We start from the raw sequence: 54,841 nt of genomic DNA, 5'->3' as shown, positions 1-54,841 counted from the left end.
GCCTCGATCTTGCTGTGTTCAACACCTGCAACTACCAACGTCGATGATTTCGAGTAGGGATACACGGATACCAGTTTGAGTGGCTGACCGGTGGCTTTTGCCAACTCAGCGGCCATTTTTGCCGCTCCACTCGACTGCTCTGAACCATCACAGGCGACAACAATACTCGGAGAACCCTTTTCCATGGTGAAACCTCTTTCGTATGACGTGTACTGACAAAGTATCACCGCTTCAGGCCCCGCATGGTTGACGCAGGTCAACACCCCAGGGTTTCGCAAACTCTGTTGCAAAGAGGCGCCCGGGTAGTTCATGAGCTCTGTCGCTGCAGCTTGATAACAAAATCCTCGAAATCAAACCGCACCTTCGCCAACTCGCGGCTTTGGTCCCTTGCACTTCGGTGCCCCAAAGCCACTATAGCGGAGGTCTCAAGCCCCTGGTCGGTCAGACCCAGTATTTCGTCATAAGCCGTATTGTCGATGCCGGTCATCGGGCAGCTGTCGATTTCCAGCACCGCCGCCGCCATTAGCAAGGTCCCGAGTGCGATGTAGCATTGCTGGTGCGCCCATTCCCTTTTCTCCACCAGGGATTTGGATGCCAGAGCCTGCTTCATATGATTGGCATAGCCCGCAATTTCTTCAGCGGGAACGCCTCTGACCTTAACGTACTGCTCCACATACCGCTCCACCGTTTGATCGCCGATGCGGGTATCCGCTGCGAAGACGAGAAGATGGGAGCAGTCCAACACCTTTTGCTGGCCGAAGGAATACGGCAACAGGTCTCGCCGCACCGCTTCGGAGTCAATCAGGATCACCTTGTAGGGTTGCAAGCCATAGGACGAGGCACTTTTACGCGCGGCATCAATCAGCGTATCAACGGTCTGGGCGTTCAGCTTTTCAGGAGAAAATTCACGGACGGCATAACGCCAGTCCAAAGCAGAATGAATCAATGCAGATTGGCGCTTCATGGGGTGCTCCTCCTTCAGGTTGAAGCAGTCACTTTATGAAATCGCGAACCCCGGTTAAATAGAGGAAATTGAACTATATATTTTCCAATCTGGAAACAATAATGACAGAAAATCAATCAGCCTGAACCACCAGACCCTACTCCCAATAGGGCTTCTCACCCAGATGCTGGTCCAGATGTTCCAGTAAAAGCCTGACTTTCGTCGGCCGTTTTTTCCCGGGAGGGAAAAGGGCGAATACGGTATATGGCTTTGGAGAGAAACCCTGGAGCAGGGGAATCAATGAGCCGTTCTCTATGTCCTGTTGCACCAGAAAACGCGGCAGGAGGCCTACCCCTAAACCCCGCAACAGGTTCTGGCGGATTGCCAGGCTACTGTCGGTCCGGAAGTTGCCACTCACCGTGACCTCCTCTTCCCCCAGCTCCCAGACCCTGGGTCTGTCATGAAGAGTAAACATCAGGCAATTGTGCCGAACGAGGTCAGCAGGCGAATGGATCTCGGGTGCAGCCTCCAGATACCCGGGGGAGGCACACACGATGTTCCTCGATTTTCTGAGAGGCTTGGCAAGCAGGCTCGAGTCCGAGAGCGCACTGCGTACCCGAATCGCAATATCAACGCCCTGCTCCACCAGATCGACCATCCGGTCGCTGAGTTGCAGGTCAACGTCGATGTCGGGATAGCGCTTCAGAAAGCTGTCGATGGCTTCGGTGATGTGGGTCAGACCAAACGACATGGGCACATTGATACGAATCGTCCCTCGGGGCTCTGCCTGAAACCCTCTGGCCTCCAGCTCAGCATCCTCAAGGTCGTCCAGAAGCGCCTGGGCCCGCTTCAGAAATGCCAGGCCGGCATCGGTGAGGTTCATCCGACGCGTCGTCCGGTTGATCAAGCGAGTGTCGATATCCTGTTCCAGGAAAGCAATGTGTTTGCTGACGGTAGCAGCCGTAATATTCAGGTCATCCGCAGCCTTCGTGAAACTTCCCAGCTCCGCAACACGGCGAAAAACCTTCATGGCGACGAGTTTGTCAGTGGCCACACACACCTCAATATTTTCCGAATTGGAATAAGTATTGTTCGAATAGCTCCAATTATCAATCGAATGGACTCCGGCACACTAAGACTCACCACGTTCACATTCTCACCCTGGAGTAAGCTGACAATGATGGCCCTAATACAACGCTTACCGCTTCCGCCCCAGACCATTGCCTGGGGCCTGCTAGTCGCCAATGGCTTTCTGATCGCATTAATGCTGGCACTCGCGAAAGCTGCCACTGCTCAGGGTGTGCCAGCCGTCACCTATGCCTTCTGGCAAACGCTCATTGCCGGCTCGGTTCTGCTGCTGGGTTCAGCCAGGTTCAGCGCAATCTTCGAACGGCGCCTGACCACCTACTTCGTGATCAGTGGCCTGACGGGGATTGCGATTCCTAATGCCATCGCGTTCTACCTTGTCAACAAACTGGGCGCCGGCTTCATCGGTATCATGTACGCCCTGCCGCCGATATTCACTTTTCTGATTGCCACAACGATGGGGCTCGAGCAACGTAACTGGACTAAACTCACCGGCTTATCGATTGCGGTTTCGGCATGCGCCTGGATTGTTTTGCAGCGCCATTCAGAAATGAACCAAGCGAATGGGCTATGGTTCGCCCTCGGCTTCCTCATCCCCGCCATGTTATCGATCGGCAATGTTTACCGCTCGGTGGCCTGGCCCAGACAGACGAAACCGTTGATTCTGGCGGCCGGCACTTTACTCGCGTCCGCCATTTCACTGGGCGCGCTTGCATTACTTACCGAAACGCCCCTGTTTTCGCAGGACTTTGGCCAGCCGTTTCTGGGCATCATCATCTTGCAGGGCCTGCTCACGGCATTGACTTACTACTGCGCTTTCGAGCTTCAAAAGCGCACCAGCCCGGTTTTCTACAGTCAACTTGGCGCGGTAGCCGCGGTATTCGGCTTGATCATCGGCATCGCATGGTTTAACGAGAGCTATTCACTCAGCATCTGGCTAGGCGCCATCATGGTCATTGCGGGACTGCGGGTGAGTAACCGGGCGGCTTCAGTCAAAAATTGCCAGCCGCCTGGAGATGACACAGGCTATATCAGGCAACACCCAGAGGCACGATCAGCACAGGACGCTTAGAGTGAGTCAGCGTCTTGGTCGCGGTAGAACCCATCAGTGCCTGACCTAGCGCGCTGTGCTTGCGGGTTCCCATAACAATCACATCGGCATTCATCTCGTCGCCGACTTCAAGGATTTTGCGCCAGGGCGTGCCTTCCTCGATGCGCGCCTCAATATTCTTCATGCCTAACACTTCGTGCTCTTCCAGCTCTTCCTCGCAGAAGCGCTCTATCCGCCCGCGAATTTTGACGCTCAACGCCTCAACACCCTTGTTCAGCATGTCGTCGAGCTCTTCTTTTTCCATCATATTACTCAGCACACTACGTGTAGTGCCCGACAGGGACTCAATCACATACAGGTATGTGATCTGAGCTCCGGAGTAGTGACCACACAGACTGACCGCTGCACGGAATGCCGGACGTGAACCTTGATCAAGATCGGAGACATATAAAATCTTTTTAACATCATGAAACATCTTCTTCTCCTCTACCCACCCGTGACAGGTAACGCTGTGCCGCTTAGTGGTACAGCATCTCCGGCAAAAACAGTGCAATCTGGGCAATAAACACAATCAGCGCCAAGCGCACGATATCGGCACACCAGAACGGAGTAACACCCTTGAAGATAGTGCCCGTTTTGACATCTCTGAGCACTGCACTGAGCACAAAGACGTTCATACCCACGGGTGGCGTAATCAGACTGATCTCAGTCACGACAACAACAACTATGCCGAACCACACCAGATCGAAGCCCATACTCTCCACCAGCGGATAGAATACCGGCACCGTTAACAGGATCATCGACAGGCTCTCAAACACCATCCCAAGAACGATATAGATGGCCAAAATTGCCAGAATCACGACAATCGGGGCCACATCCAGTGCAGTCACGAACCCCAGCAGCATATCCGGCAGCCCGGCCCGGTTAATAAAGTCCGAGAAAATCAGCGCCCCGATCACCACGGCAAACAGCATTGCAGAAGTACGCGCTGTATCCGCCAATGTTTCAAAGAGTGTCGGCAAGGTGAGGCTGCGCCGGGCGAGGGCAATCACAAAAGCGCCACCGGCACCGATGCCCGCCGCTTCCGTCGGCGTGAATATACCGAGATAGATACCGCCCATGACGACGGTGAACAACAGCAATACGCCCCAAACTCCTTTCAGTGCGCGCAAACGTTCCGACCAATCGGCTTTCCCACCTGCGGGGCCGGCGGCGGGATCCCGCCAAACCACATAACGCACGGCGACCATATACATCAGCATGCCGAGGATGCCCGGAATGAAACCGGCGGCGAACAGTTCACGGATAGATGACTCGGTCAGCAGACCGTAAATTATCAGAATCACGCTCGGCGGAATCAGGATGCCCAAGGTGCCGCCAGCAGCGATAGAAGCGGTGGCCAAAGAATCGGCATAACCGTATTTGCGCATCGGTGGCATGGCCACCTTGCCCATGGTCGCGGAGGTCGCCAGACTGGAGCCGCAAATCGCCGAGAAGCCACCACAGGCGACCACCGTTGCCATGGACAACCCGCCCTTTCGATGACCGAGAAAGGCATTGGAAACATGGTAAAGCTCCTGGGCCAGGCCCGAACGGGTCACCAGGTTACCCATCAGCACGAACAACGGAATTACCGACAGGCCATAATTCTGGACCGTATCGATCACCCGGTTCGACGCCATCGACAGAGCGCCCCGCCAGCGGAAATCCATGACGTTGTTCAGGTCCAGCCCCATCAGAAAGGCAAAACCAAAGAAACCGACCAGGCCCATGGCAAAGGCAATTGGCACCCTCAGAACCACGATCAGGAAAAGGAGAACGGCAAAGCCGGTCAGCACGACGGTCATAGAATTTTCCGTAACTGATTGGTTTATTTGTCAGGAGTGAACAAGACGCGATAAACGCCGAGCGTTATCATGCACGCGGCGGTCAGCCAGCTCATAATGGCGATGTACTCAGTGATATAACCACTGGGAAGGCCGAGAAATTCCGTCACAACACCACGCCGGATCGACCTCTCGCCGAGCTCAAAGATCCGTACCGCAAGGAAGTACATCGAAGAGGAGATAACAAGGGCGGAAAGCAGCCCAAGAACCTTCAACACCTTTTCCCCAAGCACATTGTCCAGCAGATCCACCACAATATGCCCACCCCGATAAGTGATAACCGGCATCGCCGCGAATACCATGAGGGCAAGGCCGAGCCGGGTGAGCTCAGTGGCCCCGGGAACGGGACTGTTGAAGAGGTAGCGTCCGGCCACGTCCACGCAGGTAGTCAACATAAGCAGGAAGAGAACTGACGCTGCCACAACCTCCAGAAGGAAGACCAGCCACTTGGCTGGCCCCTTCTCGCTATAATGCCTGTTAACCCATGTAGCGAGAGACATGCGGTTACTCCTGGTGTTCACGCTCATACTCTCGGGCAACGGTCCGCAGCTCCTTGAGCGCCTGTCGGGCATTCGGGGCACGATCAGACACGTTCTGGATCCACTGTTCGTCCATGCCCTGAATCAGCTTCTGGAAGTCCTGCGCCATCTGATCACCTTCCTTGACCTGGATGATGTTCACGCCGGCTTCCTGCGCGGCCTTCAGGCCCTCGTCATCAATACCATCCCAGGCGCGTCCGGCCAGGGCGGAGAGTTTTTCGCCCGATACGCTCATGATCGCCTCGCGATCCTTGGGGTCCAGCTTTTCCAGGAAGTATGGATCGATGAACATGGAAAAGCTGCCGAGGTACATGCCTCCAGGGAGCATGGTGACGTTGGGCGCCACTTCCTTGAGACGCAGGGTCTTCTGCTCACCCATGGGGAGGAAGGCGCCATCAATCACCCCCTGCTGCATCATTTGATAGACTTTTGGGGCGGGTGCCGAAACCGGAGTCACGTCCATCCGCTTGCCAAGCTCGGTCTGGACGCCACCACCAATACGAATCTTCTTGTCCTTTATCTGATCGAAGGAGGTGATCGGCTCAATGGAATGGATATAGCCCGGACCATGGGTAAACGTGCCTATGAGGGTCAAACCTTCAAACTCACCGGAGTCCATGAAGTACTTGTTATACACCCGCCAGAGTGCAACGGAAGCCGCCTCGGCGCCTACTCCCAGACCCGGCAATTCCACCATCTGGGGCAACTGGAAACGGCCCGGAACGTAACCGTGGTAACTGAATCCGGCGTTGACGACACCGTCCTCTACCAGCTGGAACATGGTTTTCGGGTGGCCCAGATCATTTTCGATTTCAACCTTAACCCGTCCTTCGGTTGCCTCTTCGACCCATTTGGCCCATGTCGGCCAGACCACTGCGTTCTGCGGGTTGGTCGGCGGCAGCCAGGTGCCCACGTGCAACGTCGTGGCGGCAAGAGCGCTGCCGGAAATCGCCAGCCCCAATGAAAGTATGGCGGCTTTGGTAAAGATCTTTGTTGTTGTCATAACGGCCTATCTCCTGATTATTTTGTAGTTATCGCTTGCATTGCCGCGGCCCGGGAAGTCCCAATGAACGCTTCAGACTCCCTTCAGGTATCCGCGAAAAGTGGATGAATGTTGTTCCTGTTGAATTTGAGAACGGGATCCAGCTCCGTCATCTCGAATGAGATCTGGCAATAGCTGGTATCGGTGACCGGCTTCATCCAGTCGCACAGAATGTCAAACACCCGCTCGGCGACTTCCTTTTTCAGATCCATGTCCCGGCCATGGCCAATCTTCAGGGTCAGGTTCAGGAAGGAGAAGTCTTCCCTGCCATCCGCGACCCGGAAGTCGTCACAACGAATAGCCCGACTACGAACACCACCAATTGGGAAAGCCCCGGTAGAGACAACGTATTCGTGTAAACGTGAGAACAGAGACTGGAACTCCAGACGGTCGTGGAGGTTACCTGAATACTCGACGATGAAATGAGGCATAGGATGAGTCCCGGATAATAGGTTCATCGTTGTTATTGGATGCCCCCGGCAACGTTTTCGAAACCGGGATTATCCAGAATCTAATTAACATATTAAGTTTTGTCAACTCGCTCCCGAAAATGAAATCCATCTGGGAAATGAGCATTCAGCAGCCTCTATCGGACTCTTGACTTAGTTAATATGTTAACTAAAATATCATAATTATTGCTGGGCCCAGCGCTCGTTCCGGACTCAGGACTTGAGCGACTTCAGCCCGAGACAGACCACCACCGGTCATCCACCCGACAAAAAAAGGTGCATTGCAAGCATGTTGACGAAAGATCAGATCGAAACGGCTGCCGACCGCCTATACCAAGCTGAGACCAGCCGCAAACAGATCCCGGCCCTGACGCTCGAGTATCCGGACATGACTATGGAGGAGGCCTATGCCATCCAGAAGGCCTGGGTGGATCGCAAGGTGGCCGAAGGCCGTGAGGTGATCGGCTACAAGATTGGCCTGACCTCCCGCGCTATGCAGATGTCCTCGAATATCGATGAACCGGACTATGGGGTTCTGCTTGATGACATGCTGCTCGAGGATGGTGCCACCATCAAGGCATCGGACTTCCTCGACCCTCGCATAGAGGTCGAGCTGGCCTTCGTGCTGAAAAAGCCCCTGTTCGGCGACAACATCACCATTTTCGATGTTATCAACGCAACTGACTACATCATCCCGTCGCTCGAACTGATTGCGGCCCGCTGCCTTCGCACCGATCCCGAAACCGGCTACACACGCAAAGTCTATGACACCATCTCCGACAATGCCGCCAATGCCGGCATCGTCATGGGAGGCCGCCCCATCAAACCAATGGACATCGACCTGCGCTGGGCCGGCTGCATGCTTTACCTGAACGGCCAGATCGAAGAGACCGGGCTCGCTGGCGGCGTTCTGGGCAATCCGCTCAAGGGAATCACATGGGTCTGCAAGCGCTTTGCACCGCACGGCGTGGGCCTCGAACCGGGTCAGGTTATTCTGTCCGGCTCCTTCACCCGGCCGGTCCCGGTCAAGGCCGGCGATACCGTACATGCCGATTTCGGTTCTCTGGGTGGCGTGACCCTGAACTTCGAATAAACAGACCGCATCGAGGACACGAGCATGGAACTGCCCAAGAACCGTTTCAAACAGGGGCTGGCCACGGGTGAAACCCAATATGGGCTCTGGCTGGGCCTGCCGGACAACAGCGCCGCCGAAATTGCCGCGGTAGCCGGCTTCGATTGGCTACTCATCGACGGCGAACATGCCCCGTTCGACCTGCGCACAATCCTGTCTCACCTGCAGGCAATGGCTCCCTACGATGTCGCCCCGATCGTGCGTTGTGTCGAGGGCAATACGGCACTCATCAAACAGCTGCTGGATATCGGTGTACAGACGCTGCTGGTCCCCATGGTAGAGGACGCAGAACAGGCGAAACGGCTGGTGCAGGCGGTTCGCTACCCACCGGACGGCATTCGCGGCCTCGGCACGTCGCTCGCTCGCGCGGCCCGCTGGAATCAGGTACCAGGCTACATGAAGAAGGCCAATGACGAGATCTGCCTGATTGTCCAGGTGGAAACCGCCAGCGCCATGGACAACCTCGATGAGATCCTGGCAGTTGAGGGCGTGGACGGGGTTTTCATCGGGCCGTCCGATCTTTCCGCATCCATGGGTTATATCGGCGACGCAGGCAATCCGGCGGTCATTGAGGTCATCGACGAGGGTCTCAACAGGATACGTTCTGCCGGCAAATACGCGGGCTTGCTCTGTCTCGACCCATCCCTGGCGGAAAGCTACATCCAACAAGGCGCCAACTTCGTTGGCGTTGGCGTCGACACCATGATTCTGGCCACAGAAACCCGCAAGCTGGCGCAGCGTTTCAAACAGGGCGCTCCAGTTAAAGACGACAAACCTCAGGCCGGCTATTGATCAACGACGGCCGCAACAGGAAAAGGTTACTCATGACAGCAAACACCCTGGTTAACAGCAAGCTGGTCTGCGTCGCACTGAATGACAAGTCGCAGCTGGTGGCTCTGGAGGGCACCTTCAACGAAGCGCCCTACAAAAAACCGCCGACCCAGCCGGTGCTGTATTACAAGCCCCGCAATACCTGGAATGTTGATGGTGCGGAGGTGGAATGGGCGAAAGATTTCGCCGGCAACGATGTTCAAGCCATGGCCGTTGGCGCCAGCCTGGGCGTGGTCATTGGCCGGGAAACCTGCCGCGTCAGTCAGGCTGAAGCACTGGATTATGTCCGTGGCTACACCATCGTCAGCGATTTTTCGCTGCCGGAAGAAAACTACTTCCGGCCCGATATCAAGGGCAAATGCCTGGACACTTCCGCGCCGGTCGGCCCGGAAATTGTCCCGGCCGACACTATCGACAATCCGGATGCCCTCACGGTCAATGTTCTCGTCAATGGCGAACAGAAGAGCGTGTTTCCGTTGGCGAATATGCAACGCAGCGTTGCCGAGCTGATCAGCAAAATATCCTGGATTATGACCCTGCAACCGGGAGAGGTCATCGCCGTCGGCTTTGCCGGTGAACGCGTTCCGGTCGCCAGGGGAGACAAGGTAGAAGCAACCATCGAGGGTGTCGGCACCCTGACCAATACACTGGGAGGTGCCTGAGCCATGAGACACGCACGCATCATTTTTGACGGCCGCGAGCTGGATATCGACATCGATACCAACGATCGCATCACGACCAGTGGCGGCGAGGTGCTGGACGTAGCACTGGATTCGGGTGATATCACCTGGCTGCCGCCGGTCAAGCAACCGGGCACCATTTTCGCACTGGGCCTGAACTATGCCGATCACGCCACCGAGCTGGCGTTCGAGCCGCCCAAGGAACCACTGGTATTCATCAAGCACGCCAATACCCTGACCGGGCACAAACAGGTCAGCTACCGTCCCGACAACATCGAGTTCCAGCATTACGAATGTGAGCTGGTGGCGGTGATCGGCAAAAGAGGCAAGAACATCAAGCGTGAAGATGCGATGGACTATGTAGCTGGCTATACCGTGTGCAACGACTTCGCAATCCGAGACTATCTGGAGAACTACTACCGCCCGAACCTGCGGGTAAAGAGCCGGGACTCCCTGTTACCGATGGGGCCGTGGATTGTCGACCGCGATGACGTCGCAGACGTCAACAACCTGCGCCTGACTACCGAAGTCAACGGCAAGATCACTCAGGACGGCTCAACGAGGGACATGATCTTCGACATTCCCTTCCTGGTGGAGTACCTGAGCAAGATCATGACCCTGAACCCGGGTGACATGATCGCCACCGGCACCCCGCACGGTATGGTCGACATGCAGCCCGGAGACACCGTGGTCTGCACCATCGAAAATATCTGCTCGCTCGAGACACGCATCGTCTCCGAGAAAGAGTACTACGGCGACAAATACTGAGCCTTCAGGAGAACCATTATGAGCGATACGCAAGCGACCAACCTGGAACGTGCCCAGCGCTACCTGGAGCGCTTCAGGAACAACACTACCGGTCACTATATCAACGGTGAGTTCACTCTGGGCAATGGCGGCAGCGAGTACGATAACATCACGCCGACCGACAACAGCCCCATCGGCAAGATCATGGCCGGCTCAACCGACGACATGAATGCCGCCTGCAAGGCTGCCGAGGATGCGTTTGAAGCCTGGGCTGCCACACCGGGCGCCGAACGCAAGCGGCTGCTGAACAAATTCGCCGACCGACTTGTAGAGCGTGCCGACGAAATCGCCCTGGTCGAATCCATGGACTGCGGCCAGGCGATCCGTTTCATGAAAAAGGCAGCCGAACGCGGTGCTGCCAACTTCCGATTCTTCGCTGACAAGGCGCCGGAAGCCCAGGACGGCCTCGCCCTCCAGCAGCAGGAACACACTAACTTTACCGTACGCAACGCGATTGGCCCGGTGGGCATCATCACGCCCTGGAACACACCGTTCATGCTGTCTACCTGGAAAATCGCGCCTGCCCTGGCGGCAGGCTGTACCGTTGTCCACAAGCCGGCTGAGTTGACGCCCCTGAGTGCCTACATCCTGGCAGAGATCGCCGATGAAGTTCTGCCGAAGGGAGTCTGGAACATGGTCAACGGCTTCGGCGAGAGCGTTGGCAAGCGAATGACCGAACACCCGGCAATCAAGGCCGTGGCCCTGGTAGGGGAATCCGCCACAGGCTCCCACGTCATGCGCCAGGGTGCTGACAGCCTGAAACGCATGCATTTCGAACTGGGCGGGAAGAACCCGGTCATCGTGTTTGACGACGCCGACTTCGAGCGGGCACTGGATGCCGTCGTGTTCATGATCTACAGCCTCAATGGCCAGCGCTGTACCTCCTCGAGCCGTCTACTGATCCAGAGCGGCATTCGCGACAAGTTCCTCGCCGCACTGGAACAGAGAGTTCGCAATCTGAAAGTCGGTCACCCGCTGGATCCGAATACCGAAGTCGGTCCGCTGGTCCACACCGAGCATTACGACAAGGTTTCGAGCTACTTCGACATTGCCAAAGAGGACGGCGCCAACATCGCCGTAGGCGGCAAGCGCATTACCGAGGCAAGCGGCGACCTGGACCCGGCCGGCAACTACCTGGAGCCGACCCTGTTCACCGAAGCCAGCAGCAGGATGCGCATCGCACAGGAAGAAATCTTCGGCCCGGTACTGACCGCAATCACCTTCGATACCGAAGAGGAAGCCATCGCGATTGCCAACGATACGGAATACGGCCTGTCCGGCTATATCTGGACGGAGAACACCGGCCGTGCCATGCGCATGGCCAGGCACGTCGAAGCCGGCATGCTGTGGGTGAACTCGGAAAACAACCGTAACCTGCCGTCCCCGTTCGGGGGCATCAAGATGTCAGGTATCGGCCGTGACGGCGGCGACTGGAGCTTTGACTTCTATATGGAAACCAAGAACGTCTGCATCGCGCACGGGACCCACCGGGTACCGCAGCTTGGTAAAGGCTGATTGCGCGCTCCAGGCTAAACCAACCGGGCCCCGCCTCGCTGCGCGGGCCCCGGTCCTTTCCAACTTCTGCTATATTCGCGCCATGAGCGAAGCCGATCACACCGAATGGATTCCCAACATCATCCTGGGTCAGGATTACGACAGGCGCTATCTGGATGCGCCCATACACTATGATGTGCTGGAAAACCTGGCTGCATTCTATGGCCGCGACATGCCGGTACACCGCCATGCCCAGTATGTCCAGATTCACTATATCGATCATGGCGCAATCGATTTTCATATCGATGACAAGGTCTACGAAGTAAACGGACCCAGCTGTTTCTATACGCCGGCGTCTATTCCCCACTCCTTCCGCACCGATCCCAGTGCCCGCGGGCACGTGCTGACGATTCATCAGTCCGTGGTATGGCAACTCATGCAGGACAACGTCGGTCGCGAAATCGACACCAGCCTCACCGAAGGCATCTGTCTGGAGCGGGACCGGCTACCCAGGGGACAGAGAACCCAATGGACACTGCTGGCGCGCATACTGGAAGATATCCAGCTGGAATGGTCTTCGGATGAAATGGCGAAGGAGCTGGCAACTAAGAGTCTGGTCCGGCTGTTACTGATCCGCATGGCCCGGCTTTCTTTCAAACGATCCGCCAGCAGAACCGTAAACAATGAGGATCTGCGGCTGTTCCGTCGTTTCACCGATATGATCGAGGAACACTATCAGGAGCAGTGGCATCTGCCTCGCTACACCACGGAAATGGCGATTTCAGAAAGTCGTTTGAACCAGACATGTCAACGAATTGCCAACAGGCCCCCAAACGGCTGATCCACGACCGGGTGATTCAGGAAAGCAAGCGCATGCTGATTTTCAGCAATCTTTCCAGTAACGAGATTTGCTACCAGCTGGGCTTCTCCGATCCTGCTTACTTCTCACGTTTCTTCAAGAAGCATACCGGGATGACCGCCCAGCAATTCCGCAAGCACACGGCGGCCCGCGGAACACACTAGACATTCCTTAATACATTAATAAAATGATCCTCTGCTGGTTTTCGCAGCCATCAGGCGAACTCCCAAAGACCGGACGACCAAGGTAATCCAATTCATGCGCAAGTTTAATGACTCGCTCCCCCTCCGGCTGCTCAAGGCCCGCGAGGCTGCCATGGCCTTTTTCCGCCCCCTGCTTCAGGAAATTCCCCTTACCGAGCAGCAATGGCGTGTCATCCGCGCGCTCAATGAATTCGAGGAACTGGAATCAAAACAACTGGCGGAACTGTGCTGCATACTGAGCCCCAGCCTCACGGGAATCATTAACCGGCTGGAACAACAGGGTTACATAAAGCGCCGAAAGTCCAGCGAGGATCAGCGCCGGATCCTGATCAGCCTGACCGACAAATCCAAGGAGATGTTCGCCCGAATGAGCCCCCTCCTCGAAGCACGCTACCTTGAAATGACCGAGCGCTTCTCGCCCGAGGACATGAAAAAACTGGAAGAGTTGCTGAACAAACTCTGTGACGTTAAGCCCTGAACGCACTTCCTGGACTGGCGATCGCCATACCTCAAGGCATTGACATTAGATAATATGTTAACTAGTTTTATAGTTAATATATTAATTATTATTGAGTGACCGTCGCCGCGCCTCGTCCGGTGGAGATTTCTTCGCAATGCTGAAAGAACGTGAGCTGCGCTCACTCTTGCGCGCCCTGCACTGAGACAGCATCAAAAAATGACAGCCGACACCCCGGTTCGCAAACTGTCTATCGCCCTGATGACAATTATCGCCATGGCGAGCCCAATGGCGCTCAACCTGTTCGTGCCAGCAATGCCGGACGCTGCGAGGGACCTCCGGACCGGGGTCGGGGTGATTCAGCTAAGTTTTACGGCTTATCTGTTCATGCTGGCATTCGGCCAGTTACTCTCCGGCCCACTTGCCGACCACTTCGGGCGACGCCCTATCCTGCTCGGGGGACTTGCCCTCCACACGCTCGGGAGCCTGCTCGCAGCACTCGCGCCCGATGTCACACTATTGATCGCCGGCCGTGTGCTGCAGGCACTCGGGGGTAGTGCTGCAATGGTACTGGCGCGCACGATTATCATCGACATCTATGGCCGGGAGGGAGCCGCCAGTCGCATGGGTTATGTCGTAATGGCAATAGCCACCTCCCAGGCAATCGCCCCGATGCTAGGCGGCTACCTGAATCTCTGGGCGGGATGGCAGTCCATCTTTTATGTTTCCCTGGGCATGGGGATCATAGCGCTGCTGGTGGCCACACTGCAGCTTCCTGAGACCTGTCGTGAGAAAAGTGACAGCCTGCGGCTGGGCCCGGTCATTCAGCGCTATGCAGGTGTCTTCAGCTCAGGGGGGTATATCGGCTATGCACTCTCCACTACCTTCATCGCCGCAGCGTTCTATATATTCGTTGGCACCGCCCCCTATATAGTCGATCGGCTCGGTGGTAGTTCTGCCCTGTTTGGCACCTGGTTTCTGGCAGTTTCGCTGGCATTTATGACTGGCAGCTTCCTGTCGACGCGGCTTGCCAGGCACGCCAGTGCCGATCAGGTAATGCTACTCGGCAACGCGCTTTCACTGACCGGCGCACTGACACTGCTCGGTTTCGCGCTCGGTGGCGAGCTGAGCTACGCCACGCTGTTCCTGCCAATGGCCGTGGTTACGTTCGGCCGGGGACTCAGCCAGCCCAACGCCCAATCCGCTGCGATCAGCTGCTCGCCCACATCGGCGGCCACCGCTTCGGGGCTGATGGGGTTCATACAACTTTTAACGGGCTCCGTGATTGCTCAGCTCATGCCGTTGCTGCTCGGCGAAGGCGTGCTGGCGATTGCCTTCTGCATCTTTCTGGCGCCCGTAGCGGCGCTTGGTGCTCACTATTATGCGGTTAGTCGGCAGCGCAGCCCGGAAGCAGAAGCCTGAGGAGAGCACCATGGTCCCGGAAACCAGCACTGGGGAGTCAGGCTATGCCGGGCAACAAAACCGAAAAGTGCAACTTTTAACGTGAATACTGCATTTCCTGTCAAAGAAGAGCCGAGAATAATTGAGTTACAAATACTGGAACCAGGCGCTGCCAATCAAAATCAACAACAAGGCACGTTGTCACCCAATGCACCCACAACCTTCAACAACAAAAGGAAACTGTCATGGGAAAACTCGCGCTTGCCGCTAAGATCACGCATGTGCCATCCATGTATCTATCCGAGCTGGACGGTCCGCAGAAGGGCTTTCGCCAACCGGCCATCGACGGTCATATCGAGATCGGCCGCCGCTGCCGTGAGCTGGGTGTGGATACCATTGTCGTATTCGATACCCATTGGCTGGTAAACGCCAACTACCACATCAATTGTGGCGAACACTTCAAAGGTAATTACACCAGTGGTGAACTGCCTCACTTCATCTCTAATATGAAGTTTGAATACGACGGAAATCCTGAGCTCGGCAAAATTCTGGCGGCCGAATGCAATGCTCAGGGCGTGGAAACACTGGCCCATGACAAGACCACCCTCGATCCCGAGTACGGCACTCTGGTACCGATGCGCTATATGAACGAAGACCGCCACTTCAAGGTAATCTCCGTCTCTGCAATGTGCACCGTGCACTACCTGAATGACAGTGCCCGTCTGGGCTGGGCCATGCGCAAGGCGATCGAAGAGCACTACGATGGCACCGTGGCGATATTTGCCAGCGGCTCGCTCTCCCACCGCTTTGCCCAGAATGGTCAGGCACCAAAGTTCGCCACCAAAACCTGGTCTCCGTTCCTCGAACGCCTGGATCACGAAGTGGTTCGGATGTGGGAAAACGGCGAGTGGGAAGACTTCTGCGAAATGCTGCCCGAATACGCCGTAAAGGGTCACGGTGAAGGCTTTATGCATGACACCGCCATGCTGCTGGGCGCACTGGGCTGGTCCGAGTACGACCAGAAAGCGGAAATACTGACACCGTACTTCGGCAGCTCAGGGACTGGCCAGATCAACGCCGTATTCCCGGTATCCAAGGTCAGCGGCGACAAGGTTCCTGCTCCGCAGGCCTCAGTCACCGAGTCCTTTATTCCCGGCTCAAGCCGTATCTGAGGCCAAGCACCAGAGACTGTAACGGCCTGCAGCGGGTAGGCCGTGATCTATGGCAACTCGACCAAATACAGAAAAGTGCAATAACAAGCCAGATTTTTACATTTCCTGCACAGACTTAACTCCGCAGAATTAACTGAAGCCACCACATACCTACAAAAAAGCGGATTCCTACAAGAGGCAGCGTAGAGAGGTCTCACTACCATCCGTACGGCCCCAGAAAACAAAAAAGGAGAAGTCACCATGCAATTTCACCATCACGGATACGTATCCACCGATCCGAGAGTCGAGGAAGCGTCCGGCACGGGCATTGACCGCCCGGAGACATTGCCGGATACCGTGGATGTGCTCATCGTCGGCAGCGGACCTGCCGGCATGATTGCCGCTGCCCAGTTGGCCAAGTTTCCGAACATTACTACTCGTGTCGTCGAACGGCGTTCGGGACGATTGGAAATCGGCCAGGCCGATGGCATCCAGGCACGCAGCGTCGAAACATTCCAGGCATTCGGTTTTGCCGGAAGAATCACTGAAGAGGCCTACCGTATAACCGAGATGGCGTTCTGGGCCCCGGATGCCGATAACCCGGAGCACATTGCCCGCTCCTCGGTGGCATTAGATGATCCCGGCGGTAAGATCAGCGAGTTTCCCCATCTGATCGTCAACCAGGCCCGGGTTCTCGATTACTTCGCCGAGTTCGCCAAAAACGCCCCCGCCCGGCTGACCCCCGACTTCGGCCTGGAGTTCGTAGGGCTGACGACTCACGACGGCGAGGACTATCCCGTCGAAGTCACATTGCGCCATACCGCGGGCGATAACGAAGGTCAGGAATGCACGGTGAAAGCCAAATACGTCATCGGTTGCGATGGCGCACACAGTCGCGTTCGTGAATCGATTGGCCGCAAGCACATCGGCGCGGTTTCGAATCATGCCTGGGGTGTGATGGATGTGCTGGCCACCACCGACTTCCCGGATATCCGCACCAAGTGTGCCATTCAGTCATCAACCGGTGGCAGTATTCTGCTCATTCCCCGCGAAGGCGGTCACCTGTTCCGGATGTACGTCGACCTCGGCGAAGTCCCCGAGGATGACAATCACCAGATACGCCAGACCACCCTGGAAACCACCATCAAGAAGGCCAACCAGATCTTGCACCCTTATACCCTGGAGGTGAAGAACTGCGCCTGGTACGCCGTCTATGAGGTTGGCCACCGAGTGACCGACAAATTCGATGACGTTCCACCCGGCGAAGAAGACTCCCGGGCTCCACGGGTGTTTATCACCGGTGACGCCTGCCATACCCACAGCGCCAAAGCAGGTCAGGGCATGAACGTATCCATGCAGGACGGTTGGAACATCGCCTGGAAGCTGGGCCATGTGCTCTCCGGCATTGCACCCGAATCTCTACTCAGTACCTATTCGAGTGAACGCCAGGTTGTCGCGCAGAACCTGATCGACTTCGATCGGGAATGGTCGAGCTTGATGGCCAAGCCCGCCGAGGAGTTCGAGGATCCGAAAGAGCTGGCGGATTTTTACGTGAAAACCGCCGAGTTTCCGGCTGGCTTCATGACCGAGTACACGGAGTCGATGATCACCGGCACCACAGAACACCAGAACCTGGCCACCGGCTTCCCCGTTGGCAAACGGTTCAAATCGGAGCGGGTAACGCGCGTTTGCGATGGCAATGATGTCCACTTGGGTCACCATGCCACCGCCGACGGCCGTTGGCGAATCTACGCCTTCGCCGACAAGGCCCGTCCCGGGGAGGATTCCCGTTTGGCCGCATGGGCGGAGTGGCTGTTCAGCTCACCCGACTCGCCGGTTGTGAAGTACACGCCCGAGGGCTCGGACCTGGACAGCATCTTCGACGTCAAGGTGATCTACCAACAACCCCATGGGGAGATCGAATTTGGCCCGAACATCTCCGCCATCTTTGCGCCGAAGGTGGGGCCCTTCCAAGTAACAGACTATGAAAAGGTCTACGCCATCGATCCGGAAGTCGACATTTTCGATACCCGCGGTATCGACAGAAACGGCGCCGTTGTCGTAGTGCGACCGGACCATTACGTTTCGCAGGTGCTCCCACTGGGCAACGTCGATGAGCTTGCCTCGTTCTTCGATGGAGCCCTGCACCGCTCCCGGTGATGTCCTTGGCCGCTGACGCTCAGCGCAACGGCTGATTCAAAGAAAACAGCCCCGGAAGGGGCTGTTTTCAGTCAGGCAATATCCGCGAACACCAAGCGCTACTGGGCAGCATCCAACTGTTTGTAATACTGCTCATACAACGGGCTGTATGGCCCGGGAGGAACACCGTTAGGACCGTAAAAGGCCAATGAATTCGCCTGCCGGGTTAGTGGAAGGTAATTTGGTGCAGCTCTCTCAACCGCCGCAGTAACCGCCATGGCAATCAGATCAATCAGCGGGTTGCCGGAACTGTTATTGTCCGGCGTGTAGGTCATTTGCTGCCGTGCAGACCAGAGCTCAGCGCCGTCTGCATTAACAATGCGGTACTCGAAATCCACCTCGGTTGTTGTCGTCAGCAGCATGTACCGCGACGTCCACTCGTGAATCGTCACATAGAGAATGGAGTCCGCTTTGAACAGATTCGCCAGCTGTTCCGGCGGTGCCGCATGTGCTTCGGCCGGCTCATAGTAACCTTCGTATTCCAGCAGCGTTTTTACCGTATTCACGGGAAAAACGTAGTAGCCTCTTTCAGCGAGATAGAATGGCAAGGTTGCCAATACTGAAGTTGTCCCCTGCACATCCGTGGTCATATTGACAGGCGGAACCACCAGAACAGACCTCGGCGCCGCATCGTGGAATGCATTCAGGCGATTCGGATTTCCGGAGGTGGCGCAACCGGTGGCCAGGGCGACGAGGCAAAACACGAGGCACAGTTTCAACTTACTCATTTTCTGGCCTCCAGGTTCTCAATCAACATACCCAGCATCGGCTGGCTCTCGGGCCATGCTTCGTATTCCATTTTGTAGAACTTAATTGCGGTATCAACGTCACCCTGCTCCAGCATAAACGTGCCGGCTTCGGCGTAAAGGCCGGGAGCAATCGGGTGCTGCGGCGTTCCACCCGTTTCAACAAACTCAAGGTAGCCTCTCAGAGCCTCTTCCTTGAGTTCCGGTTCGTGGTAAACCACAAACAGCGTTTCCTGGTACTGCCCCCACTCGTAGAGGCCCTGATTGCTCGCACAACCAGTCAGCAGAACCAGTAATGACAACCCAAGAAGATATTTTTCAGTCATAGTTCCCTACCTTCAGAATCCGGTTAGAGCCCGCCCCGAGATACACTTCTTGCTGGTAAACCACCTTCCCGTCGGAAAGAAGTTCTACCTGATGGGTCCCATCAATGAGTTTCAGCAGGTTTTCACCGGCCAGGTATTGGCGCACATAACCATAAGAAACATCATCAATCCGCAGCTCATAGTATTCCGCAGCCACCGAGTTCACCTCGAAAGCCAGACCCGGGCGATCATCCACAACCTGGGTATTGCGTGACGGCGCCTGGACACAAGCCGCCAGGGTGAAGCACACCAGCAATGCCAATAGGATCCTCATCACTTCTTCTCCTTAACACGCAGGTCGCTAAGCTCATAACCCTGCAAAGAGCCATTTGATACTTCTCCGATTGCCCCCTGATCGAGAGGATCATCACCAAACAGGCCGATCACCTTGAGCTCGGCAACGTCCTTCCCCGGCAGCGAAATCGTTGTGCCTGTGGTCTGGGATTTCACTTTCTTGCCCCGTGTTTCGATGGTGAAAACCATCCCTTCACGGACACCCTGATTCCTGCCGCCACTGATATAAACGAGGCCGTCTTCCTGCGCCAGCAAATCAGCTGTCCAGGGCTTCTCCAGGAACAAACCGGTCATCTTATCGACGGCTGCTGTAACGGCTGCCGCAATGGCCTGATCATTCAGGCTGCCGTCATATCCCGCAGCAGAACCAAATCCCATGGTGCGGGCCTGTTCGGTGGATGAAGAACCCGAGCCCGTCACAGAGGCAAACACCCTGCCCGTCGTTACATCAACCAACCTGAGGTCGACCGTTGCCGTCGCTTCCTGCTTTTTCGAGGAAGAGAGGAACCCTCGCTCGCCGGTCGTGGCACGACCAAACTGGGTTAACGAACCAATTACCAGAGTATCAACACCCGTGATCGAGATTTCCTGGCCAGACAACTCTGCTTCCTTGCTCAACAGCTCAATATCCGGCCGTTCAAAAACCAGATAACTCTCGCTATTTGCCAGAGCCTGAAGGAACATGTCTGTGACTTTGGAGCCAAGCTGATCCTCGGCGTTCGAGCGCAGCAAACTGCGTCCGTAGTTGGTCTCGTTGGAAAGTCGACCCACCGCGATTTTCCGTTTAAGGCTCAGAGTCTCAGGCTTGTTTGCCTCTATCGCGGCCTGCTGCGCCGCTCGCTGTTGCTCGGCAGACACTGCCGGTTCAACCTCTTTCATTTGAGGCGTTTGCGTAGCGCAGCCAGACAGAACCCCTAACATCAGCCAGGGAACTATTTTTTTCATGGATTGGGCTCCTAAACCTGCCAAGAACGATGGTTCTTTGTGCAACTGATACAAAAAATGAGAACAGTAGGAAAGGGACGGGTACCGAAGACGCGGAAGATGGTTCTTCTCTGAACCGGATGTCATCCCTTACATGTTGCCAGAGCCGATACTCTACAACATGAAAAAACCGGAAAATACGTTTGCGTCAAAAAGCACTGTTTTTTATTCTTTTTTGCGATCAGCACCAAAATAGTCCAGTACAGGACTGACAACCGACCCATTCCAACACAACCGAGGAAACCTCCATGATCTGGACCGTTTATCTATCTGGCGAAATTCACACTGACTGGCGTGAACAGATTCAGGCCGGGGCGGAAGCTGCCGGGTTACCGGTGGAGTTCACCGCACCGGTAACCAATCATGAAGCCAGCGATGCTGCCGGCGATGTGCTGGGTAAGCCGGAAGTAGCCTTCTGGCGCGACCACCAATCATCAAAGGTTAATGGCATTCGAACCAAGACCATGCTGGAGCAATGCGATCTGGCGGTGATCCGGTTCGGCGACAAATACAAGCAATGGAATGCGGCTTTCGATGCCGGCTACTGCGCCGCCATGGGGACGCCCTACATCACCCTGCACAATGACGACATCGTTCACCCCCTCAAGGAAGTGGACGCCGCCGCCATGGCCTGGGCACAAACTCCCGAGCAGGTTGTTGAAGTGCTGAAATACGTGACGACCGCCAAGTAAAAATTTCTGAAGGGAAGCAGTCCGGGGCGACCCATGGGCTTCGGAGATGGTCAGTGGGTGCTGTCGTTGCTGCGCTCCTGCCCTTTCTCAGTTGCCCCCTGGTTTTCCCCTAAGCTCTTGCAGACTCCTGCTCTTCCCGGAGCTTGTCCCGGACGTTCATCAGTACTTTGCCGTAGCAATTATCGCCCCGACGATCACGGCCACAGCCCCAGAAGTAATCAAAATTGCTGTTTTCCACAATCTTCTGGTCGCGGGTTTTCAGGAGTTGTTCGGTCAGCTCGGGGTGGGTGCGACAGCGTACGTAAACACCCCGCGTCATGACGGTTTCGCGTACCTGCTTCCAGTCCCGCCGAAAACTCTTATTACGCTTGCGGCCCAGTTTTCTTGCCAGACCTGGCGTGGCCGCCGCACGAATCTTTTCCTGCCAGACTTCATCAGTAAACTTCATGCCCTGAAAATAGTGTTCCACGGTGGGCCAGATCTTTCCCTCCAACTCAAAGCTGAAGGCTGCATGCGTCCCAAATGGGCTCTCTGGATCGGTACGAGAGAGATACAGGTCACTCTCACCGTTATCCGCCGAAAAAAGAGACATAGGATATTACCGCGCTGAAATTGTGGAGCCAGTGTAACCAAACCCGCCATTCAGATCACTCAGGATCCAGGACCTGTCGTGTTGATCTCCATCCTGCCGATAAACTCGGATTGACGATCCCTTGGCAACTCACGCAGACTTTCCAAATCATTTTTCGCCCCGGACCTGAGCACATGCACGCGAACGTAAAAACCCGGATTCTTTTCCACTCCAGACGCCTGAACATTTACCTGGTCCGCTACCCGGAGGGCCACAAAGTCGTGCCTCATGTGGACATGGTATCGGAAGGGCGGCTCTGGAAGCTCAATTGCGTACTGGTTAAGCCTAAAACAGGCGGTGAGTTCGTCTGTGAGAAAAACATATTCAATCTGTTCGGTCGGGTATACCTCTTTCGCCCGGACCTCCACCAGCACCGGGTGTCAAAAATTGAGCGCGGGAACCGATGGCTGCTCAGTTTTGCGCTTACCCGGACCTGAGGGGAACGACCGGATGCGCGGATCAATGAGATGCTTAAGCTCAATTGAACCCTAGAGCCTCACATGAAGTAATGCCGGAATAGCTGCAGCAAGATCAGCAACGCCACCAGCGGTATGACCCACCTCGTAATATTGCCGTAACTCCGGTCTTCCCCTTTGGGAGCATATTTTTCGACCAGCGGGACAATAATGATGAGAGCGACAAACAGCACAGCGAGAATCGTCAGCAGGGTTCCCATGGCAAGTTCCTCCAGAAGGATTGAAGTCTAACGTAACAAAAACCGGGACAGATTCCAGGACGTATCGGCGTCCCGGAACGTTGGCACCACGGCGTTCATTAGAAATAGGGCCACCAAAACTGGCGGGATGGATGAAAGCTGATACGCTTAATCCGTCGCAGGAGATTCTGCGGTTTGGAAACGCGAGCTGTGTCCAGGGAAAGATAAAAATAAAACAGCAAGGAGCTACACTCATGATCAACGTACAGCTTAGACGTACTCCCCTGGCCATTGCAGTGGTCGCAGCCGCGACCGGCCTACCTGCGCACGCAGCTACCAGCGTCGAGACCTACACCCTTCGAGAAGCCGTTACTGTAGAGGGTGTTCGGAGTCACCAGGCCGCCTTTCAGGCAGCCGCTGATGCCAATGGCGGAACCCGCGAAGCATCCTCACCCGGCTACCAGGCTTCCGTCGACTACGTGGTTGAGCAAATGACCGCAGCAGGGTATGACGTAACCATCCAGGACTTCGACTATCCATTCTTCGAAGAAAACACTGCCGCCACTCTGGAGCAGATAGCACCGACTCCCACCGTTTATGAGTACTTTGGCCTGACTGGCTTTGCCACCATGACTTACTCCGGCAGCGGCAACGTAACGGCCTTTGCCGAAGGGGTCGACCTGGCATTGCCGCCCGGCCCGGACGCCAACACCTCAACCAGCGGCTGTGAGGCCTCCGATTTCATCGGGTTTACGCCCGGAAACATCGCCGTGGTACAAAGAGGGTCCTGCTCATTCGCCCAGAAAGCACAGAACGCTGAGGGTGCTGGCGCCAGCGGCGTCATTATCTTCAACGAGGGCCAGCCAGGGCGCACGGACAACTTCCTGGGAACACTCGGCGGCCCCGGGCTTACGGTGCCGGCAGTAGGCGCTGCTTTCGATGTCGGAGTTGAGCTCGCCGCCGGCGGTGTTCAGGTCAATCTGATTGTGGACGCCAGTTCAGAAATCCGCACCACCTCCAACGTCATCGCCAACTCCCCGGCGGGCCGCGACGATCGTGTCGTTGTTGTGGGCGCACACCTGGACTCCGTAGCGGAAGGCCCCGGCATCCAGGATAACGGCAGTGGTTCGGCCGCAATCCTCGAAACCGCCATCCAGATGGCGGAACAGCAAATTACTCCAAGAAATCAGGTTCGCTTTGCCTGGTGGGGTGCGGAGGAAGCCGGTCTACTGGGAGCACAGTACTACGTTGATCAGTTAACCCCGCGCGATATCAAAGACATTGCGCTGAACCTGAACTTCGACATGATCGGCTCACCGAACTTCGTCCGCTTCGTTTACGATGGCGATGGGTCCGATACGCCTTTAGCCGGCCCGAACGGCTCCAAGACCATTGAAAGCGTCTTCCTTGAGTACTTTGAGGAAATGTCTTTACCGGTCGAACCAACCGCGTTTGACGGCCGCTCCGATTACGGACCGTTTATCGGGGTTGGTATCCCGGCGGGTGGACTGTTCACTGGCGCGGAAGGGATCAAAACACCGGACGAAGCCTCCCTGTATGGCGGCACCGCCGGTGACCAGTACGACCCCTGTTACCACCTGGCTTGTGACACCTTCGACAACATAAGCCTGCAAGCGCTCGACGAAATGTCCGATGCGGTTGCCCATTCCGTGCTGACTTTTGCCATGACCACCTCCGCGGTTAACGGAACCGACAAAGGCAAGGGGTTAGGCAAAATCAAGAATGACATGGAATACGTTGGATCGCGCCTGGTGAAATAGCGCGGTCAATCCAGCTAGAGTGATCAGGGATGGTCGCTCTGGCTAACTTGCCGAGCTTTGCGTTAATAAAAGCTGAATCTGAAAGCGTTCAGTAGCTTGGCTGTCAGCCCAGCAGGCGCTCTTTGGCTTCATTGATACGCGCAGCCAGATAGTTACTCCCACCATGGTCCGGGTGCACTTTCTGCATCATCCGGCGGTGGGCCTGAATGATTTCCTCCCGACTCGCACCGGGTGCCAGCCCGAGGATGTCCAGCGCTTCGTTTTCGGTCAGAGGGCCGCCGGCATTGGCACTCCCACCGGATTCCTCGCCGTCAGCGCAGGCCTCATCGTCAGCCCGCCAGGAGTCTCCGAACCGGCGATCAAGATAGGTTTCCAGCAGCCGGGCAGAATCTTCGTCTTGTTCCCGGCAGTATCGCAACAGCTCAAGAAATTCACCTTCGCTCAGATCCGCCAGTATCCGACCCGCCATGGGACCTTTCAGGATCTCGCCGCTCATGGTGCCGGAGTCATGGTCCAGACTCATTTCGAGGATGTCGGTGGAAACATGGGATTGATTGCCCGCTTTGGCCTTTGCACCACCACCCACTCCGGCCACGCCCCCGCTTAAAAGAGCCGGCAGCACCCGGCGCAGCAGCGGGTAAAGAAATGCCAACAACACAAACAGAAAGTGCAACCGGCCGGTAACGGCCAGAACAACCACCATCCCGATACCAGCAATCAGCGCCAGCTTGATAATGGCCGGCTTGCGCTGGCTGGGCGTCTGGTTGCGCAACCAGACCCACGCAACAACCGACACAACAATAACCAATAGCGTTAATGGCACTCAGATACTCCGGGCATTGGCCCATCAATGGCTTGAAGTTGGACTGCAACGAGCGCTATCTGATCTGCTTTGTCAGGCGCCTGACCTCTGGGGAACTTCGGCTGGAGAAATCCTGCAGAGCCTTGGCACCCCCGGAAGCATAGACCGCAACGGCGGCCATAAGATCCTTGAGAACCTGAGGGCTGTTGCGATCGAAAGGTGCATAGGCACCTCCGGACAGCTTGCTCACCTGCTGGAACACCGCCCTGGCATGGGCATCCGCGCCCTCGTGGAACATGAACACCGGGGTTCGTAGCATACCCAGCTCCCCCGCGGTATGGCAGAGCTCATCCACTGGTTCCTCACAACAGTCCCCGATAAACACCACGGCCTTGACGGGCTTTGCGCGGGTTTCCTTCACCGCGTGTGCCAGCACCCGGCTGATCTGGGTGCGGCCACCCAGGCAGGAAACGCCGTTCATCAGGTTGAGCAACTGACCAGTCTCGGTGACAAATCCGGTGGCCTTGAATTCGCCAAAACCACGGTAGTAACACAGCTGAATCGCCAGGCCGCCCAAATCCCTGGTCGCCATGAACAGCTCACTCTGCAAGTGGCAGGCCTGATCCCAGGTTGCCTCCCGACTCGCGGTGGCGTCCAGGGCGAAAATAAGCCGACCCTGCCCTCCACCTTGTTCAGGCAGCGTGCGGACCTGATGGATAAACTGATCGATAGACTGTTTATCGGATTTGGTGCGTAGCTCTTTGTCGGACATGGACGTTACAACTTTGCCAGTGCCTCGGGCACCGGCGTGTCGCCGGATACCACATCGAAAACCCGGTTAGTGGTGTTATCGGAATCCAACACCGCCAGCAGCACGCGAGCAACATCCTGCCGTGAAATCTTACCAAACGCCTCCAGCCTCGCACTCACCATCACCTTGCCGGTCCCGTCATCATTGGTCAGCTGACCCGGACGAACAATGGTGTAATCCAGGCCGCTGTTCTTCAGGTGTTCATCGGCGTTGTGTTTGGCCCAAAGGTAATGGCGGAGTTTTTCCGGCCCCTTTTCCGGCTCCTCGGCACGCATACTGCTCACCATGATAAAACGCTTTATTCCCATGGCCCTGGCGGTATCGACCAGCCGGATAGCACCTTCCTGATCCACATCGATGGTTTTATCCGGACCGGTATGAGGGCCTGAGCCAGCGGTGAATATGACTGCATCACAGCCCCGCATGGCCTCGCTGCAGTCATGCTCCAGATCGCCCAGTACGGTTTCCGTTGCCCCCAGTTGCTGCAATTCCGGCCCCTGATCCGGGTGCCGGATCAGAGCCCGAGCCTCATGGTGGCTGTCTGCCATTTCCTGCAACAAATGTTGCCCGATTTGCCCGTTGGCTCCTGCAATGAACACATGCATGGCGGATCTCCTGGTTAGATGCCTGGCTTGACTATCCTACATAGCTGAGTACGCTGCACCTACAATTCAAGGCACCGAAAATCGCGAAGCCCATCAGTCCGCCAGCGCTGCCCGCACCTTTTTGCTCAAATGTCCCATATCGACCCGGCCAAGCACCTGGGGCTTCAGCTCATTCATAACACGCCCCATATCCTGCATTCCCTGGGCGTCGGTTGAGCTGATGGCCAACCGGATCAACCCGTCCAGATCATCCTCGGTCAGCGCGGCGGGCATGAATTCCTCAATGATCACCATTTCGGCCCGCTCCTTGTCACCCAGCTCCTCTCGACCGGCCTCATCGTATTGACTGGCGGCATCTCGACGTTGCTTGAGCATTTTGTCCAGCACCTTCAGAACGTCCTCGTCAGACAAGTCGCGGCGCTCATCAATCTCGATCTGTTTAACCGCGGCCTGCGCCATACGAAGGGTGACAAGCCGGGTTTTATCCTTGTTCCGCATCGCCTCTTTCACGGCGCTGTTCAGTTGTTCCTTGAGCGTTGCTGCCGTCATCGCCGACCTCCTGTTATGTGAGTAAAGGGAACTGATTGCATTAAACCTGAAGGTAGATGTAACGGAAAATCGAAGCGGGTTCAATCGTGAACAACCAAGGAACGGGGTGGGCCGAGTCTGTTAAACTCAATTTAAAGCGTTTTCCTTTACCTACAACGTCAACGGGCACGGATGCATGAAACTCAATCCCTTTAATACCCGTATTGGTCTGGCTCTGGGCGGCGGTGCTGCAAAGGGCATTGCTCACATTGGTGTTTTGAAGGCCTTTGAGGAAGAGCAGATCCGGATCCATTGTATAGCGGGTACCAGCGTGGGGGCGCTGGTCGCCAGTTATTTCGCTTTCGGCCGCCCGGCAGAATCCATCCTTTCCATTTGCTCGACGCTGAACCTCTCGAAAATCATCAATTTTACCTTCGAGCGCGGCGGCCTGTTCAGCACCCATGCCATTCGGGAGATGATCCACCGGGATCTCGGCGATGTCCGGATCGAAGATGCCGACATTCCTCTGGCTATTTGCGCAACGGATATAGAAACCGGCGAACAACTGATCTTCCGAAAAGGAAACCTGGCGGATATCGTCTGTGCATCCATGGCAGTGCCCGGCTTGTTTGTGCCCGTGGAGGTGGATGGCCGGATTCTGGTCGACGGTGGGCTGGTTGAAAATGTTCCGATTTCACCGTTGGGAGAAATGGGCGCGGGTATTACCGTGGCTGTTGATCTGAGCCATGTCAGCCGGTACCCGAAACCGGAAGCCACCTTTGATGTGATCAGCAACGCCATCAACATTGCTATCGATTTCAATACCCGCAAGCAGCTGAAAAAGGCGGACATAGTAGTGCCACTGGATTTAAGCCGATACAGTCTCACCAACAATGCCAAATGCATAGAAGAGCTATATCTGGAAGGCTACAACCCCATGATGAAAAAGATTCGGCGCGTGCTCTGGTATAAGCGGATGAACGTCGTGATTTACCTTGTGAAAGCGGCCTGGAAGTTACTGCCCCTCAAGGTGCCCGAGATTATCAAAGACCTCAAGCGCCATGCTCTTGCTGTCCGTAATCGAAGTTAGTGACTCACATCACGTTGGCGGTGAACCAAAAAGCCATTTGGAGACTACTCTTCACACCTGCTCATTTTTCTGATGCAACGGAGTTTTTGCATGATTACAGTTCACCACCTCAATAATTCCCGTTCACAACGCGTTCTCTGGATGCTGGAAGAGCTGGGCGTGCCCTATGAGATCCAGCATTACGAGCGCGCCCCCAAAACCATGCTGGCGCCGGCAAGCCTCAAAAAAATACACCCGCTGGGTAAATCTCCGGTGATCACCGACGGCGATCTGGTGGTGGCGGAGTCCGGTGCCATTATCGAATACCTCGCCCACACCTACGGCAAAGACACCATGCTGCCGGAGAGCGGCGGCCAGGCATGGCTTGATTACACCTACTGGCTGCACTACGCCGAAGGCTCTTTGATGCCTCCGCTGCTGATGCGCCTGGTGTTTGAAAAGGTGAAAACCAGCCCGATGCCGTTTTTTATCAAGCCGGTGGCCAAGGGCATCTCAGACAAAACCAACGAAGTTTTTATCGGCCCGATGATCAAGACGCACCTGGATTTTGTTGAATCCCACCTGGCGAAAAACACCTGGTTTCTCGGGGATAAGCTCAGCGCTGCGGATATCCAGATGAGTTTTCCCTTGGAAGCCTCAGTAGCCCGGGGTATCGTCGGCAAGGACCGGCCTAACACCACTGCCTGGGTGGAGCGAGTGCACACCAGGCCGGCTTACCAGAAGGCTCTCGAAAAAGGCGGGGAATACGACTTTGCCTGAGTAGGCCGCCGGGCGGGTGGATGGCAGACTCCGTCAATCCACAAATGGACAGGTCGTGCGCATCGCCTCCCGGTTTTCGTCACCTCCTGCCGTTACCAGCCAGCAGAAGGTCCGGATTGAAGCCCATAACCACCGCACCCCAATGCTTGCCATTCACATACACGGGAATCGAGAGGTCGTTCAGAATTTCTCCCGTATCCCGGATATAGGTTTGCAGAAGGAACCGTTCCGTGTGGCTGGCCCGCCGCTTCTCGGTTTCGTTGCTGTTATAAAGCCGCTGATCCCGACTGTAGAGAAGATCTTTGTCATGGTCGCCAGTGATTGGCTGCGACGTGGCTTTGTGATGAACGGGAATGTAGCCATTGGCGTCCACCAACAGACTGTAGGCGGTGCCATCAAAGCGTTCCTTACTGCGGTCTGTCAGGTCCTGGAACGCTTTTTTGAAGCGATCAACGAACCGGGTCCGGTATTTTTGTGGCCAGGTATTCGGAACCGGTTCGTAATGGCGATCAAAAATTTCAACACCCTGCTGTGCCAGCTCGGCGAGCTTTTCCTCGAACTCCGCGGCCAGCGTCTGACGCTGCTCCAGAATTTCCTCGAAAGCGCCTCGGCCGATGCGGTAACGGGCCAGCAGCGCCATAGAGGCCTCGGTGGCTTTGCGCAATTGCTCGGAGTAAGCGTCCGATTCGGCAATCTCCCCGGCCAGTTCACGGCCAAGTTGATGGATCTCGTTGCCGTGCTCATGCACCTGGCGATTGGTAATACTGACTTCCTCCACCGAAGAGGTGATGGACAGCAGCTCCTCATGCGCCTGCTCAATGTACTGGAGCATGTCGTCGAACTGGGAGGCGGTCGAGGTCACCTCCTCACGGGCCTGGCCGGTTTGCTCAAGCAACTGCTCCGTATCCTTTTCGGTACGCCCGACCCGGGAATCCATATCGCTGATGATCTGATGCACGTCGCCCGTCGCCGACGCAATTTTCTGAGCCAGCTGGCGCACTTCATCCGCCACCACGGCGAAACCGCGACCGGCCTCGCCCGCCCGTGCAGCCTCGATGGCGGCATTCAGCGCCAGAAGGTTGGTCTGGTCCGAGAACCCCTGCACCATTTCCAGAATCTTGCCGATTTTGCCAGCGCTATCGCTCAGCCCGGCCACCGTCTCGCGGAAGGTCAGCAGCTGATCGTTGACCTGCCCGATTCGGTCAGCCACCTGAGACAACGCCTGATTGGACTCGCGCACCCCGTCGAGATTACGGGAATTGAGCTCCGAGACCGATCCGGTACGCTGAGTAATGTCCTCCAGTGCCGTGGCGCCCTCCCCACTGGACTGGGCAATCAGCTCGGAGACTTCTTCCTGTTTGCGGGCGCTCTGCTGGGCCTCGCCGGTGAGTTTGCGCAGCCTGGCTGACTGCACCGCCACCTGCACCGCATGATGGCGCAGATCCGACAGGGCGCCCCTCATGCTGGCCAGCAGTTCATTATGTTCTCTGGCAATTCGCCCTGCCTGTCCAGAGCCGACCGGCTGGTCCTTTGATATATCCAGCACCCCGTTGCCTTCGCCAGCATCGACTCCCGCCGGCGGTCCAGCGCTGGCCACCCGATCACGGCCCAGCCACCAGGCCACCCCGGTTATCAGGGCAGCCAATCCAAACCCCGCCATGGCAAATTCCGGCACCATCACGACCAGGGCAAACAGGGCCAGAACCAAAACACTGCTGACACGGCATACCAAAGGTTGCCGTGTACGACTTTCCGGAGCGACTGCATTCATTTTTGTTAGTGTCCTCTGTAGGAATCGCTTTCATGGGTTATCGGCAGGGCTCAACAGAACTTCACCATTTTGTCGTCCCGATTTTCATGGATGCCGCCGAACAGGTGGCCCGGCTTGCTCATTTGCGGTTTAATGCGCCAGACACTCACTTGCCTGCCGATAGGCCTGTCACTATGCACATAGTCACATCGCCCGAGCAAAACGTCTCTGAAGTTGAGATTGAGCAGGCAATCCGCTCAGGCATCGAGCGATACTTTGACGACTGCCGGGCGCGGGTACCGGCGTTTATTGACCGTCACTTCCATTACCCCGGTGCCATCGCGACCAACCGGAAGGCACTGGGATGGGACATGTTGCGGGCCCCCATCAACCTATTGTGGGCACCGTTTTATGCCCTGGCGTGCCTGATAAAAATTCTGGTTCCCAAACGCACAGGCCTGATGTGGCTGCACAGTTTAGCGGATCATGTACCCGCTGGGTTTACGACCGAGGTTCAACAGCACATCTCAAACCTGATCCTGGCGGACCTGTTGAACAACCGCCAGGAAGGCCCACTACTAGAGCGCTATCTGATTGAGGCGCTGGAGGCGGTCTATGAGAGCCATGCCTGCGAGCCGGTCGACCACCAGCGGTTCAGCAAGCTGATTGAGCCTCTGGTCGCGGACACGCTCAGTCAGTACCGGGTGACCCGAACCGCATCTGCCGATATCACCAACAGCATTTCATGCACCGTATTGGGCGCGTTTGCATTCCAGAAGTTTACCCCGGGCGGTATCGGGCTGGGGGTGGTGCTCGCATCCATGCTCGCCAAGACCTTGGCCGCCCGCGACTTTATCCTGGGCGAAACCATCGGCGAATGGTATTACAGCGTATTTCCACCGGAGCCTTCGCTGGCGACGACGGCCAGCGTTATGGTCGCTGTCATGGTGGCATTGGCGGCCTTCGCGGCGTTGTCCGGTGTTATTTTTGACCCCGTTCAGGCGGCGGTCGGCTTGCATCGCCGGCGCCTGAGCAAGCTACTGGATCACCTGCAGAGAGACATCACACTCAGCACCCAGAGCAGCTTTCGCCCGAAAGACCAGTTTGTGGCCCGGATTCTGGACACGTTCGACATGATCAAATCGGGTTTACTTTAGTTGACGGATCGCTCCGCGGAGTCCTGAATGTAAGGGACATTAACTTGCGGAGGAAACGGACATGAAGTGGATCATACTCGCCATTATTGTTGCTGTTGTGGCCTTCTGGCTGTATCGGGGGCGCCGTAAAAACAACATTGAAGACCCAGAGGTGAAGACATTCGAGGAAAAGGATTACTACCTTACCTCGGATGAAAATACCTCCGATGACGAGACATACCCGGATAGCAACAACCCGCGTCACTGAGTTACCCCAGAATAGCCGGGACAAGCAGACCAAAATGATCACCCTGTATTTCGAAATAGGTCTGCCCCGGTTTTCCACATGTATAATATTGAAAACTTTCCTATGCAGTGCCTCTTAATTAGCGTACTGTGACGCTCGTTGGAAAGATTTAGCAAAGCATTTCACGAATAAGACCTTTTGTGTTGTCACACCTCTTGTCCTGTTTTTGATCCTGCAAGTTTTTTTGTTTCCCGCATATCGCTGATCAAAGATCACAACGATCTTTCGACGGCACATTTATGATTAATTTCAGGATATCTATTTATGTCTACAATTACCGGCAACGTTAAGTTCTTCAACGAAGCAAAAGGTTTTGGCTTTATTACTCGTGAAGGCGGCGCAGACGTCTTTGTTCATTACAGCTCTATTCAGGGTGGCGGTTTCAAAACTCTGGCCGAAGGCCAGGAAGTTGAGTTCACCGTGACCGAAGGCCAGAAAGGCCCGCAGGCAGAGAACGTTATTGGCCTGTAAATAACAGGTAATACCGTGATCGAAAAAAGGCAGCCTCAGGCTGCCTTTTTTGTTTTTTAAAACCGAAAATGCATCCCCCATATTGTCTTATCGCTCGCCTGAGCCACCAGATAATAGTTTCTTGGTAGGAGGCCCTTAAGAGATTAAGGTAGAAGCTTTCCACCGGAGGCATACATTCTATGGAAACTGCGACCCTGGTTTGGGGGCTCATTTTCAGCTCCATCGGCATCGGTTATTTCATCTACGGGCGAAGGCAATCGAACATGGTCGCCCGCTGGTGCGGTCTCGCCCTGATTCTTTTTCCGTACCTGGTGACCGATACCCTTGCCATGGTGGCTGTGGGCGCTGCGCTCATGTTGACACCCAGGTTCATTGAACTTTAAGCGTCTCTTCCCAAGGATCTTTGGAATTCAGAGCTTCTAAGATAGGTGTGGCAACTCTGCACGAACGGGAGCTTTCCCTTGTCCATCACTTGGTCTATAAGCTGCGGGTCAACGTCCAGCAGTGCCACAATACCCAGTGCTTGCTTGTTTCGAACATCGCAGGCTCCTCCCATTAGTTCAGCGGTGCTTCTGTTTTGAACAAACTTTTGCCAATACCAGTGGCGCAAAAGCTGTTTCATACCTGCCGCAACAAGATCCATTTGATCTGATGTCTGAATTGAAGTGGTCATGGTGCCCCCTCGAAACACAATCAACGAAGTGCGTTCACTCATTAGACGAGCAGGACAACCGAAACGTTACAGAAGATACCAAAACCTTATGACAGCCGACTATTCGGGCATGACATTCCAGGCAACCGGGCTAGCGCAGAGTCTTTTAAGCGCGCCTAGGACGACTTCCTTTCCGCATCCAGCAATGCCCGTTTTCGCCCCAATCCCCAGCGGTATCCGCCAAGACTTCCGTCGCCTCGTAAGACTCGATGGCAAGGAATCAGCACTGCAATACGATTTTTCGCACAAGCTGATGCGACTGCCCGCACCGCTTTGGGCTTGTCGATTTCCGCAGCCACCTCACTGTAACTGAGGGCACCTCCTTCCGGGATGCTCAACAGGAATTGCCATACCTTCATTTGAAACGCCGTACCCCGCATATCAAGCGGCAAATCAGGTCTCGGAGCACCTTCACTGATATGTCGATCCAATGCTTCCATCCAGGCATCAAGTTCGGGAGCATTTTGAGCAGGTGAAGCGGTCAATTCAGCCTTAGGGAATTCCGCCTTCAGACAGGTGATCAGTGAGGCTTCATCGTCACCAAACTGGACAAAACAGACGCCCTTACCCGTGGCTGCCATGGCCATGAGGCCAAGCGCAGTGGCTCGACATGCGTAGATGATGGCCTCGCCAGCGCCACCTGCCCGATAGGCCTTCGGCGCCATTCCAATATTGCGAGTCGCTTCGCCGTAGACACGGCTCACGGAGCCGAATCCAGAGGAAAAAATCGCATCTGTCACGCTGTCACCGTCCTTCAAGGATTGCTTGAAGTGTCGCATTCGCACAGCGTCCTGGTAGGCTTTGGGGGAAATGCCAAAGGCGTCTTTGAATACTCTTTGCAGCCTTGATGGAGAGAGTCCTGCCCGATCAGCCAAGCTGGCCAGTGTTAGCCGTTCATCGGCATGCTCTTCGATATATCGGGCGATCTCCACCAGCCGACCAACCCGCGGGCTTCCATCCATAGATTGGCAGCGCTTGCAGGGGCCATCGGAGGCCTTGCCCCTCCCCTCTTTTGCTGCCAGCATTTCCTGTTCAGATGGCATCTTCATGACGTAACCCTTTATTCGAAGTGGACAAGGCTAGTTGAACTGACTTCGCCAGGCGTTTCCATCCGATTATTGCTCTGGTTATCTACAGCCGAGCAGAAAACCGGGACAGATCTATTTTCAAGGAGAGTATGACTCGATGACTACCAACCTGCCCTTTTCTCAAGCTTGTGAGAACAACAAAGCCCCGATACTGGAGAGACTGCGTGAGGTCTTTGAGGGGCCGGGCAAGGTATTGGAGGTGGGGACAGGCACTGGACAGCACGCCGTGCATTTCGCAAAGGCCATGCCCCACCTGCAGTGGCAACCGACTGACCACCCCGATGCTGCACACATCGCTCGCCCTCGACTGCAACAGGCCGCGCTGCCCAATGTCCTGCCCATGATTGAGCTGGACGTAGGGAATTCCCACTGGCCTGTCGACTCCTTCAGATGGGTGTTCTCAGCAAACACCGCCCACATCATGGCATGGAACGAAGTCGAACAGATGTTCCACCACATCGGGGAGCGCCTGCCAAAAGACGGTGCCTTTTGCCTGTACGGCCCGTTCAATCACCAGGGCCAGTTTTCCAGTGACAGCAACCGACAGTTTGACCAACATCTTAGAGCCCGAGCACCCCATATGGGCATACGAGATCTGGAAGATCTATCTGCACTGGCAGAGGCGGTGGGTCTCATTCTGGCGGCAAACTACGCTATGCCAGCCAACAACCGGCTGCTGGTTTTCAGCCACTGACGGGTCTGCGCCCGCTTTTCACGTTCTCTCTTTCCCAGACTTCGCACAACCATGCCAGCACATATCGCAAACCGAATCGCCCCTGGAGAGGGTATTCAGGCGAGTGTAATGTCCGTGCTGACCGTCGTTGGCGAGAACATCCGCACCCGGCCAATCATAAAGACACCAGGACTTAAAGAATGCATCCAGCTCGCCCTGGTCTCCATTCAACTCGATGACCCGACGAACAAAGGTTTGTGGTGGGCAGTGGGTCCAGTGCGTATAAGTATTACTTCCTTCCGTCCACACTTTCACCTCATAACCTGGAGCACCCGGCGCACTGAACGGGAAAACCATTAACGCCCGGAGAACCCTCTCCATACGTCTTCCAGGGTCGCGGCTAGTGACACGAAAAGGCACAGATACGGTCGTTAACATCCAGCTATAAACCTTCCAGCCCAGATCGCCCACCAGTGTTTTGGCGTAGTCCGCAGGCACTGCGCGGGCCACCATTTCCTGGTACGCGGCTGTCGTGATTATTGCGAGGTATACAGTGAGACGGTTACCGTAGGAGGGCAATTGATCAAGCTCGGAAATTGGCAACAACAAGTCAGACCGAGCCCATGTTTGCTTGAGATACTCTTTTACATCTGACTCAAGCCACCGGCCCCTTTCCGGCTCTTCAAGATCCAAGAGCCGGCCCTTCAGAACCTGACGGGCGGATCGGCGAAAAATCGGCTTAAAAGCTGTTTTACAGACACCTATAAACGTACGGTTCAGCAGGCTCATTTTCTTGTTTTGGAGTGACATGACAGGCCTCCCCAAAAAGGTTTTACTCCATCAATTTAACACCTGGCGCATCTCTCTTTACGTTCACGCCCCTGGTAGCGGCAGCATTCGCCACTACCAGGGCCAATTGCTTTTTACGACGCAGCTTCCAGTTCGTTGATCGCTCTTTTGAGCACCTTCACTGACTCGGTATGTTTACCCTGATTGTGCAGAGCTTCACCCTGATCCCGGAGCTCTTTGACCCTGGTCTCAGTCTCACTGTCCAGCTGTGCTGACTGCAGTTGTTGATCGATCTGGCTAACCAGAGAGGGGCACTGGCCACTTAGCGCATTGCCGGCAAAAAATACCGCAATTAACAGAGCCGCAAGATAACGCATGATAGTTCCTCCTTTCTCACACGCCCTTGTATAGCATAGTCAATCTGGAGTAGATGCGCAGCATCACAAACGCCAGAATCGGGACTGACCAGCCCTGAAAACCGGTGCTCACTAAAACCATAACAACAAGCAAATAACCCCGAAAAGAAGCACTGCAAAATGGACAGCCAGGTTCTTCCGGGTAGTTGGTGCGGGCTTTCTGGCGAAACTGAAGTAATCCTCACCAAACAGCCCCACGCCGCAGCTCTCACAGTAGTTTTTTGAGTAAGAAACCCTCAGCGCAGATGGCTCAAACTTTTTCCGACAGCTGTAACAACTGGGCTTGATCATCTGGGGCTCCGGGCAAAACGATGGTTGGTCAAAACGACTGCGCATGATGTTCTCTATAGACCAAAAACCGGGACCGAAAAAAATCTGTCCCGGTTTCAAATTAGCGCAATACAAAAACGATAAGGGCCAGGCACAACGTGATATTCAGCGCCCAGATGATCAAAGAAACTTGTCGCCGCTGGCTCAAATGCTTGATTGGATTAGTCATAGTTGAACCGCTCCGACAGGATACGATGAGAGGGGGTGCCCCTCTTTATCAGGTGATCTTCGACGATATCCATCATGATCGCCGGTCCGCACATCACAAAGACCCATTCGCTCACCTCTTTCTCTGAAAAGACGCGATCTATCAGCGCTGCATCTATGAAACCTACCTCTCCATGCCAGCTTTCTGGCGGTTCTGACAGCACGTAGACTACGTCCTCCTCACTCAGCTCCTCACGATAGGCAATCTGATCAATCACCCGATTTCCATAGATCAACTTCACCTCACGCGAATCGCCGGTCAGGCGCATTTGCCTGAGAATGCCCAGCAGCGGAGCAAGGCCAACGCCACCCGCGATAAGAGCGACCCCAGGTTCAGCGCGACCATCGACAGAAAGATTGCCATAAGGGCCGTCAACATAAGCGACTGTCCCAGATTTTATCTGGCCAAGTGTTCGTGTGAAGTCGCCAAGCTCTTTGATCATGAAAGATAGTTCCGGCCCAGCCGCCGGCGCCGAGCAAATGGAGAACGGGTTTTCTTTCATCGAGAAGGCGCTGTGCCCCACATTCAGCCAGACGAATTGCCCGGCTTTGTAATCAAGACCACGATGACCGTCTGGCTCCACGGTCACTTCCCATTGCTTTGGCGTCAACCGGACTGTGGAGGTCACACGCCAGGGGCGTGCCTTCTGCAGAAGGGGAACCAGCAGGTAAACAGTAAGCAGTGACCCAACAGCCACTCCGGTCATTGCCAGCCACACCCAGCTCATCACAGGCTGCGATCCGTAACGCCCTGCATACACGGTATGATGCAACAGAAGAACAGCGATCAGGAGCGCGCCGATCCCATGTAAAAGGCGCCATGTCTCGTATTTGAAGTCCAGTTGGGTGCGCCCGATTGCCAGTAGAGCAAGGCTTGGAAGAAGCAGGAAGGCGGCAATACCTGTCGACAGAACGGAAAAATCAGTCGTGATCGTCAATGCGCGCGTCGGGTCCCACGGGCGTTGACCACCTGACGGCGTCCCCTGGTAAAGAAACGGGTGCAGCAGAGCAAAGACCAGTGCCGTGCGAGCCATGATCTGGTGAAACCGCATTGTCACATCCAGTCCCACGCCATTTGAAACGGCCTTGAAACGGCCGGACAGAATGAATTCCGCGAGGACCATCGAGAAGGCAAGAATGCCCAGGCCAGAGGCCAGTTCCTGGTGGAACTGGCGTGGCGGCCCTCCGACCCACGCGGACAAGATCAACGGCAATGTGACAGCGACAAGGTAAGCAACAATCAAAAAGAGTAGTTTCATCTGACTAGCATGTTTCACTTCCTCTGGCCATGCAATCTAGTCTTCCACAACCCATTCCTCTTATCGCAGGTTTAGGTCTTTCGGGTTTTATGGCGAAAAATACCAGTGCAGCCAACGCCGCTGAAAGGCAGATCTTTTCAATCCTTCAATGATGCCCACCCGGCCCATGTGCATGGCCGTGCGCCAACTCTTCCGGATCGGCGGCCCGAACTTCGATGATTTCGATATCGAAGGTCAGGGTTTTACCGGCCATCGGATGATTGGTGTCGACATCGGCAAACTTGTGGCCGACCTTGACGACGAGCACATGGCGCGGGCCCTGCTCGGTTTGCACCTGGGCGATCATCCCCGATTTCCAGCGTTTGGCACCCATCAAATGCTTGATCGGCACACGCTGCACGGCATCGGCCTTGCGCGGACCGTAGGCTTTTTCCGGAGTGACGGTGACGCTGAACGTATCGCCGGCCTCGCGACCTTCCAGCGCTTCTTCCAGGCCCTGGATAATGCCGCCGTGGCCATGCAGGTAGGCGTTCGGCTCGCCGCCATGGGAGTTTTCAACAACGTTGCCTTGTTCATCACGGACGCTGTAGTGAAACAGGACGACTTGATTCTTTTCGATGGGCATAGGGTTCTCTGCAATGGTTTAAGGTACGCCATTATAATCAGCGACGGTGTTGACTCCAGTGCCCGCCATCTAAAAGCGTTGGGCCTAACTCAGCTTCCCCAGGTAATCGAAAATCCGTTCCTGCACCTGCCAATAGTGCTTTTGCTTGCGGGCGATGACGAATTTGCCCCACTTCCATTACCCATTATGTGGTCTGACCAATTTACAGAAAGGGTTAACCAGTACCACTGTGTGATCAGCTCACGTGGATCTCTCTACCTAAGTATATGATTACCTTTTTGACATGCTTTTTATGCTTTCCTAATCTATTCTCCCAACTGCTGTAATCTGGCCCTACCAGTTTTCGCTCCGCGGTCTCGGCCACGGTTAGCCTTTGTGTCGCAAGGGGACTACCCTGCGCTGCCCCGTAATATTTTCAAGAGCCCGTGAGGAATCCCCGATGATCATTTCCGCCTCGACAGACTACCGCGCCGCCGCCAAGCGCCGTCTGCCACCCTTTCTGTTCCATTACGTCGATGGGGGCTCCTTCGCCGAGCACACACTCAAGCACAACGTGGCGGATCTGGCCGACATCGGTTTGCGCCAGCGGGTGCTGAAAAACATGGAGGAGCTGAGCCTGGAAACCCAGCTGTTCGACGAGACCCTGAGCATGCCGGTAGCTCTGGCGCCGGTCGGCCTGGCCGGTATGTGCGCCCGCCGCGGCGAGGTGCAGGCAGCGCGCGCGGCGGCGGACAAGGGCATTCCTTTTACCCTGTCCACCGTTTCGGTCTGCCCGATTGAGGAGGTCGCGCCGGCGATCAGCCGCCCCATGTGGTTCCAGCTCTATGTGCTGAAGGACCGCGGCTTTATGAAAAACGCGCTGGAACGCGCCAAAGCCGCCGGTGTCACCACCCTGGTGTTTACCGTCGACATGCCGGTTCCGGGTGCCCGCTATCGAGACGCGCACTCGGGCATGAGCGGCCCTAACGCGGCCATGCGCCGCTACCTGCAGGCGATGATTCACCCGCGCTGGGCCTATGACGTGGGTCTGCTCGGCAAGCCGCACGATCTGGGCAACATCTCCGCCTATCGCGGCACCGCGACCGGTCTGGAGGACTACATCGGCTGGCTGGGGAACAACTTTGATGCATCCATCTCCTGGAAGGATCTTGAGTGGATTCGCGAATTCTGGGATGGCCCGATGATCATCAAGGGCATTTTGGACCCGGAGGATGCCCGCGATGCCGTGCGCTTTGGCGCCGACGGGATCGTCGTTTCCAACCACGGCGGTCGCCAGCTTGACGGGGCACTGTCCAGCGCCCGCGCGCTGCCGGCCATTGCCGATGCGGTCAAGGGCGATCTGAAAATTCTGGCAGATTCGGGCGTCCGCACCGGCCTGGATGTGGTGCGCATGCTGGCGCTGGGTGCCGACTGCACCCTGCTCGGCCGCGCCTTTATCTACGCCCTGGCGGTCGACGGCCAGGCCGGTGTCAGCAATCTGCTGGAGTTGATCGAAAAAGAAATGCGGGTCGCCATGGTGCTGACCGGCGCCAAATCAATCAGCGAGCTCAACAGCGACCTGCTGGTATCTAAATCATAATGGTTGGGCGGGGCTAAAAGCCCCGCCCTAACGAAGGTCGGCCTTATAGCCGGGAGACAAATCTCAGTATCTATCGGCTTCATTCGCCTTACGATACCGCCCCCGATAATCAAAGATCCTTTCCTGAACCTGCCAATAGTGCTTTTGCTTGCGGGCAATCACAAAGTCCGGTGCAGGCAACAATGCCTGACTCTCCAGCACCTCATCCGCCTTGTTGAACGTTTTCGGCGCCTGGCCATTGGCGAAACGACGCCCGAACAGCTTGTTAAAGACGGTGCGCTGCGCCAGCCTGGCGAAATCAAACGACTCGCTGAGTTCTTCCCCATCTTCACCGTGATAGGTGATCTTCAGGTTGCTCCCATCAACACCTAGCGTGATCCCGGCGCAACGGATCACCATCGCATCCTTCAGTTTCAGGGCATCTCTTAGCTGATCATCCGGGTCGATGATGGCTTTGTGGCACTGGTGACAGTTACGGGCCGCAATATCATTCTCGCCACCGCAGTGCGGGCACTCCTTGAAAACAAAACGGTAATCGCACTGTTGCGGGCGCCCGTTCTGCGCAGCAGGTTCATCCCCTTCCGCAGGCTCCAGCAGCCCCTGACAACGGCGCCCGTAGTGCTCGATAACCCGCCCTTCGCTGTCGGTTTTGCCCCAGAAGATATTGGCAAAACCACAGCCCGGGCAGAACACCTGCACCGGCTCACTGTCGGGGTTCGGTTTCGGCTCGCCTACCTCCGGGTGATGCAGATTCACATGGTTGCCCGCGTAATCGATCACCAGACAATCCTGTTTAGCTTCGTCCAGACGAAGACCGCGGCCCACGATCTGCTGATACAGGCTTACCGACTGGGTCGGGCGAAGGATGGCGATAAAGTCCACATGGGGCGCATCAAAGCCCGTGGTAAGCACAGACACGTTCACCAGATACTTCAACTCCCGCTGCTTGAAGCGCCGGATCAGCAAGCCCCGATCCTTGAGATCGGTCCCGCCGGTCACCAGGGCCGTTTCGTGTTCCGGCAGATAACTGGTGATCTCCCGCGCATGATCCACCGTGGCTGCAAAAATCATCACGCCCTGACGCTCAGCGGCCAGCTCGACCACCTGCTCAATGATGGCTCGGGTCACACGCTTATGTTTGCTCAGCAGCTGGTTGACGTCCTTCTCGGCGTATTCGCCAAAGCGGTCCTCAGGTAGCGCAGAGAAATCGTATTGGGCCACCGCCGCGTTCACCAACTCAGGCCTGGTGAGATACCCCCGATTGATCATGTAGCTCAACGGCAGTTCGTAGATGCAGTGCTGGAAGGGCTTATCCTGTTCTTCACTGGAACCGCGAACAAAGCCCCGGTAGTGATAGCGGTAGATCCAGCCCATGGCCAGACGATAGGGTGTGGCGGTTAGCCCGAGCACTTTGAGGGAATCATTCTGTTGGCGCAGAAGCTCGATGATCCGTTGATACTGACTGGTCTCCTCACCGCTGACCCGATGGCACTCATCGATGATGACCAACGAGTACTCATCCCTGAACTGATCCAGATTCGCCGATACGGACTGCACACTGGCAAAGGTGACCTGATGCCGGTTTTCCTTGCGTTTCAGCCCGGCGGAGAAGACGCCGCCCGTTAACCCATAGCTCTGGTATTTGGCGTGATTCTGCTCCACAAGCTCTTTGACGTGAGTCAGCACCAGAATCTTGCGCCGGGCAAGGCGGGCCAACTCGGCAATAACCAGACTTTTACCCGCACCGGTCGGCAGCACGATGACGGCGGACTCATCGGATTGGCGGAAATGCCTCAATGTGGCATCAACTGCTTCCTGCTGGTAGGGCCGAAGCTTGAAAGGAGCATTCATGTTGCAGTGCTTAATCGTTATCAGGAGGAGAAGGCGGTCATACTAGCAAATGCCGGTGCCGTTGCCTGCGAGGCGCAAATAAATCTGTCCCGGTTTTTGTTTGCAACCCGAAGTGATGCCCCTGCCCTCAAGTGCTCCTAGGACGGCAGCCCAGCCAGCACCCCGCCTTTTTGCAATAACGCCATTTCGGCGCGGCTGGCAAAGCAGGCGATCTCTCTCTGACCAAGAGTCGGCCGGATGCGACGGGCATCGCTCAAGGCATCGACTGCCCCCGGGATGTTCCCCTCGTGAATATGGGCAATGGCGAGTACAACTCGGGGCAGGAAAATTCGGTCATCACAACGACAGGCATCGCTGGCTGTCCGAATGGCGTTGTCAATCTGGCCGAAATTGAGCATCCCCCGGGCGAGCAGCGCGCCCCACGCCGAGCGACGATTATCTCGCGGGCTGATCTTCATACCCCGGAGCATAAAGTCGATGCCCTGAACATCGCCCTGGCGAATCATGGCGGCCCCCAGCGCGGTCATCGCCTGAGCGTTACTTGGGTCCAGTTCTACTGCGCGACGTAACATGCCAACGCCCCGTTGCAGGTCCCCCATATCGGCAAACGCACAGCCGGCATAGCCGAGAACATCGGTATCCTGACCGTCCAGAGCCACGGCTTTTTCAGCTGATTGGCTGGCCTCAACGAGCCATTCATGCCCACGAATGAGCCCCACCAGATGACCAATGGCAATGATCAAGGCCAGATAGGCATGGGCAAACGCGAGTTCCGGATCCTGCTGGATCGCTTGTCGCAGAAGATTGGCCGCTTCGGTGAAGCTTTCCTCACTCCAGCCTTTCTGGCCAAGAATGGCGTGTCCCTGGCGATACAGTGCCCAGGCACCCAGATCCACCGTGCGTCGTTTTCGCAGCTGGATCAGCTCAGCCCGATTGAGTTGGGGCTCAATCCGGCTCACGATCTCGCGCACCACCTCCTCTTCCAATGCGTTCAGGCTGTCCACCGGGATCAGTTTCCGGTCCGACCAGAGCATGTTGCCGCTCTCCGCGTCCAGCAGCTGGACCCCGACTCGCAGGTTGTCCCCCATGGGCCACACCGAGCCTTCGATGACGTAGTCCACACCCAGCTCTCTTGCGATGTGCTGAATGCTCACTTCCCGCTGGCGATACTGGGAGGCGGTATTGCGGGACAGCACCAGAAAGCCGGGAATGCGGGCCAGGTGAATACTGATATCTTCACAGAGCACTTCCGCAATCCAGGCGGTCTGATCAACGCCCACGCCGTGAGAGAACGGAAGCACCGCCAGCACGGGCTGTTCTTTCTCCCGCTCATTGCGGGGCGAAAACAGGCAGGCGGCGGCCAGCTCCTGATGCGCCTCGGCAGCGCTCTGCTGCATGACATCCGCGCCAGAGATCTGAGCAAGCGGCTCGGGCACATCAATGTCGGCCACAAAGCGATAGCCCCGACGATTGAACGTGGCAATGAAGCCCTGTGTCTGCCCGCTATCCCCCAAGGCGTGGCGAGCGGCTTTAATGGCACTGCTCAAGGCGGACTCGCTGACAACCTTGCCTGACCACAGCTGGTCCAGCAGTTCCGCCCGGCTCACGATACGGTCGCGGTGAGTCACCAGATAGGTCAGCAAATCGAAGACAAGCGGCTCCAGAGGCTGGGCTGCGCCAGAGCGACGCAGCTGGAGCTGATAGGTGTCCAACTGAAAATCAGAAAAACTGAAAATCATGGATCTGTTCCGCTATGGCTAGCTGCTTTCTAAATTAGCAGACAACACCCCGAGATTCTCCACATATTCCTCACAGCTTCCCCAAGTATGGCCCGGGGCAACCTCGTAGACTGATCTCAAGTTGTTGTACACGCCGCCCATCGGGGGAGGCTTTCTACCACAGAAAGGAGCACAACCATGCCATTAGTCACTATCAACCTGATTGAGAACGTATTCGACAAAAAACAGAAGCAGGAGATGATCGCGAAAGTCACCGACGCCATGGTGGGGATTGAAGGCGAAGCGATGCGAGGTCTGACCTGGGTAGTCATCAATGAAGTCAGCGAGGGAGAATGGGGAATCGGCGGAAAACCCCTCAGCAGCGACGACGTCCACAAAATCCAGGCCTCTGCTGCCTGAAATCAAGATGGGCCGGTCACTCGACCGGCTCGGGTGTCTCTTCATCAAGCCAGGTACCGCAGTATTTACAATATTTGGCGTCTATTTCATGTCGATGTTTACCGCATCCCGGGCAGGCTTCATCGGAGTACCGCTCCGCGCGTAGGGCGCGAATCACTTCCGCGGAAAATACGCCAACGGGAAGCGCAATAATCGAGTAGCCCGTCAACATGATCATCATGGAAATGAACTGCCCCAAGGCCGTCACCGGCGTTATGTCGCCATAACCTACGGTTGTCAGTGTCACGATTCCCCAGTAGATGGATTTGGGAATACTGGTAAAGCCCGCCTCGGCCGGCTCAATGAGATAGAGCAAAGAAGAGAAGATGGTCACGACCATCAACACTGCAAACAGAAAAAGCAGGATCTGGTGCCGGCTGCGAATCAGGGCGTCCATCAGCAGACGGCCCTCGCCCACCACTGTCATCATTTCCAGTACCCGAAACAGACGCAGGGTCCGCAGCAGACGCACGACAACGAGAGTCTGCGCACCCGGAAACAATAGCGCCAGCCAGGTAGGCAAGACGGCCAGAACGTCGATAACACCGTAAAAGCTTTTAAGGTAAAGCTTCGGTTTCTCCAGGCAATAGATGCGCAGGGCCAGCTCAAGGGTGAACAGCAGCGTTATGCCCCACTCCACGACATAAAAAAGCTCACCGAAGCGAGCGTGATATTCCGGAACGCTGTCCAGGAGAATAATCCCCACGCTGAGGAATATCAGCAGCGCCAAGAAAATATCAAAGCCCTTGGCCAGGCGGGTATCTGATTCGAAAATGACCTGAAACAGGCGTGTTTTAATTCCCAGGCCACCAGGTTTTATAGTCGCCATCCAAGCTGCCTCTCTAATGGTCACTGAAAATCGAAAATCCCGCGATTAGGTTTAACTCACGGCCACTATTCCTGCAAACCGCAGAATTGATCAAACCGGCAGTTCGATGATTTCGATATCGAAGGTCAGGGTTTTACCAGCCTCAAATAAGATCTGTCCCGGATTTCGTTCCGGGATCAGTGCCTTGCTTTGGTCACCACTTCCGGTGTTGCCGGCTCACCGGGTTTGCCAGCGAGAATGCGGTCGGCATCAAGTGAGGCAATCGGTACCCGGGTATCCCTGGGAACGTCGCCGCTCAGCTGCAGCTCAAGATAGCGGAGCGCACAAACCCGGAGGAAGGACGTGAAGTTGCCGAGGTCGTGGCCGGCATCAATGGATTCGTGGTAAAGCCGGGTGATCATCTGCGGCAGGTTCATGCCATCCCGTTCGGCCAGCTCTGCCAGTACCTGCCAGAAGGCGTTTTCCATCCGCACACTGGTCACCATACCGTCAATACGCAGGGAGTGGGTCCGGCTGACCCAAAGCTCCGGCTCGGCGTTGATAAAGAGCTTGCACATGACGGCCTCCCTGGAAGCGATTGAGAGCGCTGAGGGGCCGGTGGGCTGGCCCCTGTTGCGTTATTGATCCAGCAATGTGAAGAACTGCGCAAGCCAGGCCGGATGAGCGGGCCACGCAGGCGCTGTTACCAGATTAGCATCGGTTACCGCCTGATCAACCTCGATACTGGCGAAGGTACCGCCGGCCAGTTCCACTTCCGGTTGGCAGGCCGGATAGGCAGAGCATTTTCGGCCCTCCAGAACCCCTGCTGCGGCCAACAACTGGGCACCGTGGCAGATCGCCGCCACCGGCTTGTTGGTTTCGAAGAAATGGCGAACCAGATTCTGCACATCCTTGTTAAGGCGCAGGTACTCGGGTGCGCGACCGCCGGGCACTACCAACGCGTCGTAGTTCGCCGGGTCCAGTCCGTCAAAATCCGCATTCAGGGCAAACCGATGGCCGGGCTTTTCGGTGTAGGTCTGGTCGCCCTCGAAGTCATGGATGGCAGTGGCAACGGTATCGCCAGCTTTTTTGTCCGGGCAAACGGCATGAACCGTGTGGCCGACGGCCTGCAGTGCCTGGAACGGCACCATGGTTTCGTAATCTTCGGTGAAATCACCGGTAATCATCAGAATCTTCTTCCCGCTCATGGCTGTCTCCTTGTGCTTGTTTGGCCAAGTCTGAAAACAGTAGCAGCGGTGATGGTGCAGAGGGTATTAAGGGACTACTACAGGAGCTCACAGCAGACGCGCTTTTGATTGGTCAATAGCGACGCAATAAATCCCGATAAAGCCGACTATTCCAGTCCTGGACGATAATCTGTCCCGTTTTTTTCTATACTGTTTCCTGTTGGTAGGGCCGGGGGTCTTATGCAAGTCACTCAAGGAGCATTCAATGACGTTTGATTTCCACGGCCGGCGCGTCATCGTCGCTGGCGGCAGCAAGGGTATTGGCCGGGCCATCGCGTTGGGATTTGCCCGCGCCGGTGCCAGCGTTTCTGTGTGCGCGCGCGGGCAGGCGTCCCTGGACGCACTGGCGGAAGAAATGGCTGGCGAGGGGCTGGCGCTGCACGTGGCCGCCTGCGACATTGGCGACAAGGCCGCGCTGGAGACCTATCTGCAGAGCGCCATGGGCGAGTTGGGTGGCCTGGACGTGCTGGTCAATTGCGCCTCGGCGTTCGGGCGGGAGGACAACGAAGAAGGGTGGCTGAGCAGCGTTGAGGTGGATCTGATGGGCACGGTTCGCGCCGGCCATACCTGCCTGCCAGCGCTTAAGGAAACCGGGGGCACGATCATCAACATTGCCTCCATCGCCGCCCTGCACGCCTCGACACGCACCGCCCCCTATGCGGCCATCAAGGCCGCCGTCGCTCATTACACCGGCAGCCTGGCGGTGGCCATGGCCCCGCATAAAGTGCGTGTTAATGGCATTGCCCCGGGCTCGATCGAGTTTCCGGGCGGCGTCTGGGATCAGGCCCGTCAGCACAATCCGGAGCTCTACGAGCGTATTCGCGGAGGGATTCCCTTCGGGCGCCTGGGCACGCCGGAGGAAATCGCCGACGTGGCGTTGTTCCTGGCCTCCGATCTGGCCCGGTGGATAACCGGCCAGACGCTGGTGGTGGACGGCGGCCAGGTTCTTTCTTAAGCCATGGCACAGCCCAAACGCATCTACCTCGCCGGCCCCGAAGTCTTCTTCCCGGCCGAGGAACACCGGGCGATCGTGGCCGAGAAAAAGCGCCTACTCCGGGAAGTCGGACTTGAAGGCGTAGACCCGCTGGATACGACGCTTGCGTTTGCAGATGACCTGACCAAACCAGAACGCGGCCACCGGATCTACCAGGCCAACCGCGAACTGATGGACAGCTGCAGCGCTATCATCGCCAACCTCACCCCCTTTCGCGGTATCAGTGCCGACCCCGGCACTGCCTTCGAAATCGGCTACATGATCGGCCAGGGAAAGCCCGCCTTCGGGTTCACCCTGGACAGCCGGCACTACCGAAAACGAGCCGGCGAAACCGGCCTGGATGAACTGGGCCACGCCGTAGAGGACTTCGAGATGAGCGACAACCTGATGATAGAAGGCGGAATCCGCCAGTCCGGTGGGCAGCTATTCGTGGCTGAGCGGCCAGGCGAACACCGGTTTTTCTCGGCCGACCTGTTCCGCCTCTGCGTGCGAGCGCTGGCCCATGCCTGAACCTACCCCACTTCAAACCCTGCTGGACACGCTGCCTCAATGCGGTCGCGTGGAATGGATTGGAATCCGCCCGGCACGCGGCAGGTGACCCTGATCCAGAAAGAGCACCTGCACGCCATGGCCTCTCGCCAAAATAAATCTGTCCCGGTTCTCCGCAGTTTCCCAAACAGGCATCGTAGTCTATGTTGTGGGCATGGACGAGCGTTTCCAGAACAGATTAAAAGTCCCGCCGTCGGAACCCACCTATCCTGCCGAGGATGCACCATGTTGCAGACTTCACTGAGACACCTCGCCGTGGTTGCCTTTGCCGCTAACTTTTCTGCAGCTTCCGCTCTGGCTGACGCCACAACACCAATCGCCTGGACATCGGTTCCGGTTGAAGAGGTTACCCTGTTCTATCCCGGGCAATCGAGCTTCCAGTGGTTACATAGCCCGGAACATCCCGGTGCGCGTATGGTGGGACGCGGCACCGCCTGCAAGCGCTGCCACCGTGACTCGGAACGAAGCATGGGTAACGATATTGTCTCGGGTGGCCTCCTGGAACCCAATCCGATCGACGGCAAGAAAGGGTCACTACAATTGGTTGTCCAGGCTGCTCACGACGAGGAAAACCTGTACCTCCGGTTCCGCTGGAAGACCCAGGCGGAACGGCCCGGCGTGATGCACAACTACATGCGCTACGATGGCCAGGCATGGGCATTCTACGGCGGCCCACGATCGGCAAAGCGCGTGCGCCAGGGACAGGAGCCGCCCCTCTATGAAGACCGACTTGCGATCATGATCGACGATGGCGGTGTGCAACGATTTGCCGAGCAGGGGTGCTGGCTCAGTTGCCACACCGGCATGCGGGACATGCCGGGCGAACCTACATCAGAAGCGGTCCGCTCTCACCCGTATCTGGGCGAAGGTGGCCTGGGCCGCAGTGACGTGCGCAAGTACCTTCCCGCCTCCCGTACCGACACATCCACGAGCTGGGACAAGGTTAAATCCCCCGAAGCTCTGGCGAAACTCAAGGACAAGGGCGTTTTCCTGGATCTGATGCAGTGGCGTGCGGCCCGGAGCAACCCGGTCGACATGGCAGACGACGGCTTTGTACTCGGATACCGCCTTTTCGACGAAGGTAAAAACCCGTTCTCCTGGAACGTCGATCGCGACTCCATGACCCCCAAATTTATGTTCGATCCCAAGAAAGTTGGCAGGAAATCCCTCACCGTGTCGGATATAGAGACTGGCCCGGAACCTGCGGCCCTGATCCGCGAAGATAACGCGGCTCCCTATGACCCCGACGCCGGGTGGAAAGAAGGCGACGTACTTCCAGGCCGACTGCTGAGCCGCGTGGACGCCCGAGGCTCGGCGGCAGACAACTCCCGGGTTACCGGCAAGTGGGAAGATGGGAGCTGGATTGTGACCTGGGTCAGACCGCTCGACACCGGCCATGACGACGACATCACCCTGAAGCGCGGTAACACCTATACCTTCGGCTTTGCCGTGCATGACGACAATGTCACGACGCGTTTCCACTTTGTGTCATTCCCGGTTGTCGTCGGGATAGGCCTAGGCGGAGATATTACAGCTGTCCGTCTGGATTAACCGTCGGGCCCAGGATGCCGCCAACCTGCTGCCAAGTGAAACCGGGATCTATTTTCGCGGCGTCTCTGGTGGCTCAGGAAAAATAACCCTGTCCCGATTTTGCCGGATTCCCCATGATTATTTCGCTGGCACTTCCTTGATGTAAAGATCTTGTTGCGGGAACGGGATGGTGATGCCTTCTTGCTTGAATCGGCGCCAGATCTCCAGATTGATGTCAGAGCTTACGCTACCGAAACCTGCTTGCGGGTCTGCGACCCAGACCCGAGCTTCCAGATGAATGCCATTGTCACCAAACTCTGTTAACCGGCACACCGGCTCGGGATCCGGAATCACCCGGGGGTGCTCCCGGGCGATCTCCAGCATGATGGCCATGGCACGCTCCACGTCATCACTGTAGCTTACTGAAACCGGGATCTTCAGGCGCACGTTGGGGTCCGAATAAGACCAGTTAATCACCTCAGTGGTAATCAGGTTTTCGTTGGGAATGAGCGTCTCCACGCCGTCGCGATTGCGCACCACCACGTAGCGGGCATGCAGTGCGACCACCCAGCCGAACTTCTCACCGACGCTGACCACATCACCGGGGCGAATCGAGCGGTCGAACACAAGAATAAAACCGCTGATGAAATTGCTGGCAATACGCTGCAAGCCGAAGCCAAGGCCAACACCCAGGGCACCGCCGAACACCGCGAGCGCCGTGAGATCAATACCGACCAGATTAAGAACGGACAACCCAGCAACGGTGATCAGCACCAGCTTGCTGACTTTGGAGAAACCCACGGCCGCGCCGGGGCTCAGGTACGGCAACCGGGACAGTCGCCGATCGATAAGGCCCGAGAGCCATATGGCAACCACTAACACAAGGCCCATCAGCAGGAGCAGCTTGATGACCGCCAACAGGGATATGCGCAGCTCGCCCACAGAGAAGGCCAGGCTATCCATGGCCTCAAGCAATCCGGGCAGCAAGCCCACGAGATGCAGGCCCACCACCAGCCAGATGAGGGTACTGATGACATTTTCCGAAGCCTTGACCAAGGGGCCGCTTCGCATCCCCTTGCGCAACATATACACCAGGGTGCGGATCAGGGCGAACGAGATCAGCAGCGGGACAGCCAGATCCAGGGCCCAATAGGCCTGATTCAGCGCGGCAAGTAACGCGCGCCCCAGCAGAACCACCACCAGCATCGAGATTGGAAAGGCAAGGCGCTGGATGGCGCGTTGCGTCAGGTGTCGCACGCCCTGGGAATCGGCAGCGGTATGCCGGGCAATGAGACGATGCAGATAGAACGCAGCCAGCCCCGCAAACACCAGAACCGCGGCCTGCGGGATAACATCCTGCAAGCGTATTTCCTGCATGGCCACCAGCAAATCCTGCCAGTTTTCCACCATCGACAACTCCGGAGTAGCGAGAATTCAGTAACTGGCCGCACCTGGCAGCATTCAGCCTCTAAACAGTATAGGATTCAAGAAATACATCTGTCGCGAACGATCTTATGAAATACGAACACGCAATCGTAAAACTTGACGGAGACGTTGCCATCCTGCTCTGCAACGGCTGTGGCATCAAGATCACAGAAGGCACCAAACACGAGGACCGTGAGCACTACTGTGCAATGTGCATGAGTGGCAATTGCAAAGCTAAATTCAAAAAAGGAAACTAAACACAATAGTTTAACGCCCTTGATTAGTCGTCTGTATCGAAGGCCCATTTCCTGACAATGGCATCCAGTAGTAAAACCGGGACAGATTTATTTTCCAGACGGATAACCCAACAAGGGGACACCATGGCGTACACCAGCCGATATACACCCGAAACCCTGAGCCGTGATGAGCTGGACCATAGCACGGGCCCAATGGTGATCGAATTCGGCACCAACTGGTGCGGGATCTGCCAGGGTGCTCAGGCGGACATCAAGGCGGCAATGGACAATCACCCAGACGTTCCGCATGTGAAGGTTGAGGATGGCAAAGGCCGCAGATTGGGGCGGACGTTTGGCGTTAAGCTCTGGCCGACCCTGATTTTTTTGAAGGATGGTGAAGAAATAGCGCGGGTCGTCCGCCCAGAAGACAGCAGCGACATCGAAGATGCACTGCTAAAAACTCACTAAGGCCGGCGCCGGCAATTGCTGGCCTGCCAGGAACAATACGGAAACTGGAAAATAGATCTGTCCCGGTTTTCTACTTCTGCTCGCTATCGCTCCCAAGCCAGAGTTACGATACGCAAAACTTGAACATGAAGCATTTTCCCGGGGCAAAGGAGCCAACTGAAACAGTGAAACACAATTGGATTAGGAACGTATTGGTGCTTGCCTTTGTCGCGGCGGGAGTTTCCGGATGCATGGAGACCAACCATGGTCGCTATGGCGTTGAGAATGCCCCCTCGAGCTTCAGCAGTGAAGGGGAACGCCTCTATTTTACCGGCATTTCAAGCTCCGGTGAGCAGATCCGTCCTGTTGGTGGGCACCATCATATGCAGATGCATGGTGGCAGCTGTGCCACTTGCCACGGTGCTGACAAGGAAGGCGGCGCGATCATGTGGCCGCGATTCTGGGAGGTGGCTCCGGCTTTAACGCATGGGGCATTAGAGAAAGAGCACAATGATGGCCACGACCACGCATCCTACGACGAATCATCGCTAAAAAACGCCATCGTGAACGGCATTGGCCCCGATGGTGAACCACTGAACGATACGATGCCACGGTGGCGAATGTCGGAAGAAAGCCTGAATGCCCTGGTTAACTATCTGCTCGGTGAGCATTCACACTCGCTAAAATAAATCCGCTAAAATAAATCTGTCCCGGTTTTCCTGCCGGTTTTCCTGATACCGACTGACTTGCAGGGTTTTGGTGTGCGCTTTGGCGTGGAATGGCTTAAGAAGGTGGCCAATGAGTAGTTGTCGGGGGTGCCTCTGGCTAGGCTGTAATAAACGTTGATTAGTCTGGGGGCTGGGAGTAAATTCGATTCAGCCAAGACCTGCCAAAGATTGGCAATGCAGCGTCACGGCCCATTTTGCCCTCGAAGGGCGCGCTCACAGGGAATGATGATAATGAGCATGAAAGATACTTACGTTAAAAAACTTCAGGCCAAGCTCGACGAATGGAATGCCGAGATTGACAAGCTGAAAGCCAAAGCCGATTCCAAAGAGGCGGATACCCAGCAGGAATATTACAAGCAGATCGACGAACTGAAATCGATGAAAGACGATGTCAGCAAGAAACTCGATGAAATAAATGAAGCTGGCGACGATGCCTGGGAAGATCTTAAAGCGGGCGTTGACAGCGCTTGGGACTCAGTAAGCAGCGCGTTCAGCTCTGCAACCTCTCGCTTCAAATAAGCCTCCTGCTAAACCCAGCTTGAAAACAATCGGCGCAGACATGTGCCGATTGTTAATGGCTGAACACTATCCTGACGGCAGCGGCGATTTGCTCAAGATAAGATCACCGGACGTGTATGGAAAACCGGGACAGATTTATTTTCCAGAGGCCGGCCTACCCGGCTTCCGCGTTTCAACTCTGATACCGATGCGCTTTTCTATTTCATCGACGAACTTGTTGCCACCAGTCAGCTTGTTGCTATTGATCGCCGAGCGAATCAACTCATCTGACTGTAAATCATTTTTCTGCTCAACAAACTGCCGATAGGCCTCAACCCGCATCTCATGGTTGCCTGCCAGAGCCCGAAAAGTGTCTGGTTCATCCAGCCAATGGCAAGGGGACAATCCCACACGTGCAGAATAACTCGACCACTCATAGGATTCAGCGCTATCCACCATTCCTGCTTTAACAGGATTGAGCTCCACATAACGACAACATGCCAACAAGTAGGCATCCGTATCAATCGGACTAATCTTGTAACGACCCTCCCACAGCGAGCCACTGCGTTTTTCAAGAGCATTCAAAAAACGGGTCTGCCGCCCAGCAAGGCGTTTCATCAATTGAGGGATGGCTGTCACGTTGTCGTTCGCATAAACGACCAAATGCACATGGTTCGTCATCAAGCAGTAACTGAACACCTCCAGTTCATAGACCTGCTTCCATTCCTGAAGATTCGCCAGGTAGTACTCAAAATCACGACGTTCGACAAACACGGGTTGTCGGTTATGACCGCGCTGGACAATATGGTGGGGAAAACCGGGCACAATCACCCTGGCCTGTCTTGGCATCAGCTCCTCCTTGCTTTTGAAACACAGAATCCTTTCTGCGCTGAACGCCGATATTAACCGAAGCACGTTGGAGGTTGGTAGTGACTTACTTTAGCGCTGGGCCATCAGAGAAGACGAAAAAATAGATCTGTCCCAGTTTTCACCCCGATGGTGAACCACTGAACGATACGATGCCACGGTGGCGAATGTCGGAAGAAAGCCTGAATGCCCTGGTTAACTATCTGCTCGGTGAGCATTCACACTCGCTAAAATAAATCTGTCCCGGTTTTCGTGCGCGTGGCCAGGCAGATCAGCGTTGCTATAGTGAACTAGGAAATGACACCAGAGAAGCGTTCCGGGTTGCCTGATTAAACGGGCGTTAATGCTCGACGGCCTGATCAGGCCCGCTATGAGGGCAAGAGGCAACAAGTACCTCAAATGAGTTCTGAGCCACAAGAGAAGTCGCAAAAATAAATCTGTCCCGGTTTTCCAAAGTCAGCAGCACAAAGAGGAAAGAGCTCATGAGCAAAAATATCGATCTCTACAATAGCTCGTACAGCAATTACTCGCTGGAAACCTACAGCGAGATCCGGCGGGAGACATATGGCGAGGACTATGGGCAAACCAGTTGGGTTTCGACTGCAGAATCTCACGAGATACCTGAGTTACTTCAGTTGACCTCTGATTCATCGGTCCTGGACATAGGGTGTGGATCTGGGGGGTACGCTGTAGGCCTGGCAAAACGTATAGGCTGTCGGGTTGTAGGGTTTGAGATAAATGCGTCGGGCGTGAAAACGGCTAATGCTTTGGCCGAAAATGAAAAGGTCACCGACATCGTAAAATTTGAACAACACGATGCGTCTAAAGAACTACCCTATGAGGATAATTCGTTTGACGCCATTTATTCCACTGATGTCATGTGTCATGTCCCTCTTCGAAGAGAAGTTCTCTCCAACACACAAAGGTTGCTCAAATCTGGTGGGAGATTCGTTTTTAGTGACGCTTTAGTTATTGGCGGACTGATTTCATATGAAGAGCTTGAGACTCGATGCCCAGACGGTATGTATTTTTTTAGCCCCCCTGGTATCAATGAGCAATTAATACAAGAATCCGGTCTCAAGCTTCTTGAAGCTCGTGATACCACGGAGAATTCTGCTCTATTGTCTAAACGTTGGCACGATGCGCGCGAAAAACGAAAAGATGCACTGATTGCCTGTGAGGGTGAGGA

The 54,841-nt window shown here is 55.9% G+C and carries 63 protein-coding genes (2 of these 63 cut by a window edge); 31 read left to right on the top strand and 32 right to left on the bottom strand.

All coding sequences use genetic code 11. The features are described 5' to 3' along the window. The 3 genes from BKP64_RS00835 to BKP64_RS00825 form a co-directional block, all read right to left on the bottom strand. Positions 1-185, bottom strand: the beginning of a protein-coding gene (locus BKP64_RS00835; RefSeq protein ID WP_070964708.1) for a universal stress protein. The gene continues 256 nt to the left of window position 1, outside the view; 185 of the gene's 441 nt are visible here — the first part of the coding sequence; its start codon is at positions 183-185; its stop codon lies off the left edge, out of view. Between the two features lie 122 nt (positions 186-307). Further along, the gene (locus BKP64_RS00830) at positions 308-964 is read right to left on the bottom strand and encodes an NAD(P)H-dependent oxidoreductase (RefSeq protein ID WP_070964705.1); all 657 of its coding nucleotides are present in this window, start codon (positions 962-964) and stop codon (positions 308-310) included. Positions 965-1,100: 136 nt separating this feature from the next. Next, positions 1,101-1,997 (bottom strand): LysR family transcriptional regulator, encoded by an 897-nt coding sequence (locus BKP64_RS00825; RefSeq protein ID WP_070964703.1) that lies wholly within the window; start codon positions 1,995-1,997, stop codon positions 1,101-1,103. 123 nt (positions 1,998-2,120) lie between these two features. On the opposite strand from BKP64_RS00825, the gene BKP64_RS00820 reads away from it, so the two are divergent. Next, positions 2,121-3,101 (top strand): DMT family transporter, encoded by a 981-nt coding sequence (locus BKP64_RS00820; protein ID WP_198402634.1) that lies wholly within the window; start codon positions 2,121-2,123, stop codon positions 3,099-3,101. On the opposite strand, the gene BKP64_RS00815 is transcribed toward BKP64_RS00820, so the two are convergent. The 5 genes from BKP64_RS00815 to BKP64_RS00795 form a co-directional block, all read right to left on the bottom strand. Beyond that, positions 3,061-3,555 (bottom strand): universal stress protein, encoded by a 495-nt coding sequence (locus tag BKP64_RS00815; RefSeq protein WP_070964701.1) that lies wholly within the window; start codon positions 3,553-3,555, stop codon positions 3,061-3,063. The genes BKP64_RS00820 and BKP64_RS00815 overlap by 41 nt on opposite strands. A gap of 43 nt (positions 3,556-3,598) precedes the next feature. Beyond that, on the bottom strand, positions 3,599-4,927 hold the full coding sequence (locus BKP64_RS00810) for a TRAP transporter large permease (protein WP_070964698.1): 1,329 nt from the start codon (positions 4,925-4,927) through the stop codon (positions 3,599-3,601). A 23-nt stretch (positions 4,928-4,950) separates the two neighbouring features. Then, on the bottom strand, positions 4,951-5,466 hold the full coding sequence (locus BKP64_RS00805; RefSeq protein ID WP_070964695.1) for a TRAP transporter small permease: 516 nt from the start codon (positions 5,464-5,466) through the stop codon (positions 4,951-4,953). Between the two features lie 4 nt (positions 5,467-5,470). Then, the gene (locus BKP64_RS00800) at positions 5,471-6,508 is read right to left on the bottom strand and encodes a TRAP transporter substrate-binding protein (RefSeq protein WP_070964693.1); all 1,038 of its coding nucleotides are present in this window, start codon (positions 6,506-6,508) and stop codon (positions 5,471-5,473) included. An 83-nt stretch (positions 6,509-6,591) separates the two neighbouring features. Further along, entirely contained in the window at positions 6,592-6,978 is a 387-nt protein-coding gene (locus BKP64_RS00795; protein ID WP_070964690.1) for a 5-carboxymethyl-2-hydroxymuconate Delta-isomerase, read from the bottom strand. A 307-nt stretch (positions 6,979-7,285) separates the two neighbouring features. Between BKP64_RS00795 and hpaH the strand changes: the two genes are divergently transcribed. The 11 genes from hpaH to BKP64_RS00745 all read left to right on the top strand — a co-directional run bounded on the left by hpaH (position 7,286) and on the right by BKP64_RS00745 (position 18,171). Continuing rightward, complete coding sequence (hpaH, locus tag BKP64_RS00790) at positions 7,286-8,089, top strand: 2-oxo-hept-4-ene-1,7-dioate hydratase (protein ID WP_070964687.1); 804 nt, start codon at positions 7,286-7,288, stop codon at positions 8,087-8,089. Between the two features lie 24 nt (positions 8,090-8,113). After that, positions 8,114-8,920: a 4-hydroxy-2-oxoheptanedioate aldolase gene (gene hpaI / locus BKP64_RS00785; RefSeq protein ID WP_070964684.1), complete on the top strand. Its 807-nt coding sequence runs from the start codon at positions 8,114-8,116 to the stop codon at positions 8,918-8,920. Positions 8,921-8,952: 32 nt separating this feature from the next. Continuing rightward, positions 8,953-9,621 carry a fumarylacetoacetate hydrolase family protein gene (locus BKP64_RS00780; protein ID WP_070964682.1) on the top strand — a complete coding sequence of 223 codons (669 nt, stop codon included), beginning with the start codon at positions 8,953-8,955 and terminating at the stop codon, positions 9,619-9,621. A gap of 3 nt (positions 9,622-9,624) precedes the next feature. Then, positions 9,625-10,407: a fumarylacetoacetate hydrolase family protein gene (locus BKP64_RS00775; RefSeq protein WP_070964679.1), complete on the top strand. Its 783-nt coding sequence runs from the start codon at positions 9,625-9,627 to the stop codon at positions 10,405-10,407. 18 nt (positions 10,408-10,425) lie between these two features. Beyond that, positions 10,426-11,961, top strand: coding sequence for a 5-carboxymethyl-2-hydroxymuconate semialdehyde dehydrogenase (hpaE, locus tag BKP64_RS00770; RefSeq protein ID WP_070964676.1), 1,536 nt, complete (start codon positions 10,426-10,428; stop codon positions 11,959-11,961). 82 nt (positions 11,962-12,043) lie between these two features. Beyond that, on the top strand, positions 12,044-12,781 hold the full coding sequence (locus tag BKP64_RS00765; protein WP_198402633.1) for an AraC family ligand binding domain-containing protein: 738 nt from the start codon (positions 12,044-12,046) through the stop codon (positions 12,779-12,781). Next, positions 12,745-12,963: a helix-turn-helix domain-containing protein gene (locus tag BKP64_RS19365; protein WP_198402632.1), complete on the top strand. Its 219-nt coding sequence runs from the start codon at positions 12,745-12,747 to the stop codon at positions 12,961-12,963. The genes BKP64_RS00765 and BKP64_RS19365 overlap by 37 nt, the downstream gene beginning before the upstream one ends. A gap of 94 nt (positions 12,964-13,057) precedes the next feature. Then, positions 13,058-13,480, top strand: coding sequence for a homoprotocatechuate degradation operon regulator HpaR (gene hpaR / locus BKP64_RS00760; RefSeq protein ID WP_070964673.1), 423 nt, complete (start codon positions 13,058-13,060; stop codon positions 13,478-13,480). Positions 13,481-13,678: 198 nt separating this feature from the next. Next, a complete protein-coding gene (locus BKP64_RS00755) occupies positions 13,679-14,881 on the top strand; it encodes a multidrug effflux MFS transporter (RefSeq protein ID WP_070964667.1) in 1,203 nt (400 codons plus the stop codon). A gap of 224 nt (positions 14,882-15,105) precedes the next feature. Further along, positions 15,106-16,032, top strand: coding sequence for a 3,4-dihydroxyphenylacetate 2,3-dioxygenase (hpaD, locus tag BKP64_RS00750; protein WP_070964664.1), 927 nt, complete (start codon positions 15,106-15,108; stop codon positions 16,030-16,032). 240 nt (positions 16,033-16,272) lie between these two features. Further along, complete coding sequence (locus BKP64_RS00745; protein ID WP_070964662.1) at positions 16,273-18,171, top strand: FAD-binding monooxygenase; 1,899 nt, start codon at positions 16,273-16,275, stop codon at positions 18,169-18,171. A gap of 98 nt (positions 18,172-18,269) precedes the next feature. On the opposite strand, the gene BKP64_RS00740 is transcribed toward BKP64_RS00745, so the two are convergent. From BKP64_RS00740 to BKP64_RS00725, 4 genes are read right to left on the bottom strand one after another with little or no spacing between them, the layout of a single operon-like run. Next, positions 18,270-18,938 (bottom strand): DUF799 domain-containing protein, encoded by a 669-nt coding sequence (locus BKP64_RS00740; protein ID WP_070964659.1) that lies wholly within the window; start codon positions 18,936-18,938, stop codon positions 18,270-18,272. Continuing rightward, positions 18,935-19,282: a DUF4810 domain-containing protein gene (locus tag BKP64_RS00735; protein ID WP_070964656.1), complete on the bottom strand. Its 348-nt coding sequence runs from the start codon at positions 19,280-19,282 to the stop codon at positions 18,935-18,937. Before BKP64_RS00735 ends, BKP64_RS00740 begins: the two co-directional genes overlap by 4 nt. Next, positions 19,275-19,595 carry a hypothetical protein gene (locus BKP64_RS00730; protein ID WP_070964653.1) on the bottom strand — a complete coding sequence of 107 codons (321 nt, stop codon included), beginning with the start codon at positions 19,593-19,595 and terminating at the stop codon, positions 19,275-19,277. Before BKP64_RS00730 ends, BKP64_RS00735 begins: the two co-directional genes overlap by 8 nt. Further along, positions 19,595-20,560 carry a CsgG/HfaB family protein gene (locus tag BKP64_RS00725; protein WP_070964647.1) on the bottom strand — a complete coding sequence of 322 codons (966 nt, stop codon included), beginning with the start codon at positions 20,558-20,560 and terminating at the stop codon, positions 19,595-19,597. Before BKP64_RS00725 ends, BKP64_RS00730 begins: the two co-directional genes overlap by 1 nt. A gap of 287 nt (positions 20,561-20,847) precedes the next feature. Between BKP64_RS00725 and BKP64_RS00720 the strand changes: the two genes are divergently transcribed. Next, complete coding sequence (locus tag BKP64_RS00720) at positions 20,848-21,291, top strand: YtoQ family protein (protein WP_070964644.1); 444 nt, start codon at positions 20,848-20,850, stop codon at positions 21,289-21,291. A 109-nt stretch (positions 21,292-21,400) separates the two neighbouring features. Here BKP64_RS00720 and BKP64_RS00715 read toward each other — a convergent pair whose 3' ends face one another. Beyond that, a complete protein-coding gene (locus BKP64_RS00715) occupies positions 21,401-21,883 on the bottom strand; it encodes an NADAR family protein (protein WP_070964641.1) in 483 nt (160 codons plus the stop codon). Positions 21,884-22,056: 173 nt separating this feature from the next. On the opposite strand from BKP64_RS00715, the gene BKP64_RS00710 reads away from it, so the two are divergent. Further along, positions 22,057-22,359 carry a 2OG-Fe(II) oxygenase gene (locus BKP64_RS00710; protein WP_070964637.1) on the top strand — a complete coding sequence of 101 codons (303 nt, stop codon included), beginning with the start codon at positions 22,057-22,059 and terminating at the stop codon, positions 22,357-22,359. Positions 22,360-22,418: 59 nt separating this feature from the next. Here the strand turns inward: BKP64_RS00710 and BKP64_RS00705 are convergent, their stop codons facing one another. Next, positions 22,419-22,598 carry a hypothetical protein gene (locus tag BKP64_RS00705; protein WP_070964634.1) on the bottom strand — a complete coding sequence of 60 codons (180 nt, stop codon included), beginning with the start codon at positions 22,596-22,598 and terminating at the stop codon, positions 22,419-22,421. Positions 22,599-22,831: 233 nt separating this feature from the next. On the opposite strand from BKP64_RS00705, the gene BKP64_RS00700 reads away from it, so the two are divergent. Then, positions 22,832-24,358 (top strand): M20/M25/M40 family metallo-hydrolase, encoded by a 1,527-nt coding sequence (locus tag BKP64_RS00700; protein ID WP_070964632.1) that lies wholly within the window; start codon positions 22,832-22,834, stop codon positions 24,356-24,358. Positions 24,359-24,461: 103 nt separating this feature from the next. On the opposite strand, the gene BKP64_RS00695 is transcribed toward BKP64_RS00700, so the two are convergent. The 4 genes from BKP64_RS00695 to BKP64_RS00680 form a co-directional block, all read right to left on the bottom strand. Beyond that, positions 24,462-25,181, bottom strand: a complete 720-nt coding sequence (locus BKP64_RS00695) for a J domain-containing protein (protein WP_070964629.1) — start codon at positions 25,179-25,181, stop codon at positions 24,462-24,464. 55 nt (positions 25,182-25,236) lie between these two features. Beyond that, the gene (locus tag BKP64_RS00690) at positions 25,237-25,932 is read right to left on the bottom strand and encodes a hypothetical protein (RefSeq protein WP_070964626.1); all 696 of its coding nucleotides are present in this window, start codon (positions 25,930-25,932) and stop codon (positions 25,237-25,239) included. Between the two features lie 5 nt (positions 25,933-25,937). Continuing rightward, the gene (locus BKP64_RS00685; RefSeq protein WP_070964623.1) at positions 25,938-26,576 is read right to left on the bottom strand and encodes an SDR family oxidoreductase; all 639 of its coding nucleotides are present in this window, start codon (positions 26,574-26,576) and stop codon (positions 25,938-25,940) included. 93 nt (positions 26,577-26,669) lie between these two features. Beyond that, positions 26,670-27,125 carry a GatB/YqeY domain-containing protein gene (locus BKP64_RS00680; protein WP_070964620.1) on the bottom strand — a complete coding sequence of 152 codons (456 nt, stop codon included), beginning with the start codon at positions 27,123-27,125 and terminating at the stop codon, positions 26,670-26,672. A 175-nt stretch (positions 27,126-27,300) separates the two neighbouring features. Here BKP64_RS00680 and BKP64_RS00675 point away from each other — a divergent pair, with 175 nt between their 5' ends. Both BKP64_RS00675 and BKP64_RS00670 read left to right on the top strand, forming a co-directional pair. Beyond that, positions 27,301-28,194: a patatin-like phospholipase family protein gene (locus BKP64_RS00675; protein ID WP_070964618.1), complete on the top strand. Its 894-nt coding sequence runs from the start codon at positions 27,301-27,303 to the stop codon at positions 28,192-28,194. A 90-nt stretch (positions 28,195-28,284) separates the two neighbouring features. Beyond that, entirely contained in the window at positions 28,285-28,953 is a 669-nt protein-coding gene (locus BKP64_RS00670) for a glutathione S-transferase family protein (protein WP_070964615.1), read from the top strand. Between the two features lie 79 nt (positions 28,954-29,032). Here BKP64_RS00670 and BKP64_RS00665 read toward each other — a convergent pair whose 3' ends face one another. Then, positions 29,033-30,724 (bottom strand): methyl-accepting chemotaxis protein, encoded by a 1,692-nt coding sequence (locus BKP64_RS00665; RefSeq protein WP_083329116.1) that lies wholly within the window; start codon positions 30,722-30,724, stop codon positions 29,033-29,035. A 32-nt stretch (positions 30,725-30,756) separates the two neighbouring features. Between BKP64_RS00665 and BKP64_RS00660 the strand changes: the two genes are divergently transcribed. The 4 genes from BKP64_RS00660 (at position 30,757) to BKP64_RS00645 (ending at position 33,000) form a co-directional block, all read left to right on the top strand. Beyond that, positions 30,757-31,860 carry a DUF6635 family protein gene (locus BKP64_RS00660; protein ID WP_227515470.1) on the top strand — a complete coding sequence of 368 codons (1,104 nt, stop codon included), beginning with the start codon at positions 30,757-30,759 and terminating at the stop codon, positions 31,858-31,860. 61 nt (positions 31,861-31,921) lie between these two features. Further along, positions 31,922-32,107, top strand: coding sequence for a hypothetical protein (locus tag BKP64_RS00655; RefSeq protein ID WP_070964609.1), 186 nt, complete (start codon positions 31,922-31,924; stop codon positions 32,105-32,107). A 303-nt stretch (positions 32,108-32,410) separates the two neighbouring features. Next, the gene (locus tag BKP64_RS00650) at positions 32,411-32,617 is read left to right on the top strand and encodes a cold-shock protein (RefSeq protein ID WP_070964605.1); all 207 of its coding nucleotides are present in this window, start codon (positions 32,411-32,413) and stop codon (positions 32,615-32,617) included. Between the two features lie 179 nt (positions 32,618-32,796). Next, entirely contained in the window at positions 32,797-33,000 is a 204-nt protein-coding gene (locus BKP64_RS00645; protein ID WP_070964602.1) for a hypothetical protein, read from the top strand. On the opposite strand, the gene BKP64_RS00640 is transcribed toward BKP64_RS00645, so the two are convergent. Together BKP64_RS00640 and BKP64_RS00635 are read right to left on the bottom strand one after the other, a co-directional pair. Next, complete coding sequence (locus BKP64_RS00640) at positions 32,997-33,290, bottom strand: hypothetical protein (RefSeq protein ID WP_099092542.1); 294 nt, start codon at positions 33,288-33,290, stop codon at positions 32,997-32,999. The genes BKP64_RS00645 and BKP64_RS00640 overlap by 4 nt on opposite strands. A 155-nt stretch (positions 33,291-33,445) precedes the next feature. Further along, on the bottom strand, positions 33,446-34,378 hold the full coding sequence (locus BKP64_RS00635; protein ID WP_083329115.1) for a bifunctional transcriptional activator/DNA repair enzyme AdaA: 933 nt from the start codon (positions 34,376-34,378) through the stop codon (positions 33,446-33,448). 136 nt (positions 34,379-34,514) lie between these two features. Between BKP64_RS00635 and BKP64_RS00630 the strand changes: the two genes are divergently transcribed. Beyond that, entirely contained in the window at positions 34,515-35,111 is a 597-nt protein-coding gene (locus BKP64_RS00630; RefSeq protein WP_070964599.1) for a DUF938 domain-containing protein, read from the top strand. A gap of 18 nt (positions 35,112-35,129) precedes the next feature. Here BKP64_RS00630 and BKP64_RS00625 read toward each other — a convergent pair whose 3' ends face one another. The 4 genes from BKP64_RS00625 to BKP64_RS00605 all read right to left on the bottom strand — a co-directional run bounded on the left by BKP64_RS00625 (position 35,130) and on the right by BKP64_RS00605 (position 38,716). Further along, positions 35,130-35,900, bottom strand: coding sequence for a hypothetical protein (locus BKP64_RS00625; protein WP_070964596.1), 771 nt, complete (start codon positions 35,898-35,900; stop codon positions 35,130-35,132). Positions 35,901-36,013: 113 nt separating this feature from the next. Then, the gene (locus BKP64_RS00620; protein WP_070964594.1) at positions 36,014-36,256 is read right to left on the bottom strand and encodes a hypothetical protein; all 243 of its coding nucleotides are present in this window, start codon (positions 36,254-36,256) and stop codon (positions 36,014-36,016) included. Positions 36,257-36,786: 530 nt separating this feature from the next. Continuing rightward, positions 36,787-38,091 (bottom strand): ferredoxin reductase family protein, encoded by a 1,305-nt coding sequence (locus BKP64_RS00610; RefSeq protein WP_070964588.1) that lies wholly within the window; start codon positions 38,089-38,091, stop codon positions 36,787-36,789. 145 nt (positions 38,092-38,236) lie between these two features. Beyond that, the gene (locus BKP64_RS00605; protein ID WP_070964585.1) at positions 38,237-38,716 is read right to left on the bottom strand and encodes an FKBP-type peptidyl-prolyl cis-trans isomerase; all 480 of its coding nucleotides are present in this window, start codon (positions 38,714-38,716) and stop codon (positions 38,237-38,239) included. 439 nt (positions 38,717-39,155) lie between these two features. Here BKP64_RS00605 and lldD point away from each other — a divergent pair, with 439 nt between their 5' ends. Continuing rightward, on the top strand, positions 39,156-40,295 hold the full coding sequence (lldD, locus tag BKP64_RS00600) for an FMN-dependent L-lactate dehydrogenase LldD (protein WP_070964583.1): 1,140 nt from the start codon (positions 39,156-39,158) through the stop codon (positions 40,293-40,295). A gap of 63 nt (positions 40,296-40,358) precedes the next feature. Here the strand turns inward: lldD and radD are convergent, their stop codons facing one another. Both radD and BKP64_RS00590 read right to left on the bottom strand, forming a co-directional pair. Beyond that, entirely contained in the window at positions 40,359-42,146 is a 1,788-nt protein-coding gene (radD, locus tag BKP64_RS00595; RefSeq protein ID WP_070964580.1) for a DNA repair helicase RadD, read from the bottom strand. A 137-nt stretch (positions 42,147-42,283) separates the two neighbouring features. Continuing rightward, positions 42,284-43,885, bottom strand: a complete 1,602-nt coding sequence (locus tag BKP64_RS00590; protein WP_070964577.1) for a winged helix-turn-helix domain-containing protein — start codon at positions 43,883-43,885, stop codon at positions 42,284-42,286. A gap of 177 nt (positions 43,886-44,062) precedes the next feature. Between BKP64_RS00590 and BKP64_RS00585 the strand changes: the two genes are divergently transcribed. Next, positions 44,063-44,284: a tautomerase family protein gene (locus BKP64_RS00585; RefSeq protein WP_070964573.1), complete on the top strand. Its 222-nt coding sequence runs from the start codon at positions 44,063-44,065 to the stop codon at positions 44,282-44,284. Positions 44,285-44,300: 16 nt separating this feature from the next. Here the strand turns inward: BKP64_RS00585 and BKP64_RS00580 are convergent, their stop codons facing one another. The 3 genes from BKP64_RS00580 to BKP64_RS00570 form a co-directional block, all read right to left on the bottom strand. Next, positions 44,301-45,152 carry an ion transporter gene (locus BKP64_RS00580; RefSeq protein WP_070964570.1) on the bottom strand — a complete coding sequence of 284 codons (852 nt, stop codon included), beginning with the start codon at positions 45,150-45,152 and terminating at the stop codon, positions 44,301-44,303. Between the two features lie 176 nt (positions 45,153-45,328). Next, positions 45,329-45,709 carry a ribbon-helix-helix domain-containing protein gene (locus BKP64_RS00575; RefSeq protein ID WP_070964568.1) on the bottom strand — a complete coding sequence of 127 codons (381 nt, stop codon included), beginning with the start codon at positions 45,707-45,709 and terminating at the stop codon, positions 45,329-45,331. A gap of 60 nt (positions 45,710-45,769) precedes the next feature. Next, positions 45,770-46,339 carry a DJ-1/PfpI family protein gene (locus BKP64_RS00570; RefSeq protein WP_070964565.1) on the bottom strand — a complete coding sequence of 190 codons (570 nt, stop codon included), beginning with the start codon at positions 46,337-46,339 and terminating at the stop codon, positions 45,770-45,772. Positions 46,340-46,583: 244 nt separating this feature from the next. Here BKP64_RS00570 and BKP64_RS00565 point away from each other — a divergent pair, with 244 nt between their 5' ends. The 3 genes from BKP64_RS00565 (at position 46,584) to BKP64_RS00555 (ending at position 49,472) form a co-directional block, all read left to right on the top strand. Next, on the top strand, positions 46,584-47,333 hold the full coding sequence (locus tag BKP64_RS00565) for an SDR family NAD(P)-dependent oxidoreductase (protein WP_070964563.1): 750 nt from the start codon (positions 46,584-46,586) through the stop codon (positions 47,331-47,333). 3 nt (positions 47,334-47,336) lie between these two features. Next, complete coding sequence (locus BKP64_RS00560; RefSeq protein WP_070964561.1) at positions 47,337-47,882, top strand: nucleoside 2-deoxyribosyltransferase; 546 nt, start codon at positions 47,337-47,339, stop codon at positions 47,880-47,882. Positions 47,883-48,146: 264 nt separating this feature from the next. Then, positions 48,147-49,472 (top strand): ethylbenzene dehydrogenase-related protein, encoded by a 1,326-nt coding sequence (locus BKP64_RS00555; protein ID WP_070964558.1) that lies wholly within the window; start codon positions 48,147-48,149, stop codon positions 49,470-49,472. A gap of 117 nt (positions 49,473-49,589) precedes the next feature. Here the strand turns inward: BKP64_RS00555 and BKP64_RS00550 are convergent, their stop codons facing one another. Continuing rightward, positions 49,590-50,861 (bottom strand): mechanosensitive ion channel family protein, encoded by a 1,272-nt coding sequence (locus BKP64_RS00550; protein ID WP_070964554.1) that lies wholly within the window; start codon positions 50,859-50,861, stop codon positions 49,590-49,592. Positions 50,862-51,256: 395 nt separating this feature from the next. On the opposite strand from BKP64_RS00550, the gene BKP64_RS00545 reads away from it, so the two are divergent. The 3 genes from BKP64_RS00545 to BKP64_RS00535 all read left to right on the top strand — a co-directional run bounded on the left by BKP64_RS00545 (position 51,257) and on the right by BKP64_RS00535 (position 52,806). Further along, positions 51,257-51,580 (top strand): thioredoxin family protein, encoded by a 324-nt coding sequence (locus BKP64_RS00545; RefSeq protein ID WP_070964551.1) that lies wholly within the window; start codon positions 51,257-51,259, stop codon positions 51,578-51,580. A gap of 230 nt (positions 51,581-51,810) precedes the next feature. Continuing rightward, positions 51,811-52,248: a c-type cytochrome gene (locus tag BKP64_RS00540; protein WP_070964549.1), complete on the top strand. Its 438-nt coding sequence runs from the start codon at positions 51,811-51,813 to the stop codon at positions 52,246-52,248. 270 nt (positions 52,249-52,518) lie between these two features. Then, positions 52,519-52,806 carry a sll1863 family stress response protein gene (locus BKP64_RS00535; RefSeq protein WP_070964546.1) on the top strand — a complete coding sequence of 96 codons (288 nt, stop codon included), beginning with the start codon at positions 52,519-52,521 and terminating at the stop codon, positions 52,804-52,806. A gap of 135 nt (positions 52,807-52,941) precedes the next feature. Here the strand turns inward: BKP64_RS00535 and BKP64_RS00530 are convergent, their stop codons facing one another. Then, complete coding sequence (locus BKP64_RS00530; RefSeq protein WP_070964543.1) at positions 52,942-53,634, bottom strand: transposase; 693 nt, start codon at positions 53,632-53,634, stop codon at positions 52,942-52,944. A 500-nt stretch (positions 53,635-54,134) separates the two neighbouring features. On the opposite strand from BKP64_RS00530, the gene BKP64_RS00525 reads away from it, so the two are divergent. Beyond that, on the top strand, positions 54,135-54,841 hold the 5' portion of the coding sequence (locus tag BKP64_RS00525; RefSeq protein ID WP_070964540.1) for a class I SAM-dependent methyltransferase. It continues 94 nt past the right edge of the window; only the first 707 of its 801 coding nucleotides appear in the window; it begins with the start codon at positions 54,135-54,137; its stop codon lies off the right edge, out of view.

Origin of the sequence: Marinobacter salinus, assembly GCF_001854125.1 — a bacterium.
In the GTDB taxonomy this organism is placed as follows: Bacteria; Pseudomonadota; Gammaproteobacteria; order Pseudomonadales; family Oleiphilaceae; genus Marinobacter; species Marinobacter salinus.
Note: the sequence above shows the minus strand (reverse complement) of the source record. Positions and strands in the feature narration are given on the sequence as shown.

Coding starts and splice junctions, on each gene's coding strand:
- BKP64_RS00830 (WP_070964705.1), bottom strand. CDS start 964: ATGAAGCGCCAATCTGCATTGATTCATTCTGCTTTGGACTGGCGTTAT.
- BKP64_RS00820 (WP_198402634.1), top strand. CDS start 2,121: ATGATGGCCCTAATACAACGCTTACCGCTTCCGCCCCAGACCATTGCC.
- BKP64_RS00815 (WP_070964701.1), bottom strand. CDS start 3,555: ATGTTTCATGATGTTAAAAAGATTTTATATGTCTCCGATCTTGATCAA.
- BKP64_RS00810 (WP_070964698.1), bottom strand. CDS start 4,927: ATGACCGTCGTGCTGACCGGCTTTGCCGTTCTCCTTTTCCTGATCGTG.
- BKP64_RS00805 (WP_070964695.1), bottom strand. CDS start 5,466: ATGTCTCTCGCTACATGGGTTAACAGGCATTATAGCGAGAAGGGGCCA.
- BKP64_RS00800 (WP_070964693.1), bottom strand. CDS start 6,508: ATGACAACAACAAAGATCTTTACCAAAGCCGCCATACTTTCATTGGGG.
- BKP64_RS00795 (WP_070964690.1), bottom strand. CDS start 6,978: ATGCCTCATTTCATCGTCGAGTATTCAGGTAACCTCCACGACCGTCTG.
- hpaH (WP_070964687.1), top strand. CDS start 7,286: ATGTTGACGAAAGATCAGATCGAAACGGCTGCCGACCGCCTATACCAA.
- hpaI (WP_070964684.1), top strand. CDS start 8,114: ATGGAACTGCCCAAGAACCGTTTCAAACAGGGGCTGGCCACGGGTGAA.
- BKP64_RS00780 (WP_070964682.1), top strand. CDS start 8,953: ATGACAGCAAACACCCTGGTTAACAGCAAGCTGGTCTGCGTCGCACTG.
- BKP64_RS00775 (WP_070964679.1), top strand. CDS start 9,625: ATGAGACACGCACGCATCATTTTTGACGGCCGCGAGCTGGATATCGAC.
- hpaE (WP_070964676.1), top strand. CDS start 10,426: ATGAGCGATACGCAAGCGACCAACCTGGAACGTGCCCAGCGCTACCTG.
- BKP64_RS00765 (WP_198402633.1), top strand. CDS start 12,044: ATGAGCGAAGCCGATCACACCGAATGGATTCCCAACATCATCCTGGGT.
- BKP64_RS19365 (WP_198402632.1), top strand. CDS start 12,745: ATGTCAACGAATTGCCAACAGGCCCCCAAACGGCTGATCCACGACCGG.
- hpaR (WP_070964673.1), top strand. CDS start 13,058: ATGCGCAAGTTTAATGACTCGCTCCCCCTCCGGCTGCTCAAGGCCCGC.
- BKP64_RS00755 (WP_070964667.1), top strand. CDS start 13,679: ATGACAGCCGACACCCCGGTTCGCAAACTGTCTATCGCCCTGATGACA.
- hpaD (WP_070964664.1), top strand. CDS start 15,106: ATGGGAAAACTCGCGCTTGCCGCTAAGATCACGCATGTGCCATCCATG.
- BKP64_RS00745 (WP_070964662.1), top strand. CDS start 16,273: ATGCAATTTCACCATCACGGATACGTATCCACCGATCCGAGAGTCGAG.
- BKP64_RS00740 (WP_070964659.1), bottom strand. CDS start 18,938: ATGAGTAAGTTGAAACTGTGCCTCGTGTTTTGCCTCGTCGCCCTGGCC.
- BKP64_RS00735 (WP_070964656.1), bottom strand. CDS start 19,282: ATGACTGAAAAATATCTTCTTGGGTTGTCATTACTGGTTCTGCTGACT.
- BKP64_RS00730 (WP_070964653.1), bottom strand. CDS start 19,595: ATGAGGATCCTATTGGCATTGCTGGTGTGCTTCACCCTGGCGGCTTGT.
- BKP64_RS00725 (WP_070964647.1), bottom strand. CDS start 20,560: ATGAAAAAAATAGTTCCCTGGCTGATGTTAGGGGTTCTGTCTGGCTGC.
- BKP64_RS00720 (WP_070964644.1), top strand. CDS start 20,848: ATGATCTGGACCGTTTATCTATCTGGCGAAATTCACACTGACTGGCGT.
- BKP64_RS00715 (WP_070964641.1), bottom strand. CDS start 21,883: ATGTCTCTTTTTTCGGCGGATAACGGTGAGAGTGACCTGTATCTCTCT.
- BKP64_RS00710 (WP_070964637.1), top strand. CDS start 22,057: ATGCACGCGAACGTAAAAACCCGGATTCTTTTCCACTCCAGACGCCTG.
- BKP64_RS00705 (WP_070964634.1), bottom strand. CDS start 22,598: ATGGGAACCCTGCTGACGATTCTCGCTGTGCTGTTTGTCGCTCTCATC.
- BKP64_RS00700 (WP_070964632.1), top strand. CDS start 22,832: ATGATCAACGTACAGCTTAGACGTACTCCCCTGGCCATTGCAGTGGTC.
- BKP64_RS00690 (WP_070964626.1), bottom strand. CDS start 25,932: ATGTCCGACAAAGAGCTACGCACCAAATCCGATAAACAGTCTATCGAT.
- BKP64_RS00685 (WP_070964623.1), bottom strand. CDS start 26,576: ATGCATGTGTTCATTGCAGGAGCCAACGGGCAAATCGGGCAACATTTG.
- BKP64_RS00680 (WP_070964620.1), bottom strand. CDS start 27,125: ATGACGGCAGCAACGCTCAAGGAACAACTGAACAGCGCCGTGAAAGAG.
- BKP64_RS00675 (WP_070964618.1), top strand. CDS start 27,301: ATGAAACTCAATCCCTTTAATACCCGTATTGGTCTGGCTCTGGGCGGC.
- BKP64_RS00670 (WP_070964615.1), top strand. CDS start 28,285: ATGATTACAGTTCACCACCTCAATAATTCCCGTTCACAACGCGTTCTC.
- BKP64_RS00665 (WP_083329116.1), bottom strand. CDS start 30,724: ATGAATGCAGTCGCTCCGGAAAGTCGTACACGGCAACCTTTGGTATGC.
- BKP64_RS00660 (WP_227515470.1), top strand. CDS start 30,757: ATGGGTTATCGGCAGGGCTCAACAGAACTTCACCATTTTGTCGTCCCG.
- BKP64_RS00655 (WP_070964609.1), top strand. CDS start 31,922: ATGAAGTGGATCATACTCGCCATTATTGTTGCTGTTGTGGCCTTCTGG.
- BKP64_RS00650 (WP_070964605.1), top strand. CDS start 32,411: ATGTCTACAATTACCGGCAACGTTAAGTTCTTCAACGAAGCAAAAGGT.
- BKP64_RS00645 (WP_070964602.1), top strand. CDS start 32,797: ATGGAAACTGCGACCCTGGTTTGGGGGCTCATTTTCAGCTCCATCGGC.
- BKP64_RS00640 (WP_099092542.1), bottom strand. CDS start 33,290: ATGACCACTTCAATTCAGACATCAGATCAAATGGATCTTGTTGCGGCA.
- BKP64_RS00635 (WP_083329115.1), bottom strand. CDS start 34,378: ATGAAGATGCCATCTGAACAGGAAATGCTGGCAGCAAAAGAGGGGAGG.
- BKP64_RS00630 (WP_070964599.1), top strand. CDS start 34,515: ATGACTACCAACCTGCCCTTTTCTCAAGCTTGTGAGAACAACAAAGCC.
- BKP64_RS00625 (WP_070964596.1), bottom strand. CDS start 35,900: ATGTCACTCCAAAACAAGAAAATGAGCCTGCTGAACCGTACGTTTATA.
- BKP64_RS00620 (WP_070964594.1), bottom strand. CDS start 36,256: ATGCGTTATCTTGCGGCTCTGTTAATTGCGGTATTTTTTGCCGGCAAT.
- BKP64_RS00610 (WP_070964588.1), bottom strand. CDS start 38,091: ATGAAACTACTCTTTTTGATTGTTGCTTACCTTGTCGCTGTCACATTG.
- BKP64_RS00605 (WP_070964585.1), bottom strand. CDS start 38,716: ATGCCCATCGAAAAGAATCAAGTCGTCCTGTTTCACTACAGCGTCCGT.
- lldD (WP_070964583.1), top strand. CDS start 39,156: ATGATCATTTCCGCCTCGACAGACTACCGCGCCGCCGCCAAGCGCCGT.
- radD (WP_070964580.1), bottom strand. CDS start 42,146: ATGAATGCTCCTTTCAAGCTTCGGCCCTACCAGCAGGAAGCAGTTGAT.
- BKP64_RS00590 (WP_070964577.1), bottom strand. CDS start 43,885: ATGATTTTCAGTTTTTCTGATTTTCAGTTGGACACCTATCAGCTCCAG.
- BKP64_RS00585 (WP_070964573.1), top strand. CDS start 44,063: ATGCCATTAGTCACTATCAACCTGATTGAGAACGTATTCGACAAAAAA.
- BKP64_RS00580 (WP_070964570.1), bottom strand. CDS start 45,152: ATGGCGACTATAAAACCTGGTGGCCTGGGAATTAAAACACGCCTGTTT.
- BKP64_RS00575 (WP_070964568.1), bottom strand. CDS start 45,709: ATGTGCAAGCTCTTTATCAACGCCGAGCCGGAGCTTTGGGTCAGCCGG.
- BKP64_RS00570 (WP_070964565.1), bottom strand. CDS start 46,339: ATGAGCGGGAAGAAGATTCTGATGATTACCGGTGATTTCACCGAAGAT.
- BKP64_RS00565 (WP_070964563.1), top strand. CDS start 46,584: ATGACGTTTGATTTCCACGGCCGGCGCGTCATCGTCGCTGGCGGCAGC.
- BKP64_RS00560 (WP_070964561.1), top strand. CDS start 47,337: ATGGCACAGCCCAAACGCATCTACCTCGCCGGCCCCGAAGTCTTCTTC.
- BKP64_RS00555 (WP_070964558.1), top strand. CDS start 48,147: ATGTTGCAGACTTCACTGAGACACCTCGCCGTGGTTGCCTTTGCCGCT.
- BKP64_RS00550 (WP_070964554.1), bottom strand. CDS start 50,861: ATGGTGGAAAACTGGCAGGATTTGCTGGTGGCCATGCAGGAAATACGC.
- BKP64_RS00545 (WP_070964551.1), top strand. CDS start 51,257: ATGGCGTACACCAGCCGATATACACCCGAAACCCTGAGCCGTGATGAG.
- BKP64_RS00540 (WP_070964549.1), top strand. CDS start 51,811: ATGGAGACCAACCATGGTCGCTATGGCGTTGAGAATGCCCCCTCGAGC.
- BKP64_RS00535 (WP_070964546.1), top strand. CDS start 52,519: ATGAGCATGAAAGATACTTACGTTAAAAAACTTCAGGCCAAGCTCGAC.
- BKP64_RS00530 (WP_070964543.1), bottom strand. CDS start 53,634: ATGCCAAGACAGGCCAGGGTGATTGTGCCCGGTTTTCCCCACCATATT.